49 protein-coding genes and 1 pseudogene (2 of these 50 running past the window's edge) are annotated in these 57,671 nt (G+C 69.1%); 27 read left to right on the top strand and 23 right to left on the bottom strand.

Annotation, left to right across the window (positions count from 1 at the left end):
• The 5 genes from MOTC310_RS17120 to MOTC310_RS17140 form a co-directional block, all read right to left on the bottom strand.
• Positions 1–170 carry the 5' portion of an efflux RND transporter periplasmic adaptor subunit gene (locus MOTC310_RS17120; protein ID WP_331302652.1) on the bottom strand. It extends 1,363 nt beyond the left edge of the window, so 170 of the gene's 1,533 nt are visible here — the first part of the coding sequence; the start codon lies at positions 168–170; the stop codon falls past the left edge of the window.
• Positions 167–571: a FixH family protein gene (locus tag MOTC310_RS17125; RefSeq protein WP_331302653.1), complete on the bottom strand. Its 405-nt coding sequence runs from the start codon at positions 569–571 to the stop codon at positions 167–169. Before MOTC310_RS17125 ends, MOTC310_RS17120 begins: the two co-directional genes overlap by 4 nt.
• Before the next feature lie 81 nt (positions 572–652).
• Complete coding sequence (locus MOTC310_RS17130) at positions 653–1,057, bottom strand: hypothetical protein (RefSeq protein WP_331302654.1); 405 nt, start codon at positions 1,055–1,057, stop codon at positions 653–655.
• A 453-nt stretch (positions 1,058–1,510) separates the two neighbouring features.
• Entirely contained in the window at positions 1,511–2,161 is a 651-nt protein-coding gene (locus MOTC310_RS17135) for a DUF1109 domain-containing protein (RefSeq protein WP_331302655.1), read from the bottom strand.
• A complete protein-coding gene (locus MOTC310_RS17140; RefSeq protein ID WP_331302736.1) occupies positions 2,158–2,712 on the bottom strand; it encodes a sigma-70 family RNA polymerase sigma factor in 555 nt (184 codons plus the stop codon). The genes MOTC310_RS17135 and MOTC310_RS17140 overlap by 4 nt, the downstream gene beginning before the upstream one ends.
• Positions 2,713–3,237: 525 nt before the next feature.
• Between MOTC310_RS17140 and MOTC310_RS17145 the strand changes: the two genes are divergently transcribed.
• The 11 genes from MOTC310_RS17145 (at position 3,238) to MOTC310_RS17195 (ending at position 13,223) form a co-directional block, all read left to right on the top strand.
• The gene (locus MOTC310_RS17145) at positions 3,238–4,017 is read left to right on the top strand and encodes a DUF2231 domain-containing protein (RefSeq protein ID WP_331302656.1); all 780 of its coding nucleotides are present in this window, start codon (positions 3,238–3,240) and stop codon (positions 4,015–4,017) included.
• Positions 4,018–4,222: 205 nt separating this feature from the next.
• A complete protein-coding gene (locus tag MOTC310_RS17150; RefSeq protein ID WP_331302737.1) occupies positions 4,223–4,669 on the top strand; it encodes a hypothetical protein in 447 nt (148 codons plus the stop codon).
• A gap of 172 nt (positions 4,670–4,841) precedes the next feature.
• A complete protein-coding gene (locus MOTC310_RS17155) occupies positions 4,842–5,138 on the top strand; it encodes a hypothetical protein (RefSeq protein WP_331302657.1) in 297 nt (98 codons plus the stop codon).
• A 47-nt stretch (positions 5,139–5,185) separates the two neighbouring features.
• Positions 5,186–6,715 carry a TolC family protein gene (locus MOTC310_RS17160; RefSeq protein ID WP_331302658.1) on the top strand — a complete coding sequence of 510 codons (1,530 nt, stop codon included), beginning with the start codon at positions 5,186–5,188 and terminating at the stop codon, positions 6,713–6,715.
• A 41-nt stretch (positions 6,716–6,756) separates the two neighbouring features.
• Positions 6,757–8,175 carry a multicopper oxidase family protein gene (locus tag MOTC310_RS17165; RefSeq protein WP_331302659.1) on the top strand — a complete coding sequence of 473 codons (1,419 nt, stop codon included), beginning with the start codon at positions 6,757–6,759 and terminating at the stop codon, positions 8,173–8,175.
• 165 nt (positions 8,176–8,340) lie between these two features.
• Positions 8,341–8,631 (top strand): copper-binding protein, encoded by a 291-nt coding sequence (locus MOTC310_RS17170; RefSeq protein WP_331302660.1) that lies wholly within the window; start codon positions 8,341–8,343, stop codon positions 8,629–8,631.
• 78 nt (positions 8,632–8,709) lie between these two features.
• Positions 8,710–9,420, top strand: a complete 711-nt coding sequence (locus tag MOTC310_RS17175) for a copper-binding protein (protein ID WP_331302661.1) — start codon at positions 8,710–8,712, stop codon at positions 9,418–9,420.
• Entirely contained in the window at positions 9,420–10,139 is a 720-nt protein-coding gene (locus tag MOTC310_RS17180) for a lytic transglycosylase domain-containing protein (protein ID WP_331302663.1), read from the top strand. The genes MOTC310_RS17175 and MOTC310_RS17180 overlap by 1 nt, the downstream gene beginning before the upstream one ends.
• Positions 10,140–10,260: 121 nt before the next feature.
• The gene (locus MOTC310_RS17185; protein WP_331302664.1) at positions 10,261–11,058 is read left to right on the top strand and encodes a GNAT family N-acetyltransferase; all 798 of its coding nucleotides are present in this window, start codon (positions 10,261–10,263) and stop codon (positions 11,056–11,058) included.
• A gap of 66 nt (positions 11,059–11,124) precedes the next feature.
• Positions 11,125–12,435 carry an ABC transporter ATP-binding protein gene (locus MOTC310_RS17190; RefSeq protein ID WP_331302665.1) on the top strand — a complete coding sequence of 437 codons (1,311 nt, stop codon included), beginning with the start codon at positions 11,125–11,127 and terminating at the stop codon, positions 12,433–12,435.
• Positions 12,436–12,767: 332 nt separating this feature from the next.
• Positions 12,768–13,223: a MerR family DNA-binding transcriptional regulator gene (locus MOTC310_RS17195; RefSeq protein WP_331302666.1), complete on the top strand. Its 456-nt coding sequence runs from the start codon at positions 12,768–12,770 to the stop codon at positions 13,221–13,223.
• A 561-nt stretch (positions 13,224–13,784) separates the two neighbouring features.
• On the opposite strand, the gene MOTC310_RS17200 is transcribed toward MOTC310_RS17195, so the two are convergent.
• The 4 genes from MOTC310_RS17200 to MOTC310_RS17215 all read right to left on the bottom strand — a co-directional run bounded on the left by MOTC310_RS17200 (position 13,785) and on the right by MOTC310_RS17215 (position 18,689).
• Positions 13,785–14,579, bottom strand: a complete 795-nt coding sequence (locus MOTC310_RS17200) for a copper resistance protein B (RefSeq protein WP_331302667.1) — start codon at positions 14,577–14,579, stop codon at positions 13,785–13,787.
• Positions 14,579–16,378, bottom strand: a complete 1,800-nt coding sequence (locus MOTC310_RS17205; protein WP_331302668.1) for a copper resistance system multicopper oxidase — start codon at positions 16,376–16,378, stop codon at positions 14,579–14,581. Before MOTC310_RS17205 ends, MOTC310_RS17200 begins: the two co-directional genes overlap by 1 nt.
• 402 nt (positions 16,379–16,780) lie before the next feature.
• Positions 16,781–18,064, bottom strand: a complete 1,284-nt coding sequence (locus MOTC310_RS17210) for a type II restriction endonuclease (protein WP_331302669.1) — start codon at positions 18,062–18,064, stop codon at positions 16,781–16,783.
• A 187-nt stretch (positions 18,065–18,251) separates the two neighbouring features.
• Positions 18,252–18,689 carry an EamA family transporter gene (locus MOTC310_RS17215; protein WP_331302670.1) on the bottom strand — a complete coding sequence of 146 codons (438 nt, stop codon included), beginning with the start codon at positions 18,687–18,689 and terminating at the stop codon, positions 18,252–18,254.
• A gap of 280 nt (positions 18,690–18,969) precedes the next feature.
• Here MOTC310_RS17215 and MOTC310_RS17220 point away from each other — a divergent pair, with 280 nt between their 5' ends.
• The 10 genes from MOTC310_RS17220 to MOTC310_RS17260 all read left to right on the top strand — a co-directional run bounded on the left by MOTC310_RS17220 (position 18,970) and on the right by MOTC310_RS17260 (position 30,323).
• A complete protein-coding gene (locus tag MOTC310_RS17220; RefSeq protein ID WP_331302738.1) occupies positions 18,970–19,629 on the top strand; it encodes a response regulator transcription factor in 660 nt (219 codons plus the stop codon).
• Positions 19,626–20,924: a sensor histidine kinase gene (locus MOTC310_RS17225; RefSeq protein WP_331302671.1), complete on the top strand. Its 1,299-nt coding sequence runs from the start codon at positions 19,626–19,628 to the stop codon at positions 20,922–20,924. The genes MOTC310_RS17220 and MOTC310_RS17225 overlap by 4 nt, the downstream gene beginning before the upstream one ends.
• A 111-nt stretch (positions 20,925–21,035) precedes the next feature.
• The gene (locus tag MOTC310_RS17230) at positions 21,036–21,347 is read left to right on the top strand and encodes a PepSY domain-containing protein (protein WP_331302672.1); all 312 of its coding nucleotides are present in this window, start codon (positions 21,036–21,038) and stop codon (positions 21,345–21,347) included.
• A 61-nt stretch (positions 21,348–21,408) separates the two neighbouring features.
• On the top strand, positions 21,409–22,182 hold the full coding sequence (locus tag MOTC310_RS17235) for a COG4705 family protein (RefSeq protein ID WP_331302673.1): 774 nt from the start codon (positions 21,409–21,411) through the stop codon (positions 22,180–22,182).
• A 29-nt stretch (positions 22,183–22,211) separates the two neighbouring features.
• Entirely contained in the window at positions 22,212–22,991 is a 780-nt protein-coding gene (locus MOTC310_RS17240) for a COG4705 family protein (RefSeq protein WP_331302674.1), read from the top strand.
• A 465-nt stretch (positions 22,992–23,456) separates the two neighbouring features.
• On the top strand, positions 23,457–23,861 hold the full coding sequence (locus MOTC310_RS32845; protein WP_419539925.1) for a phosphatase PAP2 family protein: 405 nt from the start codon (positions 23,457–23,459) through the stop codon (positions 23,859–23,861).
• 223 nt (positions 23,862–24,084) lie between these two features.
• Positions 24,085–25,737, top strand: coding sequence for an anti-phage dCTP deaminase (locus tag MOTC310_RS17245; RefSeq protein ID WP_331302675.1), 1,653 nt, complete (start codon positions 24,085–24,087; stop codon positions 25,735–25,737).
• Between the two features lie 128 nt (positions 25,738–25,865).
• The gene (locus MOTC310_RS17250; protein WP_331302676.1) at positions 25,866–26,276 is read left to right on the top strand and encodes a hypothetical protein; all 411 of its coding nucleotides are present in this window, start codon (positions 25,866–25,868) and stop codon (positions 26,274–26,276) included.
• Between the two features lie 430 nt (positions 26,277–26,706).
• The gene (locus tag MOTC310_RS17255) at positions 26,707–29,010 is read left to right on the top strand and encodes an argonaute/piwi family protein (protein WP_331302677.1); all 2,304 of its coding nucleotides are present in this window, start codon (positions 26,707–26,709) and stop codon (positions 29,008–29,010) included.
• Between the two features lie 116 nt (positions 29,011–29,126).
• On the top strand, positions 29,127–30,323 hold the full coding sequence (locus MOTC310_RS17260; RefSeq protein ID WP_331302678.1) for a PD-(D/E)XK nuclease domain-containing protein: 1,197 nt from the start codon (positions 29,127–29,129) through the stop codon (positions 30,321–30,323).
• A gap of 173 nt (positions 30,324–30,496) precedes the next feature.
• On the opposite strand, the gene MOTC310_RS17265 is transcribed toward MOTC310_RS17260, so the two are convergent.
• From MOTC310_RS17265 to MOTC310_RS17310, 11 genes and pseudogenes are all read right to left on the bottom strand, one after another.
• Complete coding sequence (locus tag MOTC310_RS17265) at positions 30,497–31,780, bottom strand: hypothetical protein (protein WP_331302679.1); 1,284 nt, start codon at positions 31,778–31,780, stop codon at positions 30,497–30,499.
• 246 nt (positions 31,781–32,026) lie between these two features.
• Positions 32,027–32,443, bottom strand: a pseudogene (locus MOTC310_RS32850) (TniQ family protein); the annotation flags it as partial.
• A 461-nt stretch (positions 32,444–32,904) separates the two neighbouring features.
• A complete protein-coding gene (locus tag MOTC310_RS17270) occupies positions 32,905–34,761 on the bottom strand; it encodes a TniQ family protein (protein ID WP_331302680.1) in 1,857 nt (618 codons plus the stop codon).
• On the bottom strand, positions 34,758–35,882 hold the full coding sequence (locus tag MOTC310_RS17275; protein WP_331302681.1) for an AAA family ATPase: 1,125 nt from the start codon (positions 35,880–35,882) through the stop codon (positions 34,758–34,760). Before MOTC310_RS17275 ends, MOTC310_RS17270 begins: the two co-directional genes overlap by 4 nt.
• Positions 35,875–38,121: a Mu transposase C-terminal domain-containing protein gene (locus MOTC310_RS17280; protein WP_331302682.1), complete on the bottom strand. Its 2,247-nt coding sequence runs from the start codon at positions 38,119–38,121 to the stop codon at positions 35,875–35,877. The genes MOTC310_RS17275 and MOTC310_RS17280 overlap by 8 nt, the downstream gene beginning before the upstream one ends.
• Positions 38,121–38,810, bottom strand: coding sequence for a hypothetical protein (locus tag MOTC310_RS17285; protein ID WP_331302683.1), 690 nt, complete (start codon positions 38,808–38,810; stop codon positions 38,121–38,123). The genes MOTC310_RS17280 and MOTC310_RS17285 overlap by 1 nt, the downstream gene beginning before the upstream one ends.
• Positions 38,811–40,493: 1,683 nt before the next feature.
• Positions 40,494–42,938 (bottom strand): DNA topoisomerase (ATP-hydrolyzing) subunit B, encoded by a 2,445-nt coding sequence (gene gyrB / locus MOTC310_RS17290; protein ID WP_331302684.1) that lies wholly within the window; start codon positions 42,936–42,938, stop codon positions 40,494–40,496.
• A gap of 179 nt (positions 42,939–43,117) precedes the next feature.
• Complete coding sequence (locus MOTC310_RS17295) at positions 43,118–44,080, bottom strand: aldo/keto reductase (RefSeq protein ID WP_331302685.1); 963 nt, start codon at positions 44,078–44,080, stop codon at positions 43,118–43,120.
• Between the two features lie 5 nt (positions 44,081–44,085).
• A complete protein-coding gene (locus MOTC310_RS17300) occupies positions 44,086–44,730 on the bottom strand; it encodes an MBL fold metallo-hydrolase (RefSeq protein WP_331292052.1) in 645 nt (214 codons plus the stop codon).
• 89 nt (positions 44,731–44,819) lie between these two features.
• Positions 44,820–45,203 carry a hypothetical protein gene (locus MOTC310_RS17305; protein WP_331302686.1) on the bottom strand — a complete coding sequence of 128 codons (384 nt, stop codon included), beginning with the start codon at positions 45,201–45,203 and terminating at the stop codon, positions 44,820–44,822.
• A gap of 67 nt (positions 45,204–45,270) precedes the next feature.
• Entirely contained in the window at positions 45,271–46,938 is a 1,668-nt protein-coding gene (locus MOTC310_RS17310) for an alpha-amylase family protein (protein ID WP_331302687.1), read from the bottom strand.
• A 155-nt stretch (positions 46,939–47,093) separates the two neighbouring features.
• Between MOTC310_RS17310 and MOTC310_RS17315 the strand changes: the two genes are divergently transcribed.
• On the top strand, positions 47,094–50,120 hold the full coding sequence (locus MOTC310_RS17315) for a penicillin-binding protein 1A (RefSeq protein ID WP_331302688.1): 3,027 nt from the start codon (positions 47,094–47,096) through the stop codon (positions 50,118–50,120).
• Positions 50,121–50,148: 28 nt separating this feature from the next.
• Positions 50,149–51,210: a hypothetical protein gene (locus tag MOTC310_RS17320; protein ID WP_331302689.1), complete on the top strand. Its 1,062-nt coding sequence runs from the start codon at positions 50,149–50,151 to the stop codon at positions 51,208–51,210.
• 19 nt (positions 51,211–51,229) lie between these two features.
• On the opposite strand, the gene MOTC310_RS17325 is transcribed toward MOTC310_RS17320, so the two are convergent.
• Positions 51,230–51,448: a hypothetical protein gene (locus MOTC310_RS17325; RefSeq protein WP_331302690.1), complete on the bottom strand. Its 219-nt coding sequence runs from the start codon at positions 51,446–51,448 to the stop codon at positions 51,230–51,232.
• Between the two features lie 269 nt (positions 51,449–51,717).
• Here MOTC310_RS17325 and MOTC310_RS17330 point away from each other — a divergent pair, with 269 nt between their 5' ends.
• Both MOTC310_RS17330 and MOTC310_RS17335 read left to right on the top strand, forming a co-directional pair.
• A complete protein-coding gene (locus tag MOTC310_RS17330; RefSeq protein ID WP_012317333.1) occupies positions 51,718–51,966 on the top strand; it encodes a hypothetical protein in 249 nt (82 codons plus the stop codon).
• Positions 51,967–52,150: 184 nt separating this feature from the next.
• Positions 52,151–52,795, top strand: coding sequence for a hypothetical protein (locus MOTC310_RS17335; RefSeq protein WP_331302691.1), 645 nt, complete (start codon positions 52,151–52,153; stop codon positions 52,793–52,795).
• 15 nt (positions 52,796–52,810) lie between these two features.
• Here MOTC310_RS17335 and MOTC310_RS17340 read toward each other — a convergent pair whose 3' ends face one another.
• Complete coding sequence (locus MOTC310_RS17340) at positions 52,811–53,389, bottom strand: polysaccharide biosynthesis/export family protein (protein WP_331292495.1); 579 nt, start codon at positions 53,387–53,389, stop codon at positions 52,811–52,813.
• Between the two features lie 189 nt (positions 53,390–53,578).
• Here MOTC310_RS17340 and MOTC310_RS17345 point away from each other — a divergent pair, with 189 nt between their 5' ends.
• Complete coding sequence (locus MOTC310_RS17345; protein WP_331302692.1) at positions 53,579–55,798, top strand: GumC family protein; 2,220 nt, start codon at positions 53,579–53,581, stop codon at positions 55,796–55,798.
• A gap of 10 nt (positions 55,799–55,808) precedes the next feature.
• Here the strand turns inward: MOTC310_RS17345 and MOTC310_RS17350 are convergent, their stop codons facing one another.
• Entirely contained in the window at positions 55,809–56,993 is a 1,185-nt protein-coding gene (locus MOTC310_RS17350) for a GNAT family N-acetyltransferase (protein ID WP_331302693.1), read from the bottom strand.
• Between the two features lie 249 nt (positions 56,994–57,242).
• On the opposite strand from MOTC310_RS17350, the gene MOTC310_RS17355 reads away from it, so the two are divergent.
• A protein-coding gene (locus tag MOTC310_RS17355; RefSeq protein WP_331302694.1) for a polysaccharide deacetylase family protein crosses the window boundary here: on the top strand, positions 57,243–57,671 show its start. 633 nt of this gene lie beyond the right edge of the window; 429 of the gene's 1,062 nt are visible here — the first part of the coding sequence; the start codon lies at positions 57,243–57,245; its stop codon lies off the right edge, out of view.

Genomic DNA, 57,671 nt, shown 5'->3' on the forward strand with positions numbered 1-57,671 from the left:
AGGAGATGCGCGAGCCCGTCGCGAGCCCAGTCCGCGAGCGCGGTCGGCAGCGCCGAGACCGCGCGTCCGGCGAGTTCGGACACGGCGGGGCCGTCGTGCTCCGCCCAATACCCGACGCCCGCGGCCGCGAGCGCGGCGAGGGCCCCGGCCAGCCATCCGGACCGGCTCATTTCGCGGCCTGGACGATCAGGTCGCCCTCGACCGTGCCGGTCTCGCCCTGGACCTTGGCGGCCAGCGACAGGCGCCAGCGGCCCTGCATCCCCAGATGGGCCTTGAAGCGGTAGATGCCGGGTTCGGTCGACGGCACCTGCTCGACCTTGGTGGCCATCTCCTCCATGGCGTCCGGAGCCATATCGAGGCGCTTGGCGAAGATCACGGCGTCGGTCACCGGCTTGCCGCTGCGCTTGTCGACGAGCCGGACGGCGAGGACGGCGTCGCCGACCTTGGCGTCCTGCTGCACGAGCTGGAACTGATAGTCCTTGATGCCGGCGAGCGCCGGCAGGGCCTGGGCCGACAGGGTGGCGCCGAGCAGCGCGGCCGTAAGGGCGCGCACGAAGGGATTCCTGGTCACGGGTACGGTCTCCTGAACGCGATGGTCGCCGGCGCGCGGTCGCGCGCCATCGTGCCGGCGCTTACGCCGGCGGCATCGGGTTCAGGCTCGGGGGGGCTCGGGTAACGGTGGCCCGTGCATGCTGGCGAAGGACGCGGCATCGGGCCACGCCCGGCTCGTCCGCGTCGCGACCGGTGCCGGCACTGACACCGCGGACGGCGGGAGGGAAGCGATGCCGGCGAGGCAGAGCGCCAGCAGCGGGCAACCCGCCTTGGCGCAGTCGGGCTTCGCCGTCTTCACGGGCGGACAGCATGGCATCTCGGCCATGTCGACATCCGCCATGTCGGCGGGGTCCGCGACCGGCATCGCCTCGTGCCCGACGCCCACCTGCGCCATCACGGACGCGCGCATGCCCGCGACGGCCGCGGGGGCGGCCACCGGCGTCAGGGCGAGGCTGAGAACCGCGAGAAGCGGGATCAGCCGCCGAAGGGCGAGCCAGAACGTCACGGATTCACGATGCCAGCTTTTCGGTCCGGGCGGAAGGCCAAGTGATCCGACGGCGTCAGAAGTCCCGGGTGGAACGCGCCGGCCGCTCAACGGAAGGGCGCCGGCGCATCTCGGTGATCGACCCGGTCGTCGAGCCGACCTCCGCCGATCCGACAGGACGGGGCGGCGTTCGATGCGTCTGGGGTATGAAGCGGGACGGGACGTTATCCATCCACCCCGCGAGCGCATAACCTGGCAGTGCGGCAAGCATTGCAATGCCGGCGAAGACGGGAAGGATCTTGGTTCTCATGGCGGAACTCGATCATTACTCGGAAGCTCGCGGCTCCTTTCCTTGAGTCCGTACGTCCCGCGCTCATTGTTACGACATTGCGCGAATTCTTTTTCGTGCTGCGGCCGGCGCCGCGAGACACAGTCATCTTCGCCGACCGCCTTGGTACGCCCTTGGCTTGTTCGCTACCATCGGAGCAGGCGCGGTCCCAGGAGCGCCCCCGCCAGCGTGCACAGCGCGATGGTCCCTCCGTACCAGACCGCGACGAACGGCACGGTGTCGTCCATGCAGTGCAGGGAATAGCCGAGCGCGCTGACCGCGCCCGAGGCGAGGCCAACCAGGGCCCCGGCCCGCACAAGGTCCGTCGGCGCCCCGAACCGCCGGACCGCCCACGTGACGACGGCGAACGGCACGACGGCGATTAGGGGGATCGAGACGAGGCATTCGAGCCAGGTGTGGCCCGAGATCAGGCCATGCCAGTGCTCGCGCGGGGTCATCGACAGGCTCGCCCCCGCGAGCGCCGCGACCGCGACGAACGGCAGGGCGGCGACCCCGAGATGGACGCGGCTCTCGCCGCCGGGCCTCGCGGCCCTGACGAGATACCGGAGCGCGAGACCGCCGACCGCGGCCGCGAATGCGAACTTGAACGCGAGGAACACGAGCGGGCGGGCCTGCATCAGGCCGGGACGAACCCCCAGGACCGCGAGCGCGAGGCAGAGCGCGGCCGCGGCGCCGACGGCCACCGCCAGCCCGAGCCGGCGGGTCATCCACGGGGTCCGGACAGGCTCGCGCTCGAAGCTGCTGCCCAGGAGGCCGATGAGTTCGTCGGTCTTCATCGCGTCTTGCCTCCCACCAGGTTCGCCAGCGCCTTCAGGCCGCGATGGACGCTCACCTTGACCGCGGTCTCGGTCATGCCGGAGCGTTCGGCCGCCTCCGCGGTGCTCAGTCCCTCGACCTTCGTCGACCGGATCGCACTCCTCATCTTGGCCGGCAGGTGCGCGAGGAGGCGCTCGACGTCGAGCGAGCTCTCCGCCGCGACGTGATCGTCATGGGCCACCAGCACGCCCGCATCCTCGACCGGGACGTCCGTCGTGGACGCGCGCGTGCGCCGGAGATGGTCGATGAGCTTGTACCGGGCGATGGCGTGGATCCACGGCGTCACCGGTTGCGTGACGTCATAGGTGTGCCGGCGCGTATGGATCACCATCAGCGTCTCCTGGACGAGATCCTCCGCCTCGGTGTCGCTCCGTCCGGAGCGGACCAGCTTGCCCTTGTAGTAAGCGCGCAGATGCGAGCCGAGACGCCCGAGGAAGCGCCGGTAGTCGGCCGCGCTACCCCCGAGGCTGGCGATGAGCAGCCCACGCAGTTCCTCCTCCGCCCGGGGCACCAGGGCTAGCCGAGCCGGTTCGTGGATGCCGGGCCAAAGCTCGAAGTCCGTCGCGTCATCCACCACCCCGCAATGCCCCTCGCGACCGCCGCGTCGTGCCGCATGGGGCGCGCACGTCGTCCGCCGGCCCGCGTCACGCGGCCCGTCGCCCGAACGCGAAGGGGAACCGCCACGGCTCGAAGGTCAGTCCGCAAACGGGCCCCGAAAGGTTACAGCGCTCGGGGCATGCCACTACCCGCAGGCATGTGCGGCTAATTATTGCCAAGCCTGGGCGCCGTTCTTAGACCCGAGTTGGGTACGACGGGAGGGGGCGGGCACGGGGCTTCCGAACCTCCCTGCGGGCGTGACCCCGTCCGCGGGGATTGGTCGTCCGGGACCGTATCCGGGAACGTACCTCTCCTCCGACTCGGCGACGACGGCTGGTTCGCCCCGGCACGACGCCCCGCTCGACGCCCTTTGCCCATCCGAACCGGTCCGGGCGGAAGCCGACCGTCCCATCATCGACGTTTTCCTGGGAGTACGGTCATGATCGAGGTGATCCCGAACTGGCATCCGGTCGCGGTCCATTTCACGATTGCCCTCCTCATCACGGCCACCGCGCTGTTCGCCGCAGGAACCCTGTTCAGGAAAGCGCCGTCCGGGGCCGCGCTCACGACGGCCGCCCGTTGGAACCTCGCGATCGGCATCGCGGTCACGGTCGCGACCCTGGCGACGGGCTGGTCGGCGTACAACACGGTCGCGCACGACGCGGCCTCGCACGAGAACATGTCCGTCCACCTCCGCTGGGCCGTCGCCACTGCGTTGGTCTTTCTCGTCGCCGGAGGTGTAGCCTGGCTGGAGCGGCGGAAGGGCGCCGGCGCGGGCATCGCGCTGCTGGCGCTCCTCGCCGGGGGGGCCGGGGCGCTCGCGGTCACGGGCTGGCTCGGCGGCGAGAACGTCTACCGCTACGGCCTGGGCGTCATGGCGCTCCCGAAATCGGGTGACCACGTCCACCCCGGAAGCGGCGGCCAGCCCCACGTTCATGCCCACGACCATGACCACACGCAAACGGACGGTCCGGCCACGCCCGAAGCAGCCGCGGGCAACGCCGGGACGGCTCGGGCGCCGGACGCCGCCGCTCCGCACGACCATGGCCATGGGCACGACCACGACCATGACCACGGCCATGAGCCCGGCCTACCGCAGGATCAGGGCCCCGCGGCCCCCGCGCAGGGGCCAGCGACGCCCGATGCCGCCGCGGGCAAGGCCGGTACGGCTCAGGCTCCGGATGCCGCCGCTCCGCATGACCACGACCACACGCATTGACCGGCGCGCCGCCGGTCCGGTTCGCGCTCAAACAACTGTGTCGTGCATGTCGGCGCGTTCGCGGTAGCCTTCTTGAAACTGCCTTGTGGCGCAAATCCAACAGACTGTTGTTCCGCGGCGTGCGCCCGCCGCATTGGATTGCCGCTTCCGCCGGGCCGTGCGAATGTACGCCAAGATTGGGCAGGGGCCCTGATCATTGAACATCGTGCGCACATTGCTGCTTGCCGTGCTCGCCTTGGCCCTGGCCATCGCGCCGGCCGCGCCGTGCACGATGGGCCGGCATGCCACGATGACCGACCGCGTGCTCGCCGACATCTCGGGCGCGGTGCCCCAGGCACGCCACGCACACACGCGACTGGTGTACGACGGTTCGGATGATACCGGGCACGCCGGCATTCATGCGGGTTCCCAGGACGTGCCGGCTGCGACCGCCAGCGATGATGGTTGCCCGGGACACCGGCACCGTTCGAAGCGCCCGGCCTGCCCGTCGCCGTGTTGCACCCTCGGCTGCCAAGCGGCGCTCCCGGTGGCGGTCTGGTTGGGTACGCCTACGGACTACCGCCCTTCCGACCGGGTCCTGATCGTCCAGGAGGACGGGGCCGTCGACGCGCATCCGCTCCGGATCGAGCGACCGCCGAGGCTGGGCGCCTGACGCACGGGCGGTTCTAGCACGCGCCCACGGCCGCTTCGGCGGGACGAGCAACCATTCCGTTCGACGACCCGACGCCTCGGTCGGGCGCGACGCCGTCGTGGGCCCCGGCCGCGCGACCGGCGCCGCGCCGGGCCTCGCCCGCGGCCGTCCGCCTCAGTCCGGGAAATCCACGATGTTCAAGTTGCCGAGACCGGCCGCGCTCGCGGCGGTCCTGCCGCTCGCCGGCTGCATGCCCGCCGCCGTTCCGGTCGGGCTCGTCCTACCCTCGGAACCGCACGTGCCGGTCCCGCCACCCCGCTACGCGAAGGTGACCGCGGGCGTGCAGGATTTCCGCGTCGTCGAGCCCAAGGACTGGCGGGAGCTCAACCGGCAGGTCGCACCCAAGACGGGGTCCGACGGGATGGAAGGCATGCCCGGCATGGACGGGATGCCCGGAATGGGCGGCAAGCGCGATTCCGGAGGCCGATGATGCTCCGTCGCTGTAACCGAACCGGCTCCCATCCCGGACTACCCGACATGGGACGCACCACGACCGCGCCGGGACGAGGCGGCAAGACCGCGCGCGCGCCGGACGAGACCGTCCGGGGGCGTTCCGCGCGCGTGGCCGCGAGCTCGGCCGTCCTGGCCGCGCTCCTGGGAGGCTGCGCGAGCTTCTCGCCGGACGCGGGCCTCTCGGTCGCGGGCGACTACGCCTCGCTCGAACTGCGCAAGGACATCGTGAAGGGGGGCGACCAGGGGATCGCGCCGACCGCGGAAGCGCGGGTGGACGAGCTGCTGCGTCGTCCGCTGACAGCGGACGGCGCCGTGCAGGTCGCCCTGCTCAAGAACAGGGGCCTACAGGCCGCGTTCAACGACCTCGGCGTGTCCGAGGCGCAGTACGTGCAGGCCACGCTGCCGCCCTCCCCGCGCTTCTCCATCACGCAGTGGGGTCTGGGGTTCAACACGGACATCGAGCGCTCCGTAGCCGCGAGCGTCCTGGAACTGGCGACGCTGCCGGTGCGCGCCGAGATCGCGCGGCAGCGGTTCAGGGCCGACCAGTACAACGCGGCGGAGCAGGTCCTGCGGCTCGGGGGCGAGGCGCGGCGTCAATACTACCGGACCGTGGCGGCCAACCAGGCGACCGCCTTCCTGGAGCAGGCCTTGGCGGCTGCCGGATCCGCCTCGACGCTCGCCACGCAGCTGGGCGAGACGGGCGCGCTGAACAAGCTGGAGCAGGCGCGGGAGCACGCCTTCTACAGCGAGCTGGGCGCGCAGCTGGGGAAGGCGCGGGTCCAACAGCGGGCGGAGCGCGAGCGCCTGACCCGCCTGCTCGGCCTCTGGGGGCGCGAGATCGACTTCCGACTGCCGAGCGGTTTGCCGGCCCTGCCGAAGCGTCTCGTGGACGGCCGCGCCATTGAGGCCGAGGCGGTGAGCAAGCGGGCCGACGTGCAGGCGGCCCGCTTCGAGCTGCAGTCGCTCGTGGGGCAGTTGGGGCTGAACCAGGCCAGCGGCTTCGTCAGCGTCTTCGACGTGGGTTTCGCCAACCAGTACACGCGGTCGAGGACGTTCGAGAGCGGCTCCGCCCCGAAGGTCGACAAGAGCAGCCTGAACGGGTTCACGGCCGATCTCACCATCCCCATCTACGATTTCGGGACGACGGCGGTCCTCGGCGCGAAGGAGTCTTACCTCGCCACCGCGAACCGCTTGGCGGAGCGCGCGGTCAACGCCCGCTCGGAGGTCCGCGAGGCGTACCAGCGCTATCGCGGGCAGTACGACATCACCCGGCACTACCAGACCAGCGTCCTGCCCCTGCGCAGGACAATCCAGGACCAGGCGCTGCTGCAATACAGCGGCATGCTCCTCGACGTGACCACGCTGATCGTCGACGCCCGGGCCAGGATCCTGAGCAACATCCAGGCGATCGAGGCGCAACGCGACTTCTGGATCGCGGCGACCGACCTCAAGGCGGCCACCGTCGGCGGCGGGTTCTCGGCGGACAACTACGGCGGCGAAGCCGCCGGAGGCAGCCCGGGCACGAGCCTCGCCGTCGCGACGCCCGGCGGTTGAGGTCGGGACCCCGGTCCGCCCATGGCATTCGGAGAAGCATCATGACCGACATCTCGCGCAGAGGGATCCTGGGAGCGGGCGGCCTCGTGCTCGCCGGCACGTCCATGATCAGCGGGCGGGTCCAGGCCGCGGGCCTGCCGGAGGCCCCGATCATGGACAAGGCGACGATGCAGCCGCCGCTCTATCCGACCAGCGGGCCGGACTACCAGCCGGTGGTGACGCTCAACGGCTGGACGCTGCCCTGGCGGATGCGCGGCGACTGGAAGGAGTTCCACCTGATCGCCGAGCCGGTCGTGCGCGAGATGGCGCCCGGCATGAACGCGCGGCTCTGGGGATACAACGGCCAATCTCCGGGACCGACCATCGAGGCCGTCGAGGGCGATAAGGTGCGCATTTTCGTCACCAACCGTCTGCCGGAGGCGACCGCAGTGCACTGGCACGGCCAGACGCTGCCCAACGGCATGGACGGGGTCGCCGGCCTGACCCAGCCCGGCATCCCGCCGGGCAAGACCTTCGTCTACGAGTTCATCCTGAGGCGCTCCGGCACCTTCATGTACCACCCGCACTCGGACGAGATGGTCCAGATGGCGATGGGCATGATGGGCTTCTTCGTCGTGCATCCGCGCGATCCGGCCGAACGTCGGGTCGACCGCGACTTCGTCTGGCTGCTGAACGCCTACGACATCGAGGCCGGGTCCTACGTGCCCAAGGTCAACACGATGCTCGACATGAACATGTGGTGCTTCAACAGCCGCGTGTGGCCGGGCATCGACCCCATGGTCGCGCGTCAAGGCGACAAGGTCCGGATGCGCTTCGGCAACCTGACCATGACCAACCACCCGATCCACGTCCACGGCGTCGACTTCAAGGTCACGGGCACGGATGGCGGCTGGATCGACGAGAGCCGCCAATGGTCGGAGGTCTCGACCGACGTTGCGGTCGGGCAAATGCGGGCCATCGAGTTCAACGCCGACAATCCCGGCGACTGGGCGATCCACTGCCACAAGTCGCACCACACCATGAACGCGATGGGTCACTCGGTCCGGACCTATATCGGCGTCAACCTGAAGAGCACCGCCAAGCAGATCCAGAAGGTCGCGCCGGGCTACATGCCGATGGGCTCGACCGGCGGCGGCATGATGTCCGAGATGGAGATGCCGCTCCCCGAGAACACGCTGCCGATGATGACCGGCGCCGGCCCGTTCGGGTCCGTGGAGATGGGCGGGATGTTCACGGTCCTGAAGGTCCGCCCGGGCCTGGCGGCCGGCGATTACCGCGACCCGGGTTGGTACCGGCACCCGGAAGGCACCCTGGCCTACGAGTGGACCGGGGAGCCGATGCCCGAGCCGGCCCGCGCCCCGGACACGCCCAAGGGCCGGCGCGCCCGCCAGACCGACCTGCGGGTCGTCGATCCGCGCACGCGCCGCACCGCGTCGAACGCGGGCGGCCACGAGCACTGAGCCGGCGGCCGCGCGCCGCCCGACGGCCTGCCGGGGGCGTTGCGCGCGCGGCGGGCAGACCCGTTCGGAGCGGGAGCGATCCCTTCCGAAGTCCGCCGCGCCGGTCGCCGATCCCCTCAACGGCGCCGGCGCGGCGGTTCGATGGACCCAAGGAGTAGAGAAGCCATGAGACGCAAGATCACGCTCGCCTTCCTTTCGGCGGCCTTCCTGGCGGTCGCGGCACCGGCGTGGGCGCAGTCCGTGAAGGGGACTGTGACGAAGGTCGACCCGGCCGCCGGCAAGGTCACGCTCGACCACGCCGCGATCCCGAAGCTCGACATGGACGCGATGACGATGGCGTACCCGGTCAAGGATCCCGCGATGCTGAAGGATCTCAAGGCCGGCGACAAGGTCGACTTCGACGTCGCCGAGGCGGGCGGGGCCTACACCGTCACGAAGATCCAGAAGGCGAAGTAGCGCCCTGTGGGCGAGTCCTCGCGCGGCTTCCGCCCGGTCGCGCGCGCGAGGGCGCCGAGCTTTTGAGATGGAGCGACCATGCGACGCCTGATCCTGTCCGCCGCGCTCGCCGCGGTCCTTTTCTGCTCGGTTTCGGAGCGCGCCGGCGCACAGCCCGCGAAGGGTGCGCCGGCCGCCCTGGAGAGGGCGCGCGAGACGATGGCGAACCGTTTCCGGGACACGAAGCTGACCGGCGACCCAGACCGGGACTTCGCCGAGTTGCTCATCGCCAGCTACGAGGAGACGCTGTTCCTGGCCAAGACGCAGCTGGATTACGGCGGGGACCGGCAGCTGCGCGAGACCGCGCAGAAGATCCAGGACGAGCAGCAAGGGAAAATCGACGACCTGAAGCGGTGGCTGGTCCGCAGCCGCGAGGCCGGGTACCGGCCGCAGCCGAACCAGACGCCCTCGGGCGAGGGACCGCTCGACCGTCAAGCGAAGGCGGCCCCGGCCCAGGCCCGGCCCGAACCGCCTCCCGCTGAAAAGGCGGCCTCGCAGCCGGCGCCGCCGGCGACGCCGTCCAATGCACCCCTCGTCGCCGGGACCGTGAAGAAGGTCGACGACGCCGCGGGCAAGGTGACCCTCGACCATGAGACCATCCCGAACATCGGGATGGACGCGATGACCATGGCCTACAAGGTCCAGGACCCGGCCATGCTCAAGGGCTTGAAGCCCGGCGAGCGGGTGCGGTTCTCCGCCGACCGGGTGAACGGGTCCATCGCCGTCACCCGCATCCAGAAGGCCAAGTGATGGGGACCGGCCGGCGGCGCCCAATCCCGGCCGCGGCGCCTCGCGCCCTCGGCGTCCTCCTCAGCCTCGCCGCGGCCGCCGGCGCGGCGAAGGCGGCGGAGGGGCCGGGGGGCAACGCGGGAGCGACCGCCACGGGCGTCGACGTCGGGAACGTCACGGCCGGCGGTCGAGCCGCCTATGGCGAACTCCTGGCGCGGGAGGCTTCGGCGCGCGGGATCCCGCCCGCGCTCGCCGAGGCGGTCGCGTTCGTCGAGAGCGGCTACGACGCCGGGGCCGTCGGAACGGTCGGCGAACTCGGGCTGATGCAGGTCCGGCCGGCGACGGCGGCGATGCTGGGCCATCGCGGGCCGGCCGCGGAACTCCTCGACCCGGCCACGAACGCCCGCTTCGGCGTCGCCTACCTCGCACGGGCCTGGAGCCTTGCGGGCGGCGACGTATGCCGTGCCCTGGCCAAGTATCGCGCCGGCCACGGCGAGGAGCGCATGACGCCGCGCTCCATCGACTATTGCCGGCGCGTCCGCGACCGCCTGGCCGCCGTGGGGTCGTCGCTCGCGACGGTCGCGGCGACTGCCGGTCCCGGCATCCCGCGGACATCCGCAACGAGACCCCGCGCGGCGCCGACGGCCGTCTCGCTCCTGGCGAACCGGTTCTGGACCGCCCACGTCGCGCGGGTCCGCGCCGTCGAGATCCGGACCGCCCGGATCATGGGGGGCGGCTGATGCGGCCCTCAAGGGCGGTGTCCCCGCCGTCGAACCAGGTGCGCCGGAGACAGCCGGGGACCCGTGCCCTTCGGTGCACGGTCGCCTTCGCGCGTCTCCGGACAGGCGAGGCAGGCCCGGCATGACGTTCAAGCCCTATCCGCAAGCGCGCGGCGACGGCTCCCTCGGCGATGGATGGGCCATGCTGCGCGCCAGGTTGGCCCGCCGCATGGCCCTCGGTCTCTACTCCGAGCGCGTGTCCATAGGTTTCGAGCGGTATCTGACGGTCCCCGTCGAATCGCCGGCTGCCAGGATCCCGGTCCGGCTGCGCGATTTCCGACTGGACGACCTGCCGGCCCTCTTCCCCGTCGGGGGCGACGAGGCGGCCGAGCGCGAGCGCGACGACGTCATGTGGCGATTGCGCGCCGCCGCGCATGGCGTCCTGCCGAGCCGCTGCTACGTGCTCGCCGACGCCGGATCTGACCGAGCTTGTCACATCCAGTGGCTTACCGGGCCGGGTTACGGCGACGCGGTCCGGCGTTCCGGCGCCCTGCCGGTCCTGGCGGCCGACGAGGCCATGCTGGAGAACGCCTTCACGCCGCTGGGCTTCCGCGGCCTGGGCGTCATGGCGGCCGCCGTGCACCTGATCGCCGAACGCGCCCGGTCGCAGGGCAAACGACGCTTGGTGGCCTTCGTCGACGCCGACAACGCCGCCTCCCTCAAGGCCGTCGAGCGGGCGGGCCTCACGCCCTGTTCGATCCGCACGAGACGCCAGTTCGCCTTCGGGACATTCCGGACCGTCCGGTTCGAACCGAACACGGGGACCGTAGGTCGATGGGCGCGCCCCGCTGCACGGGACGTGAGCGACCGCGCGCCCGTCAAGGACGGCATCTCCTCGGAGGGCGACGCACGAAAGGCAGGGCCGCCGGGTGCCGACTGAGACCATCGCGAACGCCGGACCACGAACCGCGCCCTCACTTCCCGGAAATTCGAACCGAGCTGCCCAGTGACGGCAATCGAAGCCATCCACGCCCTCGCCCACAGGCTCACGGGCCTCGACTACCCGCACGGCCACTGGTGGATCGTCGCCGACGCCGTCCTCATCTTCGTCGTGGCGCCAGCGTGGACCGCATGGCTCCTCGGCCGCGCCGCGTTGCGCCGCCATCGGCGTTCGTCGGACGGTCCCGGTGGCGGTGCTGGGGGATCCACCGATGGCCGGCGGATCGCCCCGTCCCGCGGCCGTCGGCATCGCGGCGTCGGGCTCCGACCGGGCCGGCGCCTGGAGGCATACGTCCTGGACGCCACGCTGGGCATCCAGGTCCGCTTGGTCTTCCTGTCGCTGGCGACGCTGCCGGCGGCCTGGCTGACCCTTGAGATACCCAAGCACATCGTCAACCATGCGCTCGCCGACGCGCGAGGCGACGGCCATCCCGGCATGACCTTCCTCGGCCTTCCGCTGGGCCGCACGGAACTCCTGTTCGCCCTGTGCGCCGGCTACCTCGCCGTCCTCACCCTGAACGGGCTCACGAAGTACACGGCGACCCGGGTCCGCGGACGCGTCAACGAGCGCGTCGTGCGGCGCCTACGCCTCGCCGTCCTGCGGCGCGTGCGCACGGAGCGCTCGGCCGACCGCCGAACGACGCTCGCCGCCGTGGCGGTCCAGGAGGTCGAGCCCATCGGATACTTCGGCGGCAGCCTCGTCGCGGTCCCCATCGTGCAGGGGGGCGTGCTGGTCACGAGCGTCGCCTTCCTCCTGCTCCAGGACGTCGCCCTGGGCTTCGCCGCGCTGATCATGCTGCCGGTGCAGCTCACGGTCCTGCCGCGCCTTCAGCGACGCCTGAACGCGAAGGTACGGCAGCGCGTCCTCGCCACACGCACCCTGGGGGCCTTCGTCACGACGCCCGATGCGGACGGGCCGCCGGGCCCGACCACGTCCGCGGCGGGCCGCGATCCGCACGCCTCGTCGTTGCGGCGGCGGATGGCCCACGTCGAGGAGCTTGAGCGGGTGCGGGTCGCCATCAACGACATGAAGGGCGGCATCAAGAGCCTGTACAACTACACGTCCAACCTCACGCCGTTCTTCTTCTTCCTGATCGGCGGGTACCTCGTCGTGCAAGGTCGCCTTTCCCTCGGGGCCCTCGTGGCGGCGCTTGCGGCCTACAAGGAGATCGCGCCCGCCCTTAGGGAGCTTTTCGATTTCGCCCAGGATTGGTCGGACGCCGCCGCGCGCTTCGCCGAGGTCACGCGGGCCGTCGAGTTCCCGGCCGGCGTTCGGCCGGGCATCGCGAGGTCGGTGTCGACGCGGGAGGCGGCCTAGCCGATGCGCGCTCTCGCCCTGCGTTTCCCCGATTGCGGACACGCCCCTTCCCCCTACCCGGCTTGCGCGCCGGACGCGTTTCCGGTGCGGCCGCACCCGGGCGTGAAGGCGGACGGGCGCGCGGCGCTCGGGGTTCCACCGCCGTCCATCACTGCCCCGGCGGCGACGCGGGACCTGCGGCCGCGCGGACCCGGTCGGCCGCCCGCGATGCGACCGCGCCTCGGGTTCTTCCCGGGTTCACCCGAGCCGGGCGTTCGCGGGGCCGGGTCGGTCGTGGCGTTCGGGCCCGTCCGGGCGCGCATAAGGGCCTCGACGAACCGGGAGGGCGGGCGATGAGGATCGGGGAGGCGGCACGCGCCTGCGGGATCTCGCCCAAGATGATCCGCTATTACGAGCGCGCGGGCCTGATCCCGGCGCCGACCCGGTCGGTGTCGGGCCATCGGGTCTACGCCGAGGACGAGGTGCGCACGCTGCGGTTCGTGCACCGGGCCCGCCTGCTCGGCTTCTCCGTCGCCGACACCGCTATGCTGCTGCGCCTGTGGCGCGACGAGGCGCGTGCCAGCGCCGGGGTGAAGGACCTGGCCCTCCGGCGCGCGACCGACATGGAACGACGCGCCGCCGCGCTCGCGGACGCCGCGGCCTCGTTGCGGGATCTCGCCGGGACCTGCCCCGGCGACGAACGGCCGGAATGCCCGCTGCTCGACGCCCTCGCCCACGACCCCGCGCGGACGGGGGGCGGGTCCGCTCCAGCCCCGTCGACGGGCGCCGCGGCCGGCCCGACGAAATGACGGGCTCGGTCCGGATCGGATGGCGATCCGGGGCTCCGGCGCGCCAGCCGCACGTACCTGGCGGACGTTCGCGTCGGCGGCCCGCGGGTCAGCGCCTTTGGGCGGTGTTGCCCGGCTGGGTCCGGAGCGAACGCCGGAGTTGGTCGCACCGCGCGGCCAACAAGTCCGGGGTCTCGCCCGGAGCGAGGGCGGCCTCGCCTCTGTCGGCGGCGGCGCAGCGGCCGAGCATCTCGGGAAGCGTCCTCCCTTCCACCGCCCTGATCCCGAAGCCCTTCATCCCCGGCTCCGTGACGGCCTGCGCTTGCGCGGAGCAAAGGCCTGCCAGGAGCCACAGCGCAGAGATGATCGGGCGGGAGGCGAGCGGCACGGTCGATGTCCTTGGTTCTGTGGAGGACGGCATCGCGTCGGGCGCGCCGGACAGGTCCGATGGGGTCGCCTGACACGTTGGCCGTGGTGTTCGAACGATATGCCGCGGCCTCGGACGCCTTCGCGGCATCGGGCGGCCACCCGGCGCCCCGGCTTCGCGACACCGTGGGGTGCGTCGGGCCGTCGGGACGCGGCTCAGTACCAGAGGCGCAGGCCGGCCAGCGCCCGCAGGTCCCCGTTCCCCTCGCCGGACCGGCGCCGGTAGTCCGCCGTTCCGCCGAGGAATTGCTGGTAGGAGAGGCCCACGTACGGCGCGATTTCGCGGGTGAATTCGTAGCGCAGGCGCAGGCCCATATCGATGTCCGAGACGCCCGAACCGAGTTCCCGGCCGCGGTCGGCCTTCGAATAGGCGTTCATCTCGATCTGCGGCTGCAGGATGAGGCGCTGCGTCAGGTAGAGGTCGTAGGAGGCGTTGCCCCGGAAGGCGAAGCGTCCGTTGTCGCTGGCGTAGCCGGTCAGTTCGAGGTTCCAGAACCCGATGGCGAGGCCCTGGATGCCGAAGGCAGCCCAGGTCCGGTTGCGCAGGCTGTCGATGTCCGAGCGCACGCCGACCTGCATGTCGAAGTAGGTCGAGATCGGCCGGGCGTAGAGCGCCTCGTGGTCGCCGTCCGAGAAGCGGCCCCGATTGTCGGCGTTGTAGCGGCCCTCCGACTTCAGCCAAAGCTTGTTGTAGTCGTCGCCGATCCAGGCCTGACCGTCGTAGCGGAAGTAGCTCTCGCTCCCGAGGCGGCCTTCGAACTGGTCGAAGAAGGCGTGGGCGTAGACCCGGTCGTCGCGGATCGGATTGCCGTAGGGCGCCGCACCCTGGAGCGTGTCCGGCCCGAGGCGGGTACCGCCGTTGAGAAGCCCCGTGACGCTCTGGGCGAATGCGGCCGAGGAAGCGAGGGCGAGGAGCGAAGCCGCGAGGGCGAAGATTGCCGGCGCGCGCATCAGGCCCCCTTCGGCAGGACGCGGAGGGTGCGGAACATGCCGGCCTCGAAATGGTACAGGATGTGGCAGTGCAGTGGCCACTGCCCGGTCGCCACGGGCGTGACCAGCATCGACAGCTTCTCGGCCGGCGCGACGCTGACGGTGTGGAGATAGGGCCGGTGCCGGCCGTGGCCGTTCTCCAGCTCCATCCACATGCCGTGCAGGTGGATCGGGTGGCTCATCATCGTCTCGTTGACCATCACGAGCCGGAACCGCTCGCCGACCGTCACGTCGATGGGGCCGACCTCGGTGAACTTCTTGCCGTCGAAGCCCCAGATCATCCGCTGCATGTTGCCGCTGAGCCTGAGCACGATCTCCTGGGTCGGCGGGCGGTCGTCGACCGCGGGGTTGATCGAACGCAGGTCCGCGTAGGTCAGCACGCGGCGGTCCAGCTGGTTCAGGCCGTCGCCCGGGATGCGGGTCCGGTCCGTCAGCATCTTCGGCTTCATCTGGACCTCGACGCCGGTCTCGTCGAGTTCGACGCCCGGCGGCAACTTCGCCATGGGTTGGTGGCCGGCGAGGCGACGCTTGTCGGGGACGATCTCGTGGGCGTGCTCGCCGAGGATGCCGCCGATGCGCGAGCCGTCGGGGTGCGACGCGCCGATCTGGTCGCGGCCCATCATGCCCTGCATGCCCATGTCGGTCATCGTCCGCAGGGGCCGCGGGTCGAAGGGCGGGATCTCGGCCTCCATTCCCGGCCGGGGCGCGAGCGTGCCGCGGGCGTATCCGGAGCGGCCGAGGTCCTGCGCGAAGATCGTGTAGGCCCGCGCCTCGCGCGGGCGCACGATCACGTCGTAGGTCTCGGCCACGCCGATGCGGAACTGGTCGACCTGCACCGGGACGACGTCGTTGCCGTGGACATTGACCACGCTCATAGTCAGGCCGGGGATGCGCACGTCGTAGTACGTCGCCGCGGAGGCGTTGATGATGCGCAGCCGGACCCGCTCCCCGGGCCGGAACAGCGCCGTCCAGTTGGCCCCGGGGGGCTGCCCGTTCATCAGGTAGGTGTAGGTCTCGCCGGACGGCGCCTCCAGGCCGGAGGGGTCCATGCGCGACTCGGACTCGTGCCAGCGCTCCTTGATCGTGTCGGCCAGCCCGCTTCGCTCGGCGTCGGCGAAGAACGTTCGGACCGTGCGCTTGCCGAAGTTGTAGTAGTCGGCCTGGTACTTGAGCTTGTTCTGGATGCGCTCGGGATCCTCGTCGGTCCAGTCGCTGAGGAGCACGACGTAGTCTCTGTCCGCCTGGACCAAGTCACGGCCGCGCGGCTCGATGATCAGCGCGCCGTAGACCCCCTTCTGCTCCTGGTAGCCCATATGGCTGTGGTACCAGTAAGTGCCGCTCTGCAGCACCGGGAAGCGGTAGGTGAAGGTCTCGCCCGGCTGGATGCCCGGGAATTCCAGGCCGGGCACTCCGTCCATGTCGTTGGGCAGGATGATGCCGTGCCAGTGCATGCCCGTCATCTCGGGCAGTTCGTTGCGGACGTTGATGGTGACGACGTCGCCCTCGCGCCAGCGCAGCACCGGCCCGGGCACGCCGCCGTTGATGGTGTTGGCCCAGGTCGGGGTGCCGGTCTTGTCAACCGTTCGGCGGGTCAGGGTGAGGTCGTACGTGGCGGCCCGCGGAACGGTAGCTTCGCCTGGACTCGTCAGGGCGAAGGCTGAGCGGTCGTGCGCCGCGAGGCCCACGGCGGCGCAGGCGCCCAGGCCGGAGACGAACCTCCGACGCGTCGGAGTGGAATTGTTTTGCGGGATCGATGCCACTTGCGGTTCCCCAGATGGGCCACGGCGTGGGGCCGGGCGACATGTCAGGTTGCCGCGAGGTTGCCGCCTTCCCACGTGGGAGGATCAAGCCGGCCGTCGCGCCGTGAGCGCGTTCCGCGGCCGATGTGATCGCGGGGCAACACCGCCGCCGGCCGCGCGGCCCGGCGTGTCGGCGGGGCGCCGTGCGTCCCCGCCCGACCCGATGCGTTCCGGGACGGGCCTCGTCGGCGCGCGCCGCTTCCCTCCTTCATGTCGTGAGGGACCGGGCGGACGACCGAGCCGGGGTACGACCTGCGTCGAGCCGGCGTCTGCGCTACGAGAGGTACGCCCGTGGCCGCGGCCGATCCGGCGACGTCGCCGGTGACGGCCGACGGCGGGAGTGCCGTGGGCCGAGCTCGGGCCTCACGCCCCTCGCGAGATCGGCTTGGCGATGGCGAGCACGCCCTTCAGGCCGCTGCCGAAGCGGGCGATGGCCTCGCGATGGCCGCGGAGCTCGCTGTAGGGCAGATAGCGCAGGTCCAGTTCCGCGACGCGGGAGAACGCCGGCCGCGCGAACTGGGCGCGGACATCGCCCTCCCGGTCGTCCGGTGCGACCAGGAAGAAGTTGCGGGCCGTGGCGCCCTCGACGCCGAGTGCGAGGTCGAGCATGCGCACGATGCCCGAGTAGATGCTGGTCGTGTGCTCCACCTCGAACGCGGCCGCCACGTCCGCGGTCCCCTTGCCGATCCAGAGCACGTCGATCAGGCGCACCGTCTCCGTCGACCCCTTCGCGGCGAGGCTCGCCGGTAGGCGGTCCAGGCAGCCGTCGGAGAGCCGCCCGGACCCGTAGGGCCGGTTGCCGTCGTTCGAGGCGATCCAAACGTCGTAGCCGAGGGCGAGCCCGAGGTTGCGCAGCCAGCCCTGGACCTCGGTGTGCGTATGGTCGGCCTCGCGCCCGGCCTGGACCGACCGCGACGCCGTCGCCGCGGCTTCCGCGCGGACGCGGTCGAGATCCTCCCGCCAGCGCGCCAAGGCTCCGTCCGCATCCAGGTCGGGCAACGGATAACGTCCCGATCCGACGTCGAACAGGAATCCCGCGGCGGCCCCGAAATCGTTGGACAGCAGCGCCCGGTGTGTTTCGTTGAGTTCCACGATGCCCCGCCGCATCGCCAGGTACTCGTCCCAGCGCCCGAGCTTCACCTTCGCGCCGGTGAGCGCGTTGTACCCCTTGACGATGGCGGTGTTGAACGGCGGCACCCAGGTCGGGTGCAGGAAGTAGAGGAGGTTCGCCGCGGCCGGTCCCAGGCCCTTGATCCGTGCTTGGTCGAGCGCGTGGACTGCGGCGAGCACCTGGGCCTCGGCGTTGCAGCACAGGCAGGCATCGAGGAAGCGCCCGAACGCGACCTGGTTTGCCCGGTCCTCGTAGATGTCGGGGATGCGCAACTTCGGCTTCCACAGAAACGCGTGGTCCGCCCCCTTGAACACCTGCCGCTGCTCGGCGACCGAGTGGACGACCGTCTCAAGGGAAGAGCCCCGGTAGGCATTGCCGAAGGTGTCGGCCCTGATCTCGTCGACCACGGCCTGCAGGCCGCGCCGGATCGAGCGGAAGTTCTTGATGCGCTCCTCCCAGAGGAACCATGTCCTGTAGGACGCCCCTGGGTCCTCCCGCCAGTGCCGGATGAGATTGGCGACCAAGTCTCGGTTCACGCGTCCGGTCCGTCCTATGTCGATGGGGTGGACTATGCCGGGTGCCGTCCCGTGTCGCCATCGCGCCGTGGGTACCCCGCGGGGGTTCCCCGAGGATTGTGCCGTTCTGTCTCCGCTCGGCAACGTCGGATGAGGGTGCTGAACTTCGGTCTTCGAAAGGGGCGGTCGAGGACCGCGCGGCCCCCTCTCACCCCTTGAAGGCGACCAGGACGGCACCCGCCGCGATGAGGACCACGCCGACCCAGTTCGGCGCCGAAAGTCGTTCGCCGAGGAACAGCACGCCGAACACGGCCACCAGCACGACGCTGAGTTTGTCTATCGGTGCGACACGGGCCGCATCCCCGAGCTTCAGGGCGCGAAAGTAGCAAAGCCAGGACGCGCCCGTCGCCGCGCCGGACAGGAGAAGGAACAGGTAGGTCCGCCTCGACACCGAGCCGGGCGTTTGCCAGCCGCCCGTGACAGCCAGGATGCTGGCGATCACGGCGAGGATGACGAGGGTGCGCACGAAGGTGGCGTAGTCCGAGCCGACGTTCTGGACCCCGACCTTGGCGAAGATCGCGGTGAGGGCGGCGAACCCTGCCGAGAGCACGGCCCAGAATGGCCAGGATGACGTAAGCTCTTTCACGGACAGCCGTCGTATCGCTGCAGGGGGAACCGCGTCCCCCGTCATCCTATCATCCCGGGCCGGCGACGGTGAGCGGCCCGTCGAACCACGAGCGAAGACTGAGAGCGGCGTTCGAGAATTCCGCCCGGTCCGGTTTACGTGCGAAAGCGGGGAACCGTGAAACACCGCGACCTGGATGGTCGTCACCGCGGCGGGCATGCTGGCCCCGTGCCGACGGCGGGCCGGCAGCGTCGAACGTCGAACCATTGTGGCCTGCGCAGGGCGGGCGGGAACTCATCCGATGCGCCTTCTCCTCATCGAGGACGACCCAATGATCGGCGACGGGCTACGCCGCAGCCTGTCGACGGAAGGCTATGCCGTGGATTGGGTGCGGGACGGGGAAGGCGCCGAGGCCGCCTTGCGGGCCGGTGGCCATGCCCTTGTCCTGCTCGACCTCGGCTTGCCCGACGCCGACGGACTTAACCTGCTGCGGTCCGCCCGAATGGTCGGGAACGACGTTGCGGTCCTGATCCTCACCGCCCGCGACGGCCTCGACAGCCGCGTCGCGGGTCTCGACCTCGGAGCGGACGACTACCTCGTCAAGCCGTTCGAGACGCGCGAGCTCCTTGCCCGGATGCGCGCCGTGCTGCGGCGGCGTGCGGGCAGGGCCAGCGCTCGACTTATCACCGCCGACACCGAGCTCGACATGGAGAGCCACGCCCTCACCCATGCTGGCGCGACGGCGGTGCTCAGCGCACGCGAATACGCCTTGATGCATGCCCTCATGGAGCGGCCCGGCCGCATCCTGTCGCGGGCCGAGATCGAGGAACGCATCTATGGCTGGGGCGAGGAAGTCGAGAGCAATGCCGTCGACGCGCTGATCCTGTCGATACGCCGCAAGGTCGGCAAGGGCGTGATCCTCAACCTGCGCGGCGCCGGCTGGATGGTGGCGAAGCCGTGAGCGGGGCCTCGCTGCGCCGGACCGCGCTGGGCTGGATGACCGCGCTCCTCGCCGGCATCGGCATCGCCGCCATGCTCGCGGCCTACCTTCTCGCGCGGGGCGAGGCGGCCGACTTCCTCGACGGGCAGTTGCGGCAGGTCGCCCTGAATGCCGGGCCTGGCCTCGTCGATGGGCGGAGCGCCGCGCAAGCCCCGCCCGCCGCCGACGAGGATCCCGAGGACCAGATCGCGGTGACGATCTGGCAGGACGGCCGGATCCTGCGCAACGATCCCGGCGTGGACATGCGCCGGCCCGAAAGGCTCGGCTACGCCGAGGCGGTCATGGGCGGCGAGACCTGGCGGACCTACACCAGGGCCGCGGGCCCCGTCACGGTGCGCGTCGCCCAGCGCGACGTGGTCCGCTCGGAATTCGCGCGCAACGCCGCGCTGGGCGCAGTGACACCGTTGCTTCTGCTCGTGCCCCTGTCCTGGCTCGTGGTCGGCTGGGCGATGAACAGGGTGCTCGGCCGGCTCGACGTGCTCGTGGGAGACCTCGCCGGGCGCAGCGTGTCCGCGACGACCCCGTTGCCGACGCAGGACGTGCCGGTCGAGGTCGCCCCCCTGGTCGGCGCGATGAACGGGCTGATCGGACGCCTGCAGGCGGCGCTCGACGCGCAGAGGCGCTTCGTCGCCGATGCCGCGCACGAACTGCGAACGCCGCTCGCCGCGATGCAGGCCCAGCTCGACGTTCTCCCCGCATCCGACATGTCCGGGAGCCGCGACGCGCTGGCCGAAGGCTTGCGCCGGGCGAGCCGGCTCGTCGACCAGTTGCTGCGCCTCGCCCGGCTCGACGGGCAGGAGGGCGCTGCGGAACGCCTCGACCTGGCCGCGGTGCTGATCGATTGCGTAGGCGACCATGCGGTCCTGGCGCAGGCGAAGGAGATCGATCTCGGCGTGGCGATCACCGCTTCGGCGACGCTGCACGCCCCTGCAGACGAGATCCGGACGCTCATCGCGACCCTGCTCGACAACGCCCTGCGCTACACCCCGGCGGGCGGCGAGGTCGAGGTAAGCCTGGGACGGGAGGCGGGGATGCCGGTCCTCGCCGTGCACGACACCGGCTGCGGCCTTCCTCCGGGCAGCGAGGCGCGCCTGTTCGACCGCTTCTACCGCGCCGCGCCCCCGGACATCGAGGGTACCGGCCTCGGGCTCGCCATCGCCCGGCACATCGCCGAGCGCCATGGCCTCGGGCTCACCGTCGAGAACCGGCGGGACGGCCGCCGAGGCGTCCTCGCCCGGATCGTGCTGCCGGCCTGACGCGCCGCTCATTCTGTCCTCATTTTAGCAGGCTATCGCTCTCCCGGACGGCGGCCCTGCGCGGGTGCGCCGCGTGATTGCCCCGTGATCGAACCGACGTGGAGAGAAGCGATGACGACCAATCGTCCGAGGTGGCACGCTGCTGCGGTCGTGGCCTCACTTCTGGTGGCACAGCCTGCGCTGGCCTTCACCGGCCAGGAACTCTCCCGCGAGGCCAAGATCGGCTTGCCCGAGGCGCGGGCCATCGCCCTCAAGGCGCATCCGGGGAAGGTCACGGACGAGGAGTTGGAGCTTGAGCCCGGCGGCAGCGGCCTCCGCTACTCGTTCGACATCAGGAACGGCTCGGTGACGCATGAAGTCGGTGTCGACGCCGCGACCGGTCGGGTTCTCGAAAACAAAGTCGAAGGTCCGAACCCCGACTGACGATGAAGTCTGATGCCTCCATTTCATCGAGGCGGATGTCGCCGCATAAGAGTTCAGCCGCATGGATATCGAGAGCAGAGCGACGCTGAGCAAGGTCCCGGAGGTCAACCTCGGCTTCTGGGCCATCAAGATCCTTGCAACCACGCTGGGCGAGGTCGGCGGCAATGCGGTGACGCTGACGCTGGGCCTCGGCTACCTCGCCGGGACCGCGATCTTCGGCGGCATCCTCGTCCTCCTGCTCGTCGCACAGCTCCGGTCGGACCGCTTCCATCCGCTCCTGTACTGGGCGGTGATCACCGCCACGACGCTCGCGGGCACCACGCTCGCTGACTTCTGCGACCGCTCGCTCGGCATCGGCTATCTCGGGGGCTCGCTGATCCTTCTCGTCTCGGTCCTCGCGACCCTCGTCCTCTGGAAGCGGACGCTCGGCACCGTTGCCGTGGAGACCGTCGGCACCCCGAAGGCCGAGGGCTTCTACTGGGCGACCATCATGTTCTCCCAGACGCTCGGGACCGCGCTGGGCGACTGGATGGCCGACAGCACCGGCCTCGGCTACGAGGGCAGCGCCTTCCTGATCCTCGTTGCCCTGGCCGGGGTCACGGCGCTCTTCTTCGTCACCCGCGTCTCCCGGCCTGCCCTGTTCTGGGCGGCCTTCGTACTGACGCGTCCGCTCGGGGCGACGCTGGCCAACTCGCTGGACAAGCCACCCGCCTCGGGGGGCCTCGGCATCGGCGACATCACGCTCTCGGGTCTGCTCGCCCTGGCGATGGTCGTCTGCGTCCTCCTCGTCCCGCAGCGGGCCGGCCAGCATCCGGCGCAAGCCGACGTGGCCTGAGCCATCTTACGAAAGGGATCCCGAGACGGATGAGCGAACATCTTGAACGCACCCTCAGCAAGGTGCCCGCGGTCACGCTCGGCTTCTGGGTCATCAAGATCCTGGCCACCACGCTCGGCGAGACCGGCGGCGACACCGTGACCATGACCCTCGACTGGGGCTACCTCGCCGGCACCGCCCTGTTCGCGGTGGTGCTCGTCGCCTTGGTCGTCGCCCAGATCCTGGCGAAGCGGTTCCATCCGGCCCTGTACTGGGCGACCATCGTCGCCTCGACTACCTTCGGCACGACCATGGCCGACTTCGCCGACCGCTCCCTCGGGATCGGCTATACCGGCGGCGCGACGCTGCTGCTCGCCTGCCTCGCGGCCGTGCTCGGGCTCTGGTACGCGGTCGAGGGCACGGTGTCGGTGGACACGGTCTCGACCCCGCGGGTGGAAGCCTTCTATTGGGCGGCCATCACCTTCTCGCAGACGCTCGGGACCGCGCTCGGCGACTGGCTCGCCGACACGGGCGGCCTCGGCTACGAGGGCGGCGCGCTCGTCTTCGGGGCTGCACTCGCCGTTGTCGTGGTGCTCTACTACCGGACGCGGGTCTCCCGAGTGGGCCTGTTCTGGGCCGCCTTCATCCTGACCCGGCCGCTCGGGGCCACGGTGGGAGATTTTCTCGACAAGCCGGTCGCCCAGGGCGGGTTGAACCTGAGCCGGCCGCTCGCCTCAGCCGTCATCGCGGCCTTCATCATCGCCCTGATCGTGCTCCTGCCGCAGCGGGCCGGCCGGCATCCGGGCGCCGATCCGCAGGTCTCGCGATGAGCCGCGACGCATCCCTTTCGGCGCAGCCGCCGGCACGCCGGCCGGTCTTCGCCTGGCTGGCTGCGCTGTTCGTCGCATCCGCCCTCACGCTCGGCTTCGGTTAGCTCGCGGAGGCGATGGCGGAGGGCGATACGATAGCCTTCGACCGGCACGTGCCGGTCATGTTCCGCCAGCCGGGCGATCCGGCTCACCTGCTCGGGCCGCCCTGGTTGCCCGAGACCGTGCGGGACCTGACGAGCCTCGGCAGCACCGTGTTCCTGGGGCTCATGCTATTGCTTGTCCTAGGTTATCTCGCCGTGGCGCGCCGTAGGCGAGCGCTCCTGCTCGTCCCCGTCTCCGTGCTCGGCGGCCAAGTTCTGTCAACCATCCTGAAGCTGATCTTCGCGCCCGCGCCCGACACCGGTCCCGAACGCGCCGGAGGTGTTCACGGCGGGTTTCCCCAGCGGCTAGGCCACGCTCGCCGCGGTGACCTACCTGACGCTCGCCGCGCTTCTCGCCCGCATTGTGCCGCGCCGCGCGACCCGGCACTACTTCGTAGCTGCCGGCAACGTCATCAGTCTGACGGTCGGCATCAGCCGGGTCGCACTCCGCGTGCATTGGCCGACGGACGTCCTGGCCGGTGGTGTTTGGGAGTCGCCTGGGCGAAGGCCTGCACCGCGATTGCGGACTGCTTGGCTCAGCGCGGTCAAATCGAGGCCGAGGCCTCTAAGCCGATGTCCGCTGTGGAGATACCTGCGATGGCATTCGAATGACTGTAGCGGACGCGAAGCGGCTGACCGTAGCCTGATCGCCCTGGTTCCGCAGCGGGCGGGTCGGTGCACAGGCGTCGCCATGGCTCAAAACGTTGCCATTCGCGCGTCGAACGGCTGAGAATCGCATCACTCGCGAGCATGAAAACGTTAGGTCGGCTCCGCGAGCAGCCCCGCAAAGCAGCCGATGATTAACCAGCGGGAAAGACGGAACACGCCTTCGAAAGGTCGGAGCGGTTAGAGGCACCCTGAGACGGCCACTTCACAGGCGGAGGCCGCCGTGTCATCCCCGCGGCGTTCCAGCGGTGCGCCCGTGACCACGGCATTCCAAGAGTCGACCCCTAATGGCCGATGCAGCGACGACCGGACGTTTGCCAACCGCGGCCGGCCCGCGCCCGGGCGAGACGAGCCAGCGCCTGCTCCGGAGCTTCCGCGCGAACGAGCTCTTCATCGCGGTCGTCGGACCGGGCGGTTCCGGGGCAGGCCGGGCAGCACAGATCGTCAAGGAATTCCTCGAAACGCAGTCGGTCGGCGACGGCGGATACGAGGTCCGCATCGTCAAGGCGAGCGCTGAGATCAAGGCCTGGGCCCGGAACAACGGCCGCGACCTCGGCCCGGTCGGCGGCCGCAAGACCCTCGCCGGCGTGGTGCACATGCAGGACCTGGGCGACGCGATGCGGCTCGCCTTCGGCGACAACGCCGCGGTCGCCCGCGCGGTCGTCGCGCGCATCCGCGCCCTCCGCGCGGAGGCGAGCGGCAGGCCGGAGGGCGAGATCGACGGCAGGCCCCGTGCCTACATCATCGACTCCCTGCGCCACCCGGCGGAGGCGCATCTCCTCCGCAGGATCTACCAGGACGCCTTCACGCTCGTCGGGGTCGTATGCGACGACGATGCCCGCCATGGCCGGCTGACCCGTGAGCTGTTCGACTTCAACGACAGAGGCCGTCCGGAGACGCGCCGCGCCGTCACTGCCTTCATGGATCGCGACGGCGACGCGCCGGAGAGCCACGGCCAGCACGTCGTCGACACCTTCCACGAGGCGGATTTCTTCGTCGACAACTCGAAGGATGCCGGCGACGACCCGAAGAACACCGGGATGAACGAGCCGCTGCGGCGCCTGGTGCGGATCCTCACGGCGTCCGACGTCATCCGGCCGAACGTCGCCGAGACGGCGATGCATCAGGCCCATTCGGCCCAGTTGAGGAGCGCATGCCTGTCGCGGCAGGTCGGCGCGGCGCTCGTGGACGCCAAGGGCAACATCGTCGCGACCGGCACCAACGACGTGCCCAGGGCGGGCGGAGGGCTTTACGGGACCGACCTCGACGGGGAGGCCTCCGACCATCGCTGCGCGTTCCGGCCGGACAAGTTCTGCAGCAGCAACCGCGAGCAGAACGAGATCATCGGCGAACTCATCGACAAGTACCCCGCGCTGGCCGAGGGACGGGAGAAAGGCCAGGCGGTGGCCGAGCTCCGGCGCACGAAGATCGGCGGCCTGATCGAGTTCAGCCGGGCGGTCCACGCGGAGATGGACGCGATCCTGACCGCCGCCCGGACCGGCACCTCGCCGAGGGGATGCCGTCTCTACGTCAGCACGTTCCCCTGCCATTACTGCGCCCGGCATATCGTCGCCGCCGGGATCGACGAGGTCCAGTACATCGAGCCCTATCCGAAAAGCCGGGCGATCAACCTCCATTGCGACGCCATCACGACGGCTGTGGACGGCTGGGAACCGCCCTCGGGCGTACAGGGTTCGGGATCTGTCGGCCCCGCACGGCCCGGTGTCCCGGCCCCCGCGGCCAACGCCAAGGTCCTGTTCCATCCATTCGTCGGGGTCGCACCGAGGATGTATGCCCGCGCCTTCCTGAAAGACCGTGACTACAAGGACAAGCTGACCGGGGATTACAGGGTCGGCGAGCCGGTTTGGGGTGGTCACTCAGAAGTGCTGCGGGTACATTATCTAGATCTCGAATCGGGCCTGGGAGCGCTGCAAGCGTGAGCAAACCACTCCTCCGCCTCGTCGAGACAACGTCCTGGGAAACCGACGGTTTTCCTGCCCCGTCTGCGCCGGTGCGGCAGCTCTCGCTCTTCGACCATCGTCCTGTTCGCCGGATCTCGTGCCTGCCCATGGCCGACATCCACGGCGTGACGTTCACGCGCGCGGTCTCAATGAGCCGGCACGCGCTGGTGGTCGATGCACGGCTCTACCCGTACTTCGACCTGCCCGGGCTGAGCAGGTTGTCGGTCTTCCGCCTGTTCGAGGATCTGTCGTGCCTCTACATGCACGCGCCGGTCGACCTGCGTCCGCCCAGGGACCAGTCGGCACGGTGGCATCGGCGACAATCCGTGCGGGAGGCGATGGCGCGCGTCGTCGGCCAGGACGGCGCTCATGGTAGGGCGTCGACCATCGTGTTGGTGAACCGCATCACCGAGGTCGATGTCCTCGACGAGGCCCTGCGCGGCGTGGTCGGCGACGGGGAACATATCTGGAACGTTCAGCCTCACGACGCCCTCGTCCTTACCGGAAACGGCGGATAAGCTGACCAAGGCGCCCCGAAACCCGCCGGATGGATCGTCGGAGCGATGCCGGTGCCGTCTCCCAATCGGCCGACTTTCGATGCCTCCGTGTCGATGACGACCGGGAGCAGGGCCGGAATCCAGACACCACATCGGCGCATGTACCGTCTGACGGGACCGGGCGGTGCAGGCGGGATCAGCGGACCGGCACGTGCCGACCTGCCGGGCCAACCGATGACGTGGTCCCCGCCTCAGGTAATGACTCGGGCTTATCAGGGACCCCTCACAAACGAAGTGCGATTTCTCGAAACGCTCGCCTGGCAAGCCGAAGGTCGACGTACGGGACCCTTCGACTTTGTTCGCTTAGAGGTTTCGACGGCATAGGGTGTGGACGGCCGCGCGGCAGGACGGTTGCGGCTCGTCTTAACGTGACTGCCGCGTATAGTGCGGCATGGCTTTCCGTCCCGGCGAAAGGGTCCGTCCGCAGCTCGCCCTGAACGCGATCCACGTCATGACGCCTCCGGGAACGATCCCGGCTTCGGTGGCCCCGTTCGACCGCGCGCTGCTCCACGCCTATCTCGACCGGCCGGAGAACGACGTGTTCGCGACGCGGCACGGCGAGACGGACATGGCCGTGGTGCCCCTCACCCCCGGGGCGAACCTCCCGACGGACAGGATGGGACTGCCCGCGGCCGAGCACCTGCGGCTCGTGTCGGCGCTGACCCGCGAGGCGGTCTTCCGGTTGCTCGCGGCCTCCCCGGAGGCAGACCTCCTGATCCGTAGGAGGCCGCCGACCGTCGCCGGCAAACGGGAGAACGTCCTCGCGGAGGAAATCGGCCTGCCCGACTGGCTGAAGAAGCGGCTGGTCCTGGAGTTCGACACGCGCATCCTGCGGCCGCCCCGGGGCGACGCCTACGTCGTCCTGACCTGCTCGAAGCGGCTGCGCACGATCATCGACGCGTCGTGCCGGACGCTCCTCGAACTCGGCGTGCCGCTGACCGGTGCGGCGGTCTCGTCCTGGCGCGAGGATCCCGACCCGAAGGTATCGCGGCGGCTCGCCTACGCCGGTCGCGTCGTCGAGGTCGGGCAGGACACGCTGACCCTGGACGATCACGGGGCGGGCCCCTCCGTGGTGTCGAGCGGGGACGTCTTCCTCGAACCCACGCGGGCCAACTTCAACAAGGTGGTCGAGGTGATCACGCAGGGGAACTCCGAGCGGGCTTTCAAGGCGGTCCAGAAGGCCGAGGCGGAGTGGCATGGCGGCCGGCGGACTATCGAGATCGTTCACGGGGTGCTCAACCAGCTCGGGAACCGGTCGATGGACTTGGCCGACGGCGTCCCGCTCCGCCTGGGAGGGCTGATCGACCAGGCCGCCGACGCGGACGCCTTCCCGCCCGCCGAGGCTGTCTGGAGGCCGAAGCTGTCGTTCGACCCGGTCCATTCGCCCGAGACCTCGAACAGCTGGAAACAGCAGAGCCTGGACCGCACCGGACCGTTCGACCGGCAGACGTTCGAGCCGAAGCGACCGCGCATCGCGGTCGTTCACGAGGCCGGCCGTCGCGACGAGGTCGCCGCGGCCATGCGGGATTTCCTGCACGGCAGGCCCGACATCGCGAGCGACGCGGGCCTCGTCCCCCACGGCAGCGGGCTGCTCGGCCGGTTCAGGCTGGACGAGCCCGAGGTCCGTTACTTCGAGGCCGCCGGCCGTGGCGGCCCGGCTTATGCCGACGCCGCGCGGTCCGCCCTCAGGGACGCGGCTTCGCGCGACGAGCCTTGGGACCTCGCCATGGTGCAGGTGGAGCGGGCCTGGCAAGACCGGCCGCACGCCGATAGCCCGTACTGGATGAGCAAGGCGACGTTCCTCAAGCGGGACGTGCCGGTCCAGGCGCTCTCGACCGAGATGCTGGGCCTCGACGCGTTCGGCTACGCTAACGCGCTGGCCAACATGAGCCTGGCGACCTACGCGAAGCTGGGCGGAGCCCCCTGGCTGCTGGTCGCGCGGTCGCCGACCGATCACGAACTCGTCGTCGGGCTCGGGTCGCACACGGTCAGGGAGGGTCGTCGCGGGGCCGGCGAGCGGTTCGTCGGAATCGCGACGGTCTTCTCCAGCCAAGGCCACTACTTCCTGGACGCCCGGACCGCGGCCGTGCCGTTCGAGGCCTACCCGGCCGCGTTGAGCGATAGCATCGTCGACGCCATCAAGCGCATCGGCCGGGAGGAGGCGTGGCGTCCCGGCGATGCGGTCAGGCTCATCTTCCACGCGTTCACGCAGCTTAGTCGTGAGACGGTCCAGGCCGTCGAGAGGGCTGTCGCCGGGATCGGAACGACGAACGTGAGCTTCGCATTCCTGCACGTCGTCGAGGATCATCCGTTCACGATGTTCGACCGCGCCTGGCCCGACGGCAAGGGAGCGTTCGCCCCGGAGCGGGGGCAGGCGCTGCGGTTGAGCGAGGCGGAGTGGCTCCTGACGCTGACGGGACGCAGGGAGGTGAAGGCGGCCTCCCACGGTCTGCCCGGCCCGGTGCTCCTCCGCCTCCACGACAGCTCGACCTATCGGGACATGCCGGTCCTGGTGCGCCAGGCATCGGATTTCGCGTTCCATTCCTGGCGCACGTTCGGGCCGTCCGGCCTGCCCATCCCGCTCGTCTACGCCGACGAGATCGCCAAGCAGCTGTCGGGCCTGGAGCGGACCCCCGGTTGGGACACGGATGCCGCCGAAGGCGGCCGCGTCATGAGGAAGCCGTGGTTCCTCTGAGCGACGGACCCGGTATCGCCGACATCCGAGCCGGCCTCGCCTCCGCCGCCCGCGGAGCCGACGCATCCCCCCTCGCCCAGGCCTTCCGGGCCTGGGTGCTTGGGATCGCGGATCCGATGGTGGAACTCGCCAAGGGCGCCGCGATGGCGTTGGGGTCGCCCGGCGCGCGATCCGCCGGCCACGTGGCGATTCTCGGCTACGCCTCGACCGATCCACGCCTTGCCGAGGTGTTTTCCGTCCCATTCCGCGATGGCGTCGTGTGGCTCGGCAGTCGAAGCTGGTTCAGGCCGCATCAGCCGCCGACCCTTGAGGCCGACGGCCCATCCGCCCTCGGCCTCGCGCTGGGCGTGCGCCGCCTGCTCGACCTCCGGGATGCCGAGTGGCTCGGCGTGCTGGTCGTGCGAGGCGCTTCGGCCGCGGGGCTCTCGGACTTCAACCGTTCCCTTATGACCGCGGCGGCGCACATCTTAGAAGCGCCGGCCCGGCGCGACCTCGCGGCGATGTTGCCGGAGGCAAGGGTCGCGCTCGCCGAACTCGGCGTCGTCCCGGCCGACCCGGATTGCCGTCGGCCCGCGTGGAGCAACGCGTTGCGCTTCGAGCCCGCCATGGGCGGCCCTGCGCACGCGTCGATAGCCCTCCGTGCGTTCGACGCCCTGTGCGAGACCAACATGCCGGCCCGCCTCGGGCGCCTCGAACCGGACGACGTCCTGCGGGTGCTGCAGGGCGTCGAGAGGTCGTTGAGGCTCTGGACCTGGGAGGAGCGGCCCCGCACGACCAAGTCCCGGCTCGTCCGTTGGGAGATCGAGAGCGAGTACCACGTCCAGAACATGCTCTGGGCGATCCTGGCTCCGCTCTTCCCCGACCTCAACGCGGAGGAGTACACGCCCCCGGTCGGGCACAAGAACCCCCGGATGGACCTGACGGTGCCGAGCCTCGGCCTCGTCATAGAGGTGAAGTTCGTCCGTCCCGTCGTTTCGTTCGCCAAGGTGGTTGAGGAGATCGCGGCGGACGCGGCGCTATACCGCGTGGACCCGAGATGGCGCGTGCTGATCCCGTTCGTGTGGGACGACACCTTCCGCACGGAGGAGCACCCGAAATTGATCGAGGGTCTCCGTAAGCTGGAGATGGTTCACGACGCGGTCGTTGTTTCGCGCCCCGGCAAGATGGCGAGGGATGACCGGGCCCGCGCCCGTCCCGGGAGGACAGAGACCGGTCGCCGTTCGCCTACCCGAGCCTCGGCGACGACAGGCACTCCTCCGTCGACATTCTCCGCGGAGACCGCTTCGCTCGTTTCGATTAAGGAAACGGAATAGGACCCCCGAGATGATTATGTGGCCGAGCAACTTGGATCAAATCGAGCAGCGCCACTACTACAGCCGTTGAGCGGGCCTTCCGATAGGTTGACCTCTTCGTTCGGAGCGGAAATTTCTGAATATAAGCATGAGATGGCCGATGATTGCTTCGATCTCGCAATGCAGGCCACCGATTAGCCTTTGTCGCCGACGGCCACGCGCCTTTTCCCGACCCGGCCCAGCAATCGCATTGTATCTTTTTGACGCCAGAACGTCGTGCTGACTCGTGGATCGGTTGCAGACAATACTGGCTCTACTTCCATCTTCCGGAAGATTTGTTCGATATTATTCGTCGTGGTGCCATGCTTTCTCGCAAACGACCGACTTGAAATATAATTGGATCTGAACTGCTGAATGCTTTCAGCGTCCACGTCAATATCTGTTTTTCCTTGTCGAAGAAGGCTCATCGCAATCAGCCGTCGCACGTCTATATTGTAACAATCCAACAGGCGGGCCACGTCGGAGATGTGAACACATCCAGCCGATTTCCGATGGTCCCGTTGAAATCGTGCGACCTCCGTGCGCAGGAAACCGATCCGCCGCAGTCCGGTACCATCGATCAAGATGAGCCTCGGACGTAGTTTACCTGCCAGAACCGCGCGGACGATAGACGCCACCCCGAGACCTCGCACGCGTTGGACGACTTCACACGTGTCGTAGGTAATCCGTCGGTCCGCGTGGCTGCCGCCATCGGGCAGCATGGCTTCCATTTTTTCGATCAATCGAACGGCTGACGTCCGGCTGATGAATCTTCCCGATGTCCCGTTTATGCCGGTTAAAAGGCCGTCGTTCAATAAAAGCGCTACCTTGTCGGGTTTGACCCCCAGCAATCGGCCCGCACTTCCGTGGGAAATGGCTTCGCCAGCGACGCGAAGGTCCGTGAGCGTCTTGCCTGACCCGTTTGCTTTCAGTCGTAACTCGATTTCGTGGCGATCCACGAACATGAACGTCTTGTCGTTCTGGACAAGTCGTGTACCTACGAGCGACCCGTCACCAGCCATACGTGCCAGCGTCCTCCGGTCGATCCCGAGCGCCCGAGCCGCCTGCGGGCGGGTCATCCATCGGTCAGAATACTCGTCGCCCGCAAGGGCCTGCCGCAGGGCCGGGGCGCGACCATCTCCCATAACGTCCAAGAAGTTCTGGAACTCCTTCGCAAAGATGAATCTAGCCTGAGCGGGCAAGAGGAACTCACCGTTCCCGCTTTGCCGGAGCAGGAATGCGACCTCAGGATCCTGAGCCCCCCCGCCCGCCGTCGAGGCGGACGCGAAAACTCTCTGTGACTTGATGAAGTCGTGGAAGCCCGACGGCCAGTTGGACAACATTCGGGCAGCCTTCATCGCAGCTTCCGCGTTGTCGGCAGCGGTGGGGCTTCCGCGGTAAGTCTCGCGCATGCGTCTGAAGCCGAGCCGGCTTGCCATGGTTACTATATCCTGAGGCGGCAACATGCCGAACGCATCGCTCAGGGCCGAGCGGCGCGGGAGCGCGTCCGAACGGAGTGCCTCACCCAGGAGAAGGGCCAACTCAACTTCCTCATCGCTGGCCCTCGTGATTGCCGAACAGGAGTAGCGGCCACAGCAGCTAGGGTTTGGACAAAGATCGATGTGTCGACGCCTCCAAGTGATCGGCGAGCCGCAGCGCGGACACGCGCTCACGAGCCTACATTCATGGTACGGACAGCAGCTCCAGATACGAAGCCCCCAAGCCGCTTGGACGAACCCCATTTCAACCAAGCAGATGGGGCAGACCTTTGGCCTTCGTGCGTCGAATAGGGCCACCGAGATGTCCATCCCCGGTATTTCCGCCCACCGCCAACCTGCGGTATCCATTCGTGGGACGAGCGTCTGCAGATCACGCGTAGCTACTTCGGTCATCGAGTGCAGACGCTCTATTACGCCTTCACGCGCGAGAAGGTCTGGCGCTCTCATGCCCGCCGAACGTAAGATCCATTCAGAAAATTCGTAGCCGTTGATTTGGGTCAGTCGCAGCACCCACCCAAGAAATCCCTCGCCCTTCTCCGGCGATGTTCGGACGACTAGACGCGGATTGTAGCCCAGTATCGAGGCGTACCTTCGTCTAAGCATTAGATTTTGCCGTCCAAGGCGAGATTTACAGCTTTAAAGCGGCTGGAAGTGTTGCGGCTGCCAGCGTGATCGGCGTAGGCCAGCCCACGTCACCTCCCGCGGGTTGTGCCCCGGTATCCGGCTCGCCAGTGGCGAACCGGGCCATTTCCCACGTAACCAATGCAAAAAAATCAAGCGATTTTCGACTCTTAGGTCAACCCGCCTTCCTTAAACGAGTAGCCAGAAAACCTCGCATTATTTCCTGACACTCTCGCATTTTCGGAACGACAGACCACCGGCGCGCTGTCGGTCCACCCATAAATCCGGACGGCTACGCCAATCCGACAGAGTGACGGTGAGCTTCCATCACCCGAGTTCTCCGGACGCCCTGCACCCATAAAGCCGGATTCATGGCCTCCTCTACACCCATAAATCCGGATTGACCGTCGCGCGGCTTCACGCCCAACCGCTCACGGCTCCGTTCAAGCTACGTGCTGGGACATCTCACCAGTGGTCGGCATCTGCCTGGCCCACTTGGTTATAGCTGCCTCCGCCGCCGACCGCTCGTAGAAGGTCATCTGGCAGCGGTCCCGCCCGATAGCCGGCACCACGCCGAGCTTCGCCAACTCCCGCGGAGCCCACTTCCAATGCAACCCCATGAGACTGGCCGCCTCCGGACCACGCATGTAGCGGGCCTCGAACGCGGCGACATCGTCCTTCTCGATCCAGCGCACGTCGCCTCGGCGCTCGGCCTTGAGATAGCCCATCGTGACAAGCTGACCGACCGCCTCCCACTTCGTGCCGAGGCGCTTGGCGACCTCGTTGATGCTCATCCCGAACCGCTCCCTCTTGCGGACGCGGATGACGTCGTGGGTGCGCACCAATAGGCGCTGGAGACCGATGGCAGCCTCGTCCAGCCGGACCACCGTCACCCTCCCATCCCTGATCCAGCGCAGGACGTCAGTCAGGGGCACGCCCACCGAGCGAGCGACCTTCGTGACCGGATAGGCGTAATCGCCAACGACGTGGCTTGTCTCCTTCGGCGCAAGGCTTGCCAAGAGGTCGGCGAGGGCAGCGCGTTCGACCGTGTAGAAACCCTTGGCGCGCCGAGCATGGTCGACGTGGGTGGGCAGCAGGTCGGAAGAGACGATCTCGGCCGCGCGCTTGCGGTGAACCCCGAGGATGGCGGCAGCCCCAACTACGTTAATACTGTCGAGGAGCCTGGCCTGAATGTCCCGAGCCGCGCGCTCGGGCAGCCGGTGCGGTCGCCCCTGGCGCGTCGTGGCGGGATAGAGCCCGGCATCCTGCGCAATGCGCCGGAAACGCTCAGGGCTGATACCGCACAGCTTCCCCCCGGACCGGAGACCGGCCCCGCTCGGCTGTACCTTTCGCCCGAAGACGGTGGAACCTGACTTCAGCAGCACGTTCCGCTCGGCATGGTCCGCCGCGATGGCGGCCATCGCTGTATAGCTGCCCTTCTTGACGCCACCGCGCAGCCACGTCCCGAACTCGCCGTAGGCGCGCTCCGCACCCCAGCCGCCCGCGCCGTTTCCGACGTTGGCCTTGCGCCCCTCTTGATGGGCAATGAGATGGTCGAGGAAACCGTCGAGGGTGGCTCGACCCCCGGCGGCGATCCGAAATCCCTCACGCATGATGACCCGGTCGTCCTCGGCTCGCCAGGTTGAGGCGTAGTTTCCGACGGGGTGGAGCGAGTGGGCCCCGAACCTCTCACAGAGGGCGATGGCGTCGGAGAGGGAAAGATCCGCGAGCAGGCCCTCCTCGGTGGCCGGACACTGGCCGATGCGCCCCATCAGCCAAAGGTCGAAGTCATGGTCACCGTTGTCCACGGCATCGCAGGTCACCTTGGTCAACCGCGCCCGGCAGATGCAACGGGTCAGGTCGAGCCTGTCGAAGCGGAGTGTCCTGCGGCAATCGGGGCATGCCCGTTCGAGCGCACGACTGTGCCGCACGCAATGGGTCATGGCTGTCAGGTCCCAGAACGACCGGTGATACGGAGCCTCAGCGAGGCACTCCGGGCACCACCGGTGCACGTTCCTTCGGATAGCCCCAAAAGGAAGCTCATGACCGAACACCCGCGTGTGCCGCCCCTCGGCATCCACTGGCGACACGTGAGCGAGGGCCACCGGATCGACCCCGCAGATCTCCGCTAGGCGGTCGAGGCATTCCCCGCGCCGAATGGCATCGGCCTTCGTCCCGAGGAACCGCCACAGTCGCGGCGCGGTGCTTAGGCCGGCCACGTGTCCGCGCCGCAGGGCGAGCCCCAGTGCAGGCTCGTCCGCGTAGGTTCCCTGCCGATTGGTGAAGCGGCGGATCGTCAACGCTTCTTCTTTCCGAACGACGGCGCAACGCTATTCCCCGTTCCGCGGATACGGGTCTTTCGGGTCGTGTCGGGGACGGGCGCGTCGCGGAAGCCTGGGTCATGCTTCTTCTCGCGCCAGGGGTTGGCACGGGGGTGGAAGTCGCTGGACCCCAGTTCCCAGGCCAGGGTGTCGAAGGCATCCTTCAGCAGTTCCGGCGTGATACGGGTTTGGCCCAGAGCCAGCGCCTCAAATCCGGCGACCTGCAGGATGGCGGCAATGCGCCTCATCACTCCATCGGTGGCTCGATGCAGATCGAAGTGCACCGTCTCGTCAGCGAAGGTCGGCTCCGGGAACGGCAGCATGCGGTCCACCGCGTGCAGGGTGTCCCGGTAGAGGGCGCGTTGGGCCGGGTCGATCCAATCGTAGGCGGCCAGCGGAAAGACGCCGCGCGCGCGGCTGGCGAGCTGGCCGTTGCCCACGAACATGGTCTGCATGCTGTGGGTCCCGAAGAACGCGGCATGCACGAAGAACTCGCCGATGACGCCATCCTCGTCCGGCTCGCCGTCCTGCTCGTTCAGGATGCCCTTGAGCCAGTCGGCCGCCGCATAGGCGAACTTCTCGGTCCGGTGGTCCGTAAGATGCTGGAACTCGTCGACGAGGACGATCCGGGTCCGTTGCTCCTGCAGCTTGCGGCGGACGCGGCGAGTCTTCTGTCCCTTGTCCCCGAAGGCCGGGTCCTCGTCGGCCAGGGCATGCAGGAACGCCTCGGCGAAGCTGGCCACGGTCACCTCAGGCGGGGTGGGCACCCTCAGGACGGGCCGCCAGTCGCCCCCGGGCGCATCGATGGCGGTCCCGCGGACGGCGTAACCGGCAGTCTTCGCTTCACGCGCCAGGACGTCGTTGCGGATCTTCTTGACCAGTTGGCTCTTGCCGACGCCTGGCCGGCCCGGGATGGCGATGTGCATCCCCTCCAGGGCCGACCGGGTCATGTCCTCGAACCGGTCGAACCGCGCGATGATCGCCTTGGCGAGCGTGTGCCAAACCTTCAAGCGCATCAGCCGCCGCTGCCGCTCCGCCAGCGGCAGCAGACGCCCGGTTGCGTCAAGGTGAGCGGTGCGGGCTTCTGCGACGTCAATCATAGTCCGCCTCCATGGCATCGGGTGGTATCGGTGCCTCAGATGTTGAAGCCGCTCCGGGATCCGGTCCTAGGGAGGCATCGGACCGTTCTGTTGGCTCGACCGCGGGGTTCCTTGGCTTCGCCTTCGTCGGGCGCCGTTGCACGGGTGGAGGGGCTGTTTGTTCGTCTACATCAGCGGATGACGATGGGATCGAGAGCGCTTGGACTTCATCGATCTCGGACGCCGGCGTCAGGACGCCATCGACGTCCTCACTGCAGTCCTCGTCCTCATCATCGAACAATCCCGGAATCCGTGCGCCCATGCCGGTTGGCGGCGTGATTGAGGCCGGGTTGACGCCGAGGGCGAATAAGCGGCCAAGCCGCTTGAGTGTCTTGCGGCGTCCGTTACCCGCCAACAGCTTCTGTCCGCCTAGGATGAGTTCGCCCCAGGCAAGCTCGAAATCTCCCTCAGTGAGAGCCTCGTCCTCTTTCGCGCGCTCCTTCGCGTGCTTCAGGACGCAGAGGTGCTGATGTAATGTCTTGCCCTTGGCATAGGATTTATTGGTGCATGGAACGGGCTGGTACGTAGATACACCCGGGCCGAGTACGTACAGGTACTCGATGTTGCCGGGATTGCAGCGGATCTGGATCTGAGACGGATCGAAATCGGGTCTATCTCGCATCATCGCGAGAAGTGGGGAATTGTAGAGCAGCCCGTTCCACTCGATGCCCCGGCGCGAGACGGTCCGATTTTCTATCTGAGATAGAAGAATATTCAGATCGGCATGGCTCGGCGGAAGCGACGGCGCATGTTCGTTTGCAAGTTCGCGCCACAAGCCGATGGGCGAACGTCGCGTCCCCCTGTGGACGCGCACGTTGTATACGTCGCAAATCCAGTAAGAGATGATCCAGGTTATCTCTTCGAGTGTGAATACGGCGTCGTTCTCGGCGTCGTAATCCTCCCTCTGCTTGGGATTGCTCTTCACGGTTCCACGCAGGTTGTGGATCAGGCTCACGCCGAGGGTGCGGAACCAGCGCTCGATCTTCCCACGCAGGCGCGGACGGCGCGGCGGCAGCCAGAACGGCTCGAAGCCGAGACGTCTCCCGGCCTCGGCCAACGCATTCGACCTATGGGCCTTGCCATTGTCGACCCAGATACCCTGCGGCTTGCCACGACCGGGGTTCGGGTTGCGAACGCCGGGGATGGGTAGCTTCGGCTCTATCGCGTGACGGATCGCCTGCATGATCTGCAGGGTCGATTCACCCTCGAACGAGATCCACCACCCAATGATGAGGCGCGTAGCGCAATCGATCACGGCGGTGATGGTCGGCCGACCCAGCAAGGCGCCGGTCGCCTTGTCGATGACTAGAACGTCCACTGGGGAGCTATCCAGTTCCCAGCGTTCGTTCACGCGTGTCGCGACCGGCCCGATCCCGACCGGCAAGAGTTCTTGCGCAGCCTTGATGGGGTCTTTGCGATAGTACAGACGGTCGTAGAGTTCGAGCTTGTCGCACCGCTTCTCGACCATCGCCCGGCTGGGAAGCGGGATGCGTGCGACGAGCTCGGCGCCTTCCTGCCCAACTTCCTCGTTCAGCGTCGCGATGTGCCGCTTCGCCGCCACGTACATGGCTACCTTGGTACGGGCGACCGGCGTGAGGAAGACGGCCTCGATGAGCTCGTCGAGGATGTCCGACAACGTCTGGCAGACACGGGCGGTCCTGTTCCCACGTCCTGGGTGGTTCGGCAGCAGCGCGCGGATGTCGCGATCCGCCTTCACCCACTTGGCCGTGAACTCGTACAGTTGTGAGCGCTTCGGGGGCGCTTCATAATCCTGCGGCGCGCGCGACGAGTTCCGACCCGCGGCGACGTCCCGGAAAAGATCATCAAGGCTTCGACCGATGGGGGTACGGCCGTTGCGAAAATCGTCGAAGGCCTCGGCGTAGGGCTCCCTGTAGTAGGCGATCCGGCGCATCGCGTCGGTAGCGGCGTCTAGGTCGGAGGTGATGAGGGCTTGCGTGCCGGCGTCGAGTTCGTCCCAGCGCGTGGGCAGGACGACGATCTCCCCGGAGAGCCACCCCTGATCCAGCCAGCCGAAATCCCGTGTCGTGCTTGCACCGTCCTCGACCGCGTCGACGACGAAGCGGGTGTTGTCGACCCGCCGCCGGACCTGGTGCATGACGCCGCGCACGCGCAGGCGCTGCCCCCGCGCGATCTTGACGACGCCGCCGAACTGAGCGGCCTGGAGCTGCGGGACCGCCATCAGTGGGACCAGGCGACGGTCGTGGCCGACCCGATGGGGCGGGCCATGTCGAGTTCCACGGCGCCCGAAAGGGCAAGGCGGCACAGCACGCCGAGCGTCTCGACGTCGCCGCCCATTTCGGAGCGGATCTCGGCAACGGTCATGGGTCCGGGTCGGCGGCTTGTCAGCAGCCGCACATCTGCCTCCAACCGTCGAGCCTCGCTGTAGGCATAGCCGTAGAGGAGACGTGTATTGCCGAGCCGGGGTTCGGCCCGGATCGTGCGTTCGGAGCGCACGACCATGCTGATGCCCTGGACGCGGTAGGACAGCGCCATGCGCCGCAGGCGCCAGCGGACTTCGGGGTCGGCGAGCTCCTTCGCCTCCTTGACCTCGACGAGCATGTTGCCCGCATCGGTCTCGACCCAGAAGTCCCTGGCCGCCCCGGCGCGCCATCCCTCGCCATCGTGCCATGACGGCCCAATCGGCTGCTCGCGCAGGGTGCGCACGGCGGCATCGACCTCCAGCAGGCAGGCCATATCGCTCTCCAGCGTGCTCTCGCAGAAGATCGAGCCCCGGTTGGCCTTTCGCGAAGGGAAGGACGACGTGACGGAGCCGTAGTGCATGCCTTCGGCTTTGCGCCATGCCGTCGGACGCCAATCGGATGGCTTGAAGTCGACGTCGGTGAACGGGCTGATGATGCCGAGCCGCACTCTTCCCTCCGGGCTAAGACGCACGCAGGCCTCCTCGGCGCCCGGGTCACGGGCGTCGACAGGCGGGACTTTGCGGTCAGGAAGGAGAGGCTCGCTGGCCTAGGGTTGAGACGCTTGCGGCCACGCGGCGGCTGTGCGAATCTCAGCCCGTCGCGAAGGCGGCTTCTGCCACCTTCGAGTAAAGCACTCCTCTTGGGAGCGCCGAACTGGTGTCTTTCCAGGATCGACCAGCCGGCGCTTGTGGAGCGTTTACGACGAGCCCCGCGGCCCTTCCCGGCCGCGGGCTTTCTTTTTGGGGCTCAGGCAGGCCCCGGGATTAGTTTCAGGTCATGGCGATCTCCGTGGTCTATCGCGGGTTAGGTTCACTTCGGTGATCATGATGCTCAGTCGCGCTTCCTCCGCAAGTGCAAAGCCAGCCTGAATAATTCACCCTGGCCGCTGTCGGTATCGACGACCTTGACTCCTCCGGAACCGCTGATAACGGCGCTATTTTTGAGCATCCCCCTCCTGGAGGGGCACGTGACGGGTCGATATCGGCCTAGCGACGCCCACGAGTCCCCGCGAAAACGGCGGCAGCGAATCGACGGCTGCCACATGAACTGCCCGATGTCGTTTGCGACGTATGGCCACAGTTTTTGACGCGCCGAGCTCATCAAAACAGGCAATCTGCTCGACTTATCTGCTTGTCCTGAGGCGCCCGCCACACCCGAACCATTGTCGCGACGGTAAGGACCAGCCTTTCGTCGACGACAGAGCGCTGTACGATCAGGTCGATCTGCCGGTCAGTGTGGACCTCGGGCCGGCAGGAACATGCCGAACTGGCAGTCTAAACGCGTACGAGGCGGTGTGCCTTGGCAGCAGCCCATGGTTTCGATCCTCAGGCTAAACTGCTCGACGGCGGCTTAGGTCCGCTCGTATCGGGCTGTGAGATCCTCTCTGAAGCTTCGAGTTCCGGCGGACATAGCCCTATGAAGCGACAGACCTCCTCATTAAGACAATCAGCCGGTGCGGAAGTTATCTCAATCGGTATCCGACGCTAAGCACGTAAGGACACGCACCGCGCGATACGAGGTGCCGGGCAAGCGGCAGCGCCTGGTGCAATTACCCATTACTAAAATGAATCACGGAGTATAGCACATCTTTGCCTGAAAAGCCATCTAGCTTGATCGGTATAGTTAACGTTCGAGCCACTGGTCCATCTGTCTAAATAAAATCAAACCGTTGCCGCGCCTGGTAGATATGACCCACCGAGGAAACCGGCTTGGTCCGCATTCGAAAAAGACTGGTGCTTCCTGCGGTGACGCTGCGAATGGGGCGCCTGCTATAAGTGTCGGAGTAGCCGATGACCCGGCTGGTTGGCCGCCAGGGCGAAGACCGAGCTCAAGCGATTGCCCTGCCGGCTTGGCGGCGGTGGTCCATACGCAGTTTCCCGGTTAGCTGTACGGCTTGGCCGCAGTGGGCCCGACGAACTGCGGGGAGGCGGCCCCCGAAGTGATATGCATTTTTACGCCCAATTCGCAGCGACGGAATGTGCGCACCAATTGCGTGGTTCTGCGCAAATGCAATCACGATGTAATTATATCCAATTGAAGCGACCAATATACTGCCGCTTCAATTGAATCTATAGTGTCCGGCTTTATGGGTTTGAATCCGGCTTTATGGGTGAATCGACACGCGCGCGACCTAAACGTCGAGGTTCGCGACGCTCAGCGCGTTCTCCTGGATGAACTCGCGCCGCGGCTCCACGACGTCGCCCATCAGCTTCACGAACAGGTCGTCGGCGTCGGTCACGTCCTTGACCTTGACCTGCAGCAGCGAGCGCACGTCGCGATCCAGGGTGGTCTCCCAGAGCTGCTGAGCGGTCATCTCGCCGAGACCCTTGTAGCGCTGGAGCTGCAGGCCCTTGCGGCCGAAGGCCATCACGGCCTCGAACAGGGCCACGGGCCCGTGGAGCACGGTCTCGTCGGACTTGCGCATGAGCGTGGCCGGCTCGCCGTAGATCTCCCGGAAGGCGTCGGCCCGCTCGGACAGGCGCCGAGCCTCCTGCGAGCTGATCAGGCCGGCATCGAGGGTCGATACCTGACGCACGCCCCGCAGCGTCCGGCTGAGGCGATACCCGCCCTCGAAGGACTCGCCCTGCCAGCCGCGCTCGATCTCGTCCGCGATCGCGTCGAGCCGGCGGGCGGTCATGTCGGCCAGGGCCTCGGCCTCGCCGGCCCGCGACGCCGCCTCGGCATCGAAGGCGCCGGCCAGAACCGCCTGCTCGACCACGGCGCGGTCGTAGCGCGTGTGCAGACCCTGCAGGATGCTTCGGAACGTCCGAGCCTCCTCGACGAGGCTCTTGAGCTGAGCGCCGGCGAATTCCGCACCGGTGGAGAGGCGCAGGATCGCGCCGTCCGTGCCCTGGTCGATCAGGTAATCCTCGAGGGCGCGCTCGTCCTTCAGGTAGATCGCCCGGCGGCCGCGCTCGGCTTTGTAGAGGGGCGGCTGCGCGATGTAGAGGTGGCCGCGCTCGATCAGCTCCGGCATCTGCCGGAAGAAGAAGGTCAGCAGCAGCGTCCGGATGTGCGAGCCGTCCACGTCCGCGTCGGTCATGATGATGATGCGGTGGTAGCGCAGCTTCTCGGGGTTGAAGCCCTCCCGGTCGGTGGAGGAGCGACCGATCCCGGCGCCCAGCGCCGTGATCAGGGTGCCGATCTCGGCGGAGGACAGCATCCGGTCGGCGCGCACGCGCTCGACGTTGAGGATCTTGCCGCGCAGCGGCAGCACGGCCTGGAAGGTCCGGTCGCGGCCCTGCTTGGCCGAGCCGCCGGCGGAATCCCCCTCCACCAGCAGGATCTCGCACTTGGTCGGGTCGCGCTCCTGGCAGTCGGCGAGCTTGCCGGGCAGCGACGCGATGTCGAGCGCGCCCTTGCGGGTCACGGTCTCGCGCGCCTTGCGGGCGGCCTCGCGCGCCGAAGCCGCGAGCACGACCTTGCCCATCACCGACCGCGCCTGGCCCGGATTCTCCTCGAGCCAGGTGGACAGGCCCTCGTTGAGGACGTTCTCCACGGCCGGGCGGACCTCGGACGAGACGAGCTTGTCCTTGGTCTGCGACGAGAATTTCGGGTCCGGCACCTGCACGGAGATGACCGCGGTCAGACCCTCGCGGCAATCCTCGCCGGTCAGCGAGACCTTCTCCTTCTTGGCGATCCCCGACGACTCGGCGTAGCCGGTGACCTGACGGGTCAGGGCCGCCCGGAAGCCGGCCATGTGGGTGCCGCCATCCCGCTGCGGGATGTTGTTGGTGAAGGGCAGGACCGTCTCGTTGAACGAGTCGTTCCACCAGAACGCCACCTCGACGCGGATGCCGTCCCGCTCGGAGCGGACGACCACGGGGCTGGTCATGCCCTCGATCGGCTTGCGGGAGCGGTCGAGGTAGCGGACGAAGGCCTCGATGCCGCCTTCGTAATACAGCTCCTCGCGCCTCTTCTCGGCGTGCCGCGCGTCGGTCAGGACGATGCGCACGCCGGAATTCAGGAAGGCGAGTTCGCGCAGCCGCTTCTCCAGCGTGCCGTAATCGAACTCGATCATCGTGAAGGTTTCGGTCGAGGGCAGGAAGGTCACTTCCGTGCCGCGCCGGCCGTTGCCGGGCCCGACGATCTCGAGGGGCGCCACGGCATCGCCGTGGCGGAACTCCATCGCGTGCTCCTTGTCGTTGCGCCAGACGCGCAGCTTGAGCCACGACGACAGGGCGTTCACGACCGAGACGCCGACGCCGTGCAGGCCGCCGGAGACCTTGTAGGAATTCTGGTCGAACTTACCGCCGGCGTGCAGCTGGGTCATGATGACCTCGGCCGCCGAGACGCCCTCCTCCTTGTGGATGTCGACCGGGATGCCGCGCCCGTTGTCGGAGACGGTGCAGGAGCCGTCGGCGTTGAGGGTCACGGTGACGAGATCGGCGTGGCCGGCCAGGGCCTCGTCGATGGCGTTGTCCACAACCTCGTACACCATGTGGTGGAGACCGGAGCCGTCGTCGGTGTCGCCGATATACATGCCGGGCCGCTTGCGGACGGCGTCGAGGCCCTTCAGCACGCGGATGGATTCCGCGCCGTAATCGGCGGGCTCGGTCTGGGGGGTGTCGGCCATGAACTTCCTCGGGCAGGCGGGCCTGATCGCGACGGTGGCAGATGCGCCGTCGGGCGCTCGCGCCTGAACTCTCGCTCGGTCCGCCTGATATAGGGGTTCCGCGTTGAGATTGCACGATTTTACGGGCCCGCGGCGGGCCCGTCCCGTCGCTTTTGTGAAGCTCCCCGCTTAACGCTGCGTTAGCCCTCGATGCCGCCCGCGGTCGCCGCGTCCAGCCGGCCGATCGCCTCGGGCGCGAGGGCCAGCCGGACCGCGCCGAGGAGCTCGTCGAGCTGCGCGACCGAGGTGGCGCTGGCGATCGGCGCCGTGATGCCGGGGCGGGCGATGATCCAGGCGAGCGCCACCTGGGCCGGGCTGGCGCCGTGGGCCTGCGCGACCGACTCGAGGACGTCGAGCAGCGCGAGACCGCGCGGGTTGAGGTACTTGGCGACCCGGTTCTCCCGCGGACGTCCCGCCGCGTCCTGGGCGCTGCGGTACTTGCCGGTGAGGAAGCCGGCGGCCAGGGAGAAGTAGCCGATCACCCCGATCTGCTCGGCCCGGCAGAGCGGTTCCAGCTCGGCCTCGTAGCCGCGCTGGGCGAGACTGTAATCGGGCTGGAGGCACTCGTAGCGGGGCACTCCCGCGGAGGCCGCGACGCTCAGCGCCTCCGAGAGCCGAGCGGCGCTGTAGTTCGAGGCGCCGATCGCCCGGACCTTGCCGGCCGCGATCAGGCGCTCGTGGGCCCGCAGGGTCTCCTCCAGCGGCACCGCCGCGTCGTCGAGATGCGACTGGTAGAGGTCGATCCGCTCGATCCCGAGGCGCCGCAGCGAGGCCTCGCAGGCCCGCTCGATATGGGCCGCGGAGAGACCCTGGCCGCCCTCACCGAGATCCATGCCGACCTTGGTCGCCAGCACGATCCGGTGGCGCGCGCCCGGCCGGGCGGCGAGCCACCGGCCGATCACCGTCTCCGACTCCCCGCCGACATGGCCGGGGGCCCAGCGCGAATAGACGTCGGCGGTGTCGATGAAGTCGAAGCCGCTCTCCACGAACCGGTCGAGGATCGCGAACGATGTCGCCTCGTCGGCCGTCCAGCCGAAGACGTTGCCGCCGAGGCAGAACGGCGCGACCGTCAGGTCGGAGAGGCCGATGCGGCGCCTGTCCATGCGCGTCAATCCTGCAGGAAGGGGTTGGACACGCGCTCCTCGCCGAGGGTGCTGGTCGGCCCGTGGCCCGGGATGAAGGCGATGTCGTCGCCGAGCGGCAGGACCTTCTCCTTGATGGCCCGGATGAGCTGCTCGTGGTTGCCGCCGGGCAGGTCGGTGCGGCCGACCGAGCCCTTGAACACCACGTCGCCGACGAGGGCGAAGCGCGCGTCGCGGCTCACGAACACGACGCTGCCGGGCGAGTGGCCGGGGCAGTGGAGGATGTCGAAGCCGAGGCCGCCGACCGTGACGGCGTCGCCCTCGTCGAGCCAGCGGTCGGGCGTAACGGGCCGTGCGTCGCCGAGGCCGTAATTGGCCGCCGTCTCCGGGAGGGAATCGAGCAGGAACTTGTCGGCCTGGTGCGGCCCCTCGATCGGCACGCCGAGGCGCTCGCGCAGCTCGTCGGCGCCGGCGGCGTGGTCGACATGGCCGTGGGTCAGCAGGATCTTCTCGACGGTGACGCCCTGCTCGCGGATGGCCGCCTCGATCCGATCGAGATCGCCGCCGGGATCCACCACGGCGCCGACCTTGGTCGTGTCGTCCCAGATCAGGGTGCAGTTCTGCTGGAAGGGCGTGACCGGGATGATCCCGGCGCGTGGCGTACCTGGCATGTCGTCCCGCGTGTTGGCAGCGCCGCTCCGGACGCCCTCGACCGCAGTTTAGCGCAGAACGCCGAAGGGCGGCACCCTGTGCGGCATGCTCAGGCCGCGTCACCCCTGGGGCGGCGCAGGCCGTCGTGAAGCGCCAGCATTTCGGCCATGCCGAGCGCCCGCGCGCTCCAGCGGGTCTCCGCGGTGTTGACCTGCGTGAACCGGTCGTGGGACCGGCCGCCATAGGCTCCGAACAGAGTCCGGCCCGCCTCGACGGCACCGTCGCCCCGCGACGCCTCGTCCGGCCGGTCGATCCGGTAGGACGGCGTCGGCGACCGGCCGGTCACGCCGATCCGCACCCAGGCGTCGCCGTAATGCTTCTGGCACATCCGCATGGTGACCAGGACCTGGCGCAGGTAATCTTCAGCGTCGGCGAGATCCGGCAGGATGTCGGCGATCGTCGCGTCCGAGGGATAATGCTTCGTCCGGGCCATGCTACACCTTGCTCGGGCGTGTCCTACCGTCTTCGCCGGCCGAGGGCGAGCCGGGCGCCGGACTTCCTCACGCCGGCCGCCGCTTCAGCAGCGCGTCGAGCCCGCCGACGCGGAACCAGTGGTAGCCGTATCCTTCCAGGAACAGGCAGTGTCGGCCGTCGTCGCCGACCTCGCTGCGCGAGCCGGTGAGCACGTCGACCAGCACGTCGTGCTCCGGATCGTCGGATCCGGACGCCATCGCCACCTCGACGGGCTCCGGCGCGAGGTTGTGGACGCACAGGACGGCGTTGCCGCGCCAGGCGTAGCGCAGCGCCAGGACGGTGGGGCGCTCCGTCTCCATCGCGACGACGTCGCCCCAGCCGATCTCCGGCACCTCCTTGCGCTGCCGGATCATGCTCTGCATCCAGTTGAGCAGCGAGCCTTCCTCGTGGCGCTGGTCGGCGACGTTCACGTGCGTGTAGCCGTAGGGCCCGTGGTCGATGAGCGGGAGCACGGTTTGCCGGGCCGTCGAGAAGCCGCCGTTGTGCTCGCTCGTCCACTGCATCGGCGTGCGGGCGCAGTCGCGCTCCGGCAACGACAGCTTGTCGCCCATGCCGATCTCGTCGCCGTAGCGCAGGACCGGCGTTCCCGGCAGCGTGAACATCAATGAGTAGGCGAGCCGGATGCGGCGGGGATCGCCCGCCAGCATCGGCGCGAAGCGGCGGCGGATGCCGCGGTCGTAGAGCTGCATCCCCTTCTCGGGCCCGAAGGCGTCGAACACGGCCTGGCGCTGCTTGCCGGTCAGGCGTCCCAGGTCGAGCTCATCGTGGTTCCGCAGGAAGATGCCCCACTGGCAGGAGAGCGGGCGGGGCTTCGTCTGCTCGATCGCCTTGACCAGGGGCCGCGCGTCGTGGGCCGCCAGCGCGTAGAAGGTCGCCTGATTGACCTGGAAGTTGAACATCATGTGCATGCGGTCGGCGTCGTCGCCGAAATAGTCGAGGTCCTGCTTGGGCAGGATGTTGGCCTCGGCCAGGATGATGGCGTCGCCCTGGCGCCACTGGAGAAACTCGCGCAGGTCGCGCAGCATCTCGAATTGCTCGCGGGGCTTGCCGCCGACATGGGCGCCCTTCTCGGCGATGACGAACGGCACCGCGTCCATGCGGAAGCCGGAGACGCCGAGCTGGATCCAGAAGCCCATGATCTTCAGGATCTCGGCCACCACCTCCGGATTGGCGGTGTTGAGATCCGGCTGGAAGTTGAAGAAGCGGTGGAAGTACCACGCCTTCGCCTTCGAATCGTAGGTCCAGGTGGTCTTCTGCACGCCGGGGAAGACCATGCCCTCGTCGGCGGTGGCCGGCCGGTCCTCCGACCAGACGTACCAGTCGCGGTAGGGCGAGTCCGGGTCGGACCGGGCCGACTGGAACCACGGGTGCTGATCCGAGGTGTGGTTGACCACGAGGTCGATGAGGACGCGTAGGCCCCGCTGCTTGGCGGCGTGGGTGAAGGCGACGAAGTCCCCGAGCGAGCCGTAATCCGGGTCGACGCCGTAATAGTCGGCGATGTCGTAGCCGCCGTCCTTCTTGGGCGAGGGCTGGAACGGCATCAGCCAAACCGCGGTCGCGCCCAGACCCTGGATGTAGTCGAGGCGCCGCTCGAGCCCGGCGAAGTCACCGACCCCGTCGCCGTTGGCGTCCATGAAGGTGCCGACGGACAGGCAGTAGATGACGGCGTTCTTGTACCACAGGTCGGTGATCATTGGCCCCCCGGCGTCGTCCCGCCTCACGAACGTGGGATCCGGTCAAAGCGTTGCCGTTCGGCGTCTCCTTAAATCAGCCGCGTTGTGCACGCCCTGTTCAGGCGCGCGCCCGAATGGTCCGCGCCCGCCCCGTCGCGTCCCCGAACCCGGCCCGTATGAACGCCATCCTGATCAAGCTGTTCGCGACCGCCCTGACGCTGAGCCAGGTGACGACCCGGCCGGACGCGGTCCGGACGCAGTTCGATGCCGCCACGGACGGCCCGGAGGTGGTGCGCCTGCTGCGCGACGGCTGCGCCCACATGCGCAAGGCGTTCGACATCGAGGACATCAATCTCGACGAGTTGATCACCACCGCGATGGAGGATCCGTCGACGGTCGCGGGGCCGGCCGCGCCGAAGATCCTGCACGGCCTCGATCTGAACGAGTTGAACACGAGCTACAAGCAGTTCTGCAAGGGCGAGAACCCGGCGAACTCGCCCTTCGACGCCAAGGCGGTGATCGAGTTCTACGACAACGCCACCAAGGACCTGCCCAGCGCCGAGGCCCTGCGCGACAAGGCCCTGCCGGGCATGACCCGGATCCTCGACGGCGCCGGCAAACCCTTCGCCGAGACCTCCGAGCCGAACGGCCGCCGCATCGTGGTGCCGATCACGGCGGTCCCGAACCTCGTGCAGAAGGCCTTCATCGCCGCCGAGGACAAGCGCTTCGAGACCCACCACGGCATCGACGAGCGCGGGGTGATCCGCGCCTTCATCGCCAACCTCGCCTCGCCGGGGCGCCCCGCGGGCGGCTCGACCATCACCCAGCAGGTGGTCAAGAACCTCTCGGTGGGCGACGACGTCACCTACGAGCGCAAGATCCGCGAGATGATCGTCGCGTCGCGGCTGGAGCGGATCCTCACGAAGCCGCAGATCCTCGGGCTCTACCTCAACGGGATCTATCTCGGCCGCGGTGCCTACGGCATCGAGATGGCGGCGCAGAGCTATTTCGGGAAGTCGGTGGGCCAGCTAACCCTGCCGGAGGCGGCGCTGCTCGCCGGCATGCCCAAGGGGCCGAACTTCTACAGCCCCGACAAGTATCCCGACCGGGCGCGGGAGCGGCGCGCCTACGTGCTCGCCCGACTCAAGGAGGAGGGCACGATCACCGAGACCGAGATGAGCGCGGCGATCAAGTCCGATCTCGGCCTGAAGCCGATCGAGACCGCGCGGCGCGATTCGGGCTTCTACGTGGTGGATTTCCTCAACCGCGAGGCGCGCACCTTCGCGGGGGTGGAATCCCTGACCTCGGGCTCTCTGACCGTCCGCACGACGATCAACGCCGGCCTGCAGCGCGCCGTCGAGGAGGCGCTCCAGGACGGGTTGGCCAATTACGAGCGCGGCACCGGCCGTCAGGTCTTCACCGGGCCCGAGCTCAACCTCGCCGACAGCGTCCGCCGGATCCAGGCCGCGACCCCGGCCCCGGAGGGCTCCGCCTCGGCCGCGCCGGCCGTCACCGGCGCGAGGGCGGAGGCCGCGCGGCCCGACGCGACGAAGCCGCGCCGCGGCGAGAAGGTCGCGGCCGCGCCGCAGAAGAAGCCGGCCTGGCTGCTGGCGCTGGAGAGCGCCCGCCCGGTGCTCTACGACGTCCACTGGCCGATGGCGGTGGTGCTGGAGACCGGCCGCGGCGGCATGAAGGTCGGCCTCGCGGACGGCCGCACCGCCTTTCTCGATCCCGGCATCGCCCGCGGCAAGCTTCAGCCCTACGACGTGATCCGCGTGAAGGTCAGCGCCGGCAAGGGCGGCCCGCGCGCGCAGCTCCGGGTCCGACCGACCGTCCAGGGCGCGGCCCTGGTGATTGAGAACCAGACCGGCCGGATCCTCGCGATGGCCGGCGGCTTCTCCTACCCGCTGAGCCAGCTCAACCGGGTCACCCAGACGGTGCGCCAGCCCGGATCGACCCTGAAGCCGCTGACCTACCTGGCCGCGCTCAATGCCGGCCTGCAGCCGAACACTCTGGTGATGGATTCCGCCGTGACCCTTCCGCCGATCGGCGGGACCGGCGAGTCCTGGTCGCCGAAGAACTACGAGGGCGGCGGCTCGGGGCCCACGACCCTGCGGCGCGGCCTCGAATTCTCCAAGAACCTCGTCACCGCCCGGCTCCTCCAGGGCGGGATCGCCCCGAAGGCGCCGGCCAGCCTGAAGCGGGTCTGCGACATCGCCCTCGAGGCGCAGATCTACGCCGAGTGCGAGCCCTACTACCCCTTCGTGCTCGGCGCGCAGCCGGTGCGGATGCTCGACCTTGCCGGCTTCTACGCGGCGGTGGCCAACGAGGGCGCGCGCCCGGCGCCCTACGCGCTCGAGTCGGTCGAGCGGGACGGCAAGCCGCTCTACACGCACGCCGCCAAGGAGCCGGTGCGGATCGCCTCGGCGGACCGCGTGGCCTTCTACCAGCTCAAGACCATGCTGCAGGGCGTGACCCAGCACGGCACCGCCGCGGCGCTCGCGAAGGTCTCGGCCTACGTCGCCGGCAAGACCGGCACCTCGGAGAACGAGAACGACGCGTGGTTCGCGGGCCTGACCAACGAGATCAGCGTCGTCGTCTGGGTCGGCTACGACAACGCCGACGGCACCCGCAAGACCCTCGGCCGCGGCCAGACCGGCGGCCACGTTTCGGTGCCGATCGCCTCTTCGATCCTCCAGGCCGCCTGGGCGAACGGCATCGCCAAGACGCCGCTGCGCGGCCCCTCCCCCGAGGCGCGGCCGTTCATCGCCGACCTGCCGATCGACCCGCGCAGCGGCGCGCGGGTCGCGGGCGGCGGCTTCGTCGAGCATTTCCGCACCAGCGGCGACGGCCGTATGGCCGACACGCAGTACCGCCTCGTGCCCCGCGAGACGCTCTACGCGATGCGGCCCGACGCGGAGGACGGCGATCTGGCCGGCGCCGACGACGGCGCGAGCGTGGCGGGCGACTATTACGGCAACATGACCGGCGAGCGGCCGCGAGCCGACTTCCTGGACCCGTTCGGCGAGCGCCCCGCGCCGCGCAGCCGCCGCGCGCAGGGCGATGTGGATCTCTACGGGCAGGATCCCTACAAGCCCTGGCCGGGCCAGACGAATCGCTCGCCCTTCGGCGGGGATGACGAGGCGCGCCGCCCGCGCCGCCGCGATCCCGACTACCTGTTCGGCGAAGACCCCGGTTACTGACTGCCCTCCCCGACAGATGAGAATCCCGTTGCGCCAGCAGCTTCCCGCGACCCTGGCGGCCGCCCTCGCGGCCGCGCTCCCGGCCCTCCCGGCTCGCTCCCAAACGCCCGCCGCCAGCACCGCCCCGGCGCCGGGGCCCGATCGGATCAAGGAGGTGCCCTCGGTCGCGGCCGTCGACCCGGCCGCGATCAAGCCGGGCCAGATCCTGTTCACCGACCACCGCGACAACCCGTCGGCGCCGGAGAACGGCCTGATCCCGTATCTCGACTGGTTGAAGGCGCGGCCCGCCGAGGCGGCGGCGCTCGCCCCCTATCCCGGCTATAAGGAGCCCGACTACACCGTCACGGTGAACGGCGTGACGAAGCCGCGGCACGAGACCCTGAAGGTCTACGTCGCCGAGGGCCGCTTCGTCGTCCCGCGGCCGCCCGAGGCGATCGACCTTCAGGCCTTCGCCAACCTCGCCTTCGTCCAGAAGATGGATCCGGCGATCAAGCACCATACCGTGGCGGTCGCCGACGTGACGCCCAACAAGGATCCGGCCGCCGCCTTCGCCGAGCGCCCCGACCGTCCGTGGTGCGAGGGCGCGGGCGCCTGCATCGAGTCGCGCTACGACCTCGAGGGCAAGCTGCCGCTCGGCGTGAAGCTCGCCAACAAGCTCGAGGAAGGCTCGGCCAAGAAGATCGCCGAGTACGTCTCGTTCCAGAGCGAGCTGCGGGTGCTCGGGCCGGACCAGGGTGGCCCGCTCGGGGCGCTCACCAAGATCGACACCGCGGTGACGGGGGGGCTGGAGCAGACGATCTTCTGGGTCAACCAGATCCTGCGCTTCGGCAAGTTCCTCGCCGTGTTCCAGCCGATGCCGAACGACCCGACCAAGACGGTGGTCACAGCCTACATGGCGCTGGCAATCAAGGGCGACGTCCTCGACCGCAAGGCCGAGTACGCCCGTGTGCCGGTGCTCAAGAACCTTCTGCCGGCGCAGGTGCTGATGGGCAATTCCAGCTTCAACACCGGCAACTCGATCAGCGCGGGCCTGCCGGTCTACGCCCGCAACCGGATCGCGACTTTCGCGGACGCGCTCACCAAGCGGTGACGCGCCGCGGTCCCGGTTCTCACATCCCGCGGTTGCCGATCGTCGGCAGCGTCGGCTGGGTGTAGGCGCGGTTCACGTCCCGGCGGGTCTGCGTGCCGTTGGTGTTGCCGGAGGCCCGGTAATTGTCGAGGTTGAAGCTCTCGGCGAGTCCGCTGCGGGAATCCGGGCCCTCGCTGGTGCTGCAGGCGCAGAGGCCGCCGAGGGTGAGTGCCGAGAGGACGAGGAGGGTCAAGCGCATCGGGAATCCTGCAAGCGAGCCGCGGCCGAGCCTCGTCCGGCGTCGACCGGACCGGGCTCTCGCGGGAAGTCTCGCGGCATGGTCAGCGCGGAGGCGTGCCCGTCAAGGTCGCGCGCAAGATGTAAATCGGTTCTGCCGCCTCCGATGCGCAGCGGCCACGGAAAATCCACCACACACCGGAATTGCGGCGGATAGGACCGGCCAATCGTGTTGAGTTCGGCCTGCTCCCCCTGGCGAATCCCGGTCGTTTCGGGCGACAACCCTCCGCGATGAGCAACGTCTTGCCCTTTCGCCCGCGCCCGACCGTCACCCGCCTCGCTCGCTGCGAAGTCGTGACCGTGGCCGGTGATCTCCTCGCCCTGCTGGAGCAGCTCGAGGATGTGAGCGCCCGTGCCGCCGCGATGGGGCGTCCGGCGATCGAGGTCGAGCGCACCGTGCAGCATCTCCTGGATGCCGTGAGCGCCGTGGAGCGCGCCCTCGACTGCATCGGCGAGGGCGAGCAGTCCGCGCCGGGCTGAGCCGCGCCGGACGCGACCGAGCGCTCCCGGCCGCATCGACGATTAGCAATCGCACCGTCGAACTCTGCACCGAGGCGCGCCCGCGCGTCGTTCCTAAGCAGACCCTAAATCATCCGGAACCCTCTACTACGCCTTGCGGTTGAGGGTCGGATGCTCACGTCGGGCGTCGTTTCCGGAGGATGCTATGAGGCTTCGCACGACCAGCTTGCTGGCTGTCATGGCGTCCGGCGGTCTTCTGGTCGGGACGGCGATCCACGCCCAGGCCGCCGAGGTCGGTTTCCTCGAGATGCTGTTCGGCGCGCGACCGGCGCCTCAGCAGGCTCAGCCGACCGCAGCCCCCGCTCCGGCCCCCTCCTACGAAGGCCGCACCTTCGGCCGCCGCGCGACTCCGCGGCTCGGGGCGGCCCGCCGCCGCTTCCAGACCCGCTACGCGGCGCTGCCGCTGAAGATCCGGGTCAAGGAGCGGGAGATCAGCGAGCGCCAGACGCCGATCGACATGAAGGCCGGCGCGACGGCGGCGCTGCTCAAGGACGAGACCCTCCGGCCGGGCGACATCGTGGTGTTGAATTCCGGCGCCCGGGTCTTCACCGGGAATCCCGACAAGCGCCACGCGATCCGGGATTTCAAGCCGGTCCAGTCGTCGCGCTTCGTGAGTCGCGGCACGCGCAAGGTTTTGGCCGGCCTGTTCACGCCGGTCGGCGCCGTGCCCGCGCAGGAGGCGCGGCGGATGATGGCCCGCGCCAGGCAGCCGATGCCCGAGGTGGCGACGCCGATCCCCGCCCAGAAGACCGCCATGCGGGTGATCAACCCGTGGCAGGGCGGGCAGTGACCGGCGCGGCGCCGCTCAGAAGAACCGCTCCTTGATGACGATCGTGTCGCCCGGCCGGACCGCGTAGGTCATCGGGACGATCCCTGAGACCAGCGAGCCGCCGGCATCACGGGTGAGGACGGCGTAATCCCGCGCCGCCCGGGGCCCGAACCCGGCCGCGATCGCCACCGCCGTCTCGACCGTCATGCCGTTGACGAACGGGTACTGGCCCGAGGTGGTGACCTCCCCGAGGATGTAGAAGGGCCGGTAGGCATCGACCTCCACGGTGACGTGCGGCTCGCGCACGAACCCGGATGCCAGCTTGGCCTCGATCGCCTTGGCCGCCTGCGCGGTGGTCTGGCCGCCGACCTGCACGGTCCCGATCAGCGGCATGGCGATCCGCCCGGCCCCGTCGACGGCGTAGATGTTCGACAGGTTGTCCTGGCCGAACACGATGACCCGCAGCTTGTCGCCCGCCGCCAGCGTGTAGCGCGCCGCGATCGAGCCGGTGCCGGTGGCATCGAGCTGGTCGGTGCGGAAGCTCGGGCGCAGACAGCCGCCGAGCGCCAGAGTCGAGCCGAGTGCGAGGAGCAGAGCGCGCCGGTTCATCACCATCGCCGTCATGGATGCAGTTGCGCGATGATCTAGGCCGTTAAGGTTAATGAAACTTGATCACCAGCGCGCCGGCGGTGCCCCGCGGGCGGCCCTCGCGCGCCTTAACTCTTGAGCAACCTTAACATCCACTAATGGCGGCGGGACGGCAGTAATGCCTGCCCGGCCTGTCTCCGCGTCCAGAGCGTCCGCATGTCCACGATCCGTCAACGCTCGACCTACGCCGTGCCCGGACCCGAGCCGCGCACCGAGGACGGCCTCGGACTCGCGCAGTTGCCGCGGATCCTGCGGCGCTCGATCGGCTGGATCGTCGGGCCGACCCTGGTCGTCGCCCTCGGCGCGAGCGTCTTCGTCAACGTGGTCAGCCCGCGGTACACCGGCGAGGCGAAGGTCCTCCTGGAGAGCCGCGACCCGGCCTTCGCCCGCACCGCGCAGGAGCGCGGCGACGCGCTGGCGCCGATCGACGAGCAGGCGGTGGCGAGCCAGGTGCAGGTGGTGATGTCCCGGGATCTCGCCCGCGAGGCGATCCGCCGGCTCAAGCTCGTGGGCAACGCCGAATTCGATCCCGGTGCGGGGAGCATCGGCGCGGTTCAGCGCGTCCTGATGATGCTCGGCATCGGCGCCAATCCCCTGGACCGGCCGGCCGAGGACCGGGTGCTCGACGCCTATTTCGATCACCTGCTGGTTTATCCCGCCGGCAAGTCGCGGATCCTGACGATCGAGTTCCGCGCCAAGGATCCGAAGCTCGCGGCCGAGGCCGCCAACACCATCGCGAAGCTCTATATCGGCTCGCTGGAGGCCGATAAGGTCGACACCGCCCGCTACGCCTCCACCTGGCTCGGCGGCAATATCGACGGGCTTCGCGAGCGCGTGGCCGAGGCCGAGGCGAAGGTCGAGGCGTTCCGCGCCAGGAACGGCCTCGTGGGCAGCACCGGCGTGACCGGCCGGCCTCTCAACGCCCAGCAACTCGGCGAGTTGTCGAGCCAGCTCTCCGCGGCGCGGAGCCTCAAGGCCGACCTCGACGGCAAGGTGAAGGCCATCAAGGACCTGATCAAGGACGGGCGCGCCTTCGAGATCCCGGACGTGGCCAACAACGAGGTGATCCGGCGGATCGTCGAGAACCGGATCACGGTGCGCGCGCAGCTCGCCCTCGAGTCGCGAACCCTGCTTCCGGCGCACCCGCGGATCAAGGAGCTCAACGCCCAGCTCGAGGATCTCGACGCGCAGATCAAGGCCTCGGCCGAGCGCGTCGTGCGCACGATGGAGAACGACGCCAAGATCGCCGGGGCCCGGGTCGAGAGCCTCCAGGCCGCCGTCGACGGCCAGCAGGACGTCGTCGTCCGCGGCAATGCCAGCGAGATCAAGCTCCGGGCGCTCGAGCGCGAGGCCAAGGCGCAGCGCGAGCAGCTTGAATCTTACCTCGGCCGCTACCGCGAGGCGGCGGCGCGCGACGGCGAGGCCGCGACGCCCGCGGATGCCCGCATCGTCTCCCGCGCGGTGACGCCCGAGGTGCCCTCCTTCCCGAAGAAGCTGCCGATCGTCGCGTTCGCGACGCTCCTGACGCTCATGCTGTCGGTCGGCGGCATCATCGCGAGCGCGCTGCTCGCCGAATCCGGCCGCGCCGCGAAAGATCGGGACGGCGAGCCGACGGACGATCGCCGCCGCCGCGAGCCGGTGCTCGACCGCCCGTCCTTCGCCTTCCCGGAAGCCACGCCGGCCGCCCGCTGGTCGGAGCCGTCGGACGCGGCCGCCGCCCTCGCAAGGGCTCCCGCCGCGCCGACGGCCCTCCGGTCCGCCGACGCCTTCGATCTCGCGCCGCTCGTCGCGCGCATCGCCGCGGCGCCCCGCGGCCCGGAGGCGCAGCCCGGTCGGCGGGTCCTGGTCGTGGAGACAGAGGACCGGCGCGGGGTCGCGGCGCTGCCCGAGGCCCTGACCCGCGCCCTCGGTCGCGAGGGAAGCCTAGTCGCCGTCGACCTGAACCTGCCGAAGGACGGCGGGGCGCGGCTCGGCTTCTCGGATCTCGTCGCCGGCGAGGCCGCCTTCCTCGACGTCATCCAGGCACGCCGGGACAGCGGCCAGCATCGGATCGAGGCGGGACTCCAGCCCGGGACGGTCCTGTTCGACGAGCCGGAGGCCCTGGCGCTGACCTTCGAGGCCATGGCCGAGGCCTATGACTGGGTGCTCTGCCGGCTCCACGCCGCGCCGGGGGCCGTCGACCTCCTCGAACTCGTCGCCGGTTTCATGGACAGCGTGGTGATCGCGTCGAACGCCGACGCCGAGGACCCGGCGCTGGCCGACCTCTACGCCCTCGCCGAGGAGGCCGGCGCCGGCCAGATCCTGGTCGCGCAGGATCGTCCGGCCGCATCGGAGGTCCAGGACGCCCGGGCGGAATTGCGCCTCAACGCCGCCTAGGCCGGGACGGTCACGACCGGCGCAGCGTGCGGAGCCGCTTCAGGACGGCGTAGAGGCGCGGGTCGCGCTTGATCCGCCGCTTGGTGCGGGTCAGTCCGCGGCGGAGGGCGCCGTAGGTCCGGCCGCGGAGGGTGATCGGGATGATCGTCTCCACGAGGCTGATCGTCTCGTCGCAGATGCTGGCCTTGTAGCGCGCCTCGCCGACGCCGAGATCGAAGCCCTGCCGGCCGCGCGCGGTCTGATCGCGCACCAGATGCTGCAGCAGCAGGTCGCCGGGACTGAACCGGGCGATCTCGGGATCGCCGTCGAACGCCGTCATCATGCCGCTGAAGCGCCGGTCGCTGACTGCCCCACCGAAGGTTGCGAGGACGCGCCCGCTCCCGGCGAGGCACAGGGCGTAGAGCTCCACGGCGGGCGCGGCGCCGGTCGACGCGGCCGTCAGGAAGGCTCGGATCGCCGGATCGGCGTAGGGGTCGGAGATGCCCATGCCGGCGAAGCGGGCCGATTTCTGCGCGAAGAACGCCGTCAGCAGGTGCGCCGCCTCCTCGGGTGTCTCGGCGCGGCGGTAGGCGACAGCGCCGTGCGCCTCGACGAGGCGTTTCTCCTTGGAGCGCAGCTTCTTGCGGGCATCCGCGCTGAACACCCGGCGCACGGTGGCCTCCGGATCCGGCCCGAGCATCAGGCCGTAGGCGTCGCTGGGCTCCGCCTCGCCGCTCGCGGCGAGCGGGTTCGCCGCCCCGTCCCACATCCGGGGCTGATGCTTCAGGGCGAAGGCGTCGAACCCGCTCGCCCGACCGGCGCGGATGAGGGCCGCGACGATGTCGCCGGGCGCGATGGCCGCCGCATCGCGGGTGGCGAAGAGCGGCAGGTGGAAATTGGCGTGCGTGTCGCCGACCGTGCGCGCGATGCGCAGGCCGTGCTCCCGCTGCAGCGCGAACGGGATGAGGATGCGCGGCCGGCCGTCCGTGTCCCGCAGGACCGCGACGCGCGCGCGTTCGGCTTGCCCCGTCGCCCGCAGGTACGCGCCGATCCAGTCGTACCGCTGGTACGGCGTGCCGAGGCTCGCCGGATCGGCTTCGAGGCGCCGCCAGAGCGCCTCGGCCGCCGCGAGGTCGGGGATGATCTCCGCGACGAGTCCCCCGGCGACGCGCGTGTCGACCATGCCCGTTCCCGCCACCTGGACACCGACCGCCATGACCCGATCTCCCGGGGACCGCTGGCGATCCCGTGCCGCCCGGACTCTGCAGGCGGCGACTGAACAGCCCGTGACTTCAACCGATGATGGTGCGATCCCGGCATCGGCCGGTGCGGCAAAGAACAGTCGTGGCTAACGGCTGCTTGCCGTGATCGCGGTGACGCGGGGCGATGCGGGTTTTCGGGTTTGTTTACCCTGGCGCGCCAAGGCTGTGCCGATCTGGGCCGCGGGCCCGAACGGTTCAGGGCCATGCTGTCGTCGCGTGCCAAGCATCGGGTCTTCGCGTCCGGCTTCCGCGCGATCCAGGCGCTCGGGGCGGATCGCTGGCTCAGCCCCGCGGCCCGCGGCCTCGGCGTGATCCTCACCTTCCACCATGTCAGTCCCGACCCGGTGCCGGCCTTCGCGCCGAACCGCCTGCTCGGCATCACCCCCGACTTCCTCGACCTGACCTTGCGCGAGCTCGATGCCCGCGGCTTCGAGATCGTCGGGCTCGATTCGGTGCCGGAGCGGCTGGCCGAGCCGGATTACGGGCCACCCTTCGCGGTCCTGACCTTCGATGACGGCTACCGCGACAACGTCGTGCATGCCCGTCCCGTGCTGGCCCGCCACGGCGCGCCGTGGACGCTGTTCGTCACCAGCGGCTTCGCCGATCAGGCCGGGCGCCTCTGGTGGATCGAG

Source organism: Methylobacterium oryzae (assembly GCF_036441375.1).
In the GTDB taxonomy this organism is placed as follows: domain Bacteria; phylum Pseudomonadota; class Alphaproteobacteria; order Rhizobiales; family Beijerinckiaceae; genus Methylobacterium; species Methylobacterium oryzae_A.

Excerpts from the sequence above, each read along its gene's own strand:
- MOTC310_RS17235 (WP_331302673.1), top strand. The coding sequence starts at position 21,409 with ATGGATATCGAGAGCAGAGCGACGCTGAGCAAGGTCCCGGAGGTCAAC.
- MOTC310_RS17165 (WP_331302659.1), top strand. The coding sequence starts at position 6,757 with ATGACCGACATCTCGCGCAGAGGGATCCTGGGAGCGGGCGGCCTCGTG.
- MOTC310_RS17345 (WP_331302692.1), top strand. The coding sequence starts at position 53,579 with ATGTCCACGATCCGTCAACGCTCGACCTACGCCGTGCCCGGACCCGAG.
- MOTC310_RS17255 (WP_331302677.1), top strand. The coding sequence starts at position 26,707 with ATGGCTTTCCGTCCCGGCGAAAGGGTCCGTCCGCAGCTCGCCCTGAAC.
- MOTC310_RS17295 (WP_331302685.1), bottom strand. The coding sequence starts at position 44,080 with ATGGACAGGCGCCGCATCGGCCTCTCCGACCTGACGGTCGCGCCGTTC.
- MOTC310_RS17250 (WP_331302676.1), top strand. The coding sequence starts at position 25,866 with ATGGCCGACATCCACGGCGTGACGTTCACGCGCGCGGTCTCAATGAGC.
- MOTC310_RS17245 (WP_331302675.1), top strand. The coding sequence starts at position 24,085 with ATGGCCGATGCAGCGACGACCGGACGTTTGCCAACCGCGGCCGGCCCG.
- MOTC310_RS17335 (WP_331302691.1), top strand. The coding sequence starts at position 52,151 with ATGAGGCTTCGCACGACCAGCTTGCTGGCTGTCATGGCGTCCGGCGGT.
- MOTC310_RS17315 (WP_331302688.1), top strand. The coding sequence starts at position 47,094 with ATGAACGCCATCCTGATCAAGCTGTTCGCGACCGCCCTGACGCTGAGC.
- MOTC310_RS17135 (WP_331302655.1), bottom strand. The coding sequence starts at position 2,161 with ATGAAGACCGACGAACTCATCGGCCTCCTGGGCAGCAGCTTCGAGCGC.
- MOTC310_RS17260 (WP_331302678.1), top strand. The coding sequence starts at position 29,127 with ATGGTGGAACTCGCCAAGGGCGCCGCGATGGCGTTGGGGTCGCCCGGC.
- MOTC310_RS17280 (WP_331302682.1), bottom strand. The coding sequence starts at position 38,121 with ATGGCGGTCCCGCAGCTCCAGGCCGCTCAGTTCGGCGGCGTCGTCAAG.
- MOTC310_RS17275 (WP_331302681.1), bottom strand. The coding sequence starts at position 35,882 with ATGATTGACGTCGCAGAAGCCCGCACCGCTCACCTTGACGCAACCGGG.
- MOTC310_RS17170 (WP_331302660.1), top strand. The coding sequence starts at position 8,341 with ATGAGACGCAAGATCACGCTCGCCTTCCTTTCGGCGGCCTTCCTGGCG.
- gyrB (WP_331302684.1), bottom strand. The coding sequence starts at position 42,938 with ATGGCCGACACCCCCCAGACCGAGCCCGCCGATTACGGCGCGGAATCC.
- MOTC310_RS17300 (WP_331292052.1), bottom strand. The coding sequence starts at position 44,730 with ATGCCAGGTACGCCACGCGCCGGGATCATCCCGGTCACGCCCTTCCAG.
- MOTC310_RS17185 (WP_331302664.1), top strand. The coding sequence starts at position 10,261 with ATGACGTTCAAGCCCTATCCGCAAGCGCGCGGCGACGGCTCCCTCGGC.
- MOTC310_RS17230 (WP_331302672.1), top strand. The coding sequence starts at position 21,036 with ATGACGACCAATCGTCCGAGGTGGCACGCTGCTGCGGTCGTGGCCTCA.
- MOTC310_RS17200 (WP_331302667.1), bottom strand. The coding sequence starts at position 14,579 with ATGCGCGCGCCGGCAATCTTCGCCCTCGCGGCTTCGCTCCTCGCCCTC.
- MOTC310_RS17240 (WP_331302674.1), top strand. The coding sequence starts at position 22,212 with ATGAGCGAACATCTTGAACGCACCCTCAGCAAGGTGCCCGCGGTCACG.
- MOTC310_RS17220 (WP_331302738.1), top strand. The coding sequence starts at position 18,970 with ATGCGCCTTCTCCTCATCGAGGACGACCCAATGATCGGCGACGGGCTA.
- MOTC310_RS17340 (WP_331292495.1), bottom strand. The coding sequence starts at position 53,389 with ATGGTGATGAACCGGCGCGCTCTGCTCCTCGCACTCGGCTCGACTCTG.
- MOTC310_RS17325 (WP_331302690.1), bottom strand. The coding sequence starts at position 51,448 with ATGCGCTTGACCCTCCTCGTCCTCTCGGCACTCACCCTCGGCGGCCTC.
- MOTC310_RS17350 (WP_331302693.1), bottom strand. The coding sequence starts at position 56,993 with ATGGCGGTCGGTGTCCAGGTGGCGGGAACGGGCATGGTCGACACGCGC.
- MOTC310_RS17175 (WP_331302661.1), top strand. The coding sequence starts at position 8,710 with ATGCGACGCCTGATCCTGTCCGCCGCGCTCGCCGCGGTCCTTTTCTGC.
- MOTC310_RS17155 (WP_331302657.1), top strand. The coding sequence starts at position 4,842 with ATGTTCAAGTTGCCGAGACCGGCCGCGCTCGCGGCGGTCCTGCCGCTC.
- MOTC310_RS17145 (WP_331302656.1), top strand. The coding sequence starts at position 3,238 with ATGATCGAGGTGATCCCGAACTGGCATCCGGTCGCGGTCCATTTCACG.
- MOTC310_RS17160 (WP_331302658.1), top strand. The coding sequence starts at position 5,186 with ATGGGACGCACCACGACCGCGCCGGGACGAGGCGGCAAGACCGCGCGC.
- MOTC310_RS17330 (WP_012317333.1), top strand. The coding sequence starts at position 51,718 with ATGAGCAACGTCTTGCCCTTTCGCCCGCGCCCGACCGTCACCCGCCTC.
- MOTC310_RS17305 (WP_331302686.1), bottom strand. The coding sequence starts at position 45,203 with ATGGCCCGGACGAAGCATTATCCCTCGGACGCGACGATCGCCGACATC.
- MOTC310_RS17195 (WP_331302666.1), top strand. The coding sequence starts at position 12,768 with ATGAGGATCGGGGAGGCGGCACGCGCCTGCGGGATCTCGCCCAAGATG.
- MOTC310_RS17180 (WP_331302663.1), top strand. The coding sequence starts at position 9,420 with ATGGGGACCGGCCGGCGGCGCCCAATCCCGGCCGCGGCGCCTCGCGCC.
- MOTC310_RS17265 (WP_331302679.1), bottom strand. The coding sequence starts at position 31,780 with ATGGCAAGCCGGCTCGGCTTCAGACGCATGCGCGAGACTTACCGCGGA.
- MOTC310_RS17310 (WP_331302687.1), bottom strand. The coding sequence starts at position 46,938 with ATGATCACCGACCTGTGGTACAAGAACGCCGTCATCTACTGCCTGTCC.